The following is a 57,671-nucleotide window of genomic DNA, read 5'->3' as shown; positions in this document are numbered from 1 at the left end:
GGGCGTGGCAAAGCCCTCGATGGCGGAGCCGTCAAAGCCAATACCCTCCTCAAAAGCGACCTCAAGGTCCTCGGGGCTAATGGCAAAGTTCTTGAGGCGGCCGAGAATGTCGACAAACCACAGACGCACAAAGCGGATGTCACGCTGCTCTACGGAGCGGAGTACGTAATCGATGTTCTGCTGGTTCATGTCGCTCCCCTTTCTTTCGGGCGGGTTTCGACTGGTCTATATCGCAGATACTATCGCAGAAAAATGTTTCCGCAGGGTTAAAGCGTATCAAGCGCTCAAAAAACGTGCGCGAACAGGCAGTTGCGAACGAGTGACTAGCGCGAGGTCGATGCGCGGTGCTCGATGTGGCCGGGGATCTCGATGCGTTTGGGCGCCAGCTTTGCGGCCTCGCCCACGGTGGTGGTAACGACGTCGATGCGCTCGGAGAGGCGCTCGACTACGCACTCGGCAATGGTAAGGGTGTCTTGCGCGGCCGTGGTGACGCCGCCAAAGAGCACGCGGTTCCAGGGGCAATCGTCAAACGTCGCGATTTTGAGACCCGCCGGCAACGAAGGTCCCAACTGCGCCAGGGCCTCGGTCAGACGCAGGAAGACCAAGCCGTTGACAGCGATAAGGCCGAGCTTTTTGCCTGCATAGCCGCGGATAGTCTCGTCCAAGCGACCGACGCCCGTGGCACCGCCATCGGCCAAGGTGACAACCTCACCCGCAAGGCCGCGTCGCGAAAGCTCATCGGTAAAGGCTTCAGCGCGCTCTCGACGCACGGGGCTATCGTCGCTTGCCTCGGTGAGCAGGCACAGACGCTCGCTGCCCGCAACGGCCAAGGCGTCTACCAAGCCGGCGACTAGCTCACGGTTGTTAGATGTCACCAGATCGACACCGCCGTCGGCAACATCGCGGTCAAGCAGCACAACCGGCAGACGTCCCGCTGCCGCGGCGATCGCCTCGTCATTACCTCCGCAGGTGTTGACGACCAGGCCGTCCACGCCGGCATCGATAAGTCTGGTGAGCGACTCCGCTTCCTTAGCGGAGTCGTTGCCACTAATGGCCGTCATGAGCGAGCAGCCGCGCGCGGCGGCGCTGGCGGAAAGTCCTTCGAGCATGGCGCTGGAGAACGGGTTGGCGATGTCGGCCAGGATCACACCGATGAGGTTGGTCCGCGAGCTGCGCAGATTGCGCGCGGCGGCACGCGGGCGATAGCCGGTGCGCTCGATAACCGCCGCGATGCGAGCACGGGTTTCCTCGGTCATTTGCCCGGGGCGGTTGTTGAGATAGCGCGAGACCGTGGCCGGACTCACGCCCGCCTCGGCGGCAATGTCCTTGATTCTCATCTGCGCCATAGCGCACCCCGTTTCCCAATGTCGGAAGTCTGAGCCATTTTAGGCATTTTTTAAAAATCTCGGTTGCAAAGCGCTGTAGGTGAGCAGCATCGTTTTTGCGTCTCGAGCAGATGCAATGATGGGCTAGTTATTCGAGTCTTTAGGCAGCTCAAAATAGTCGGGATGTAAGGCGATAACCGGGCCCTGCTCCTCGGGCATCAGGTGCAAGTGCGTCTCTGCCAGATAACTCGCCGCATCGGTATCGCCCCTCTTAATGGCCTCGAGAATCCGGCGATGCTGCCGACGAATCGGCTCCCAATCCAGGTCCTGCGACACCATACGCAACCAGTTGTATCGCTCAAAATGAGTGTTGACGCTCTTCATCCAATCCCACAACATGTGACGACCGGCAATCTCAAAACACGTCTCATGAAACAGGTTGTCCAGATCGAAAAAGCGACGCGTTTCGCCATGGTCGAGTGACTCAGACTCGGCAAGAATCTGCTCGAGCCGATGCTTTTGCTCAGGCGAGGCGGCCGAACAGCATTTAATAAGCACGCTTCTCTCGAGTTTCTCGCGCAAGAAACAGGCGTTCTCGGCGCGCTCCATGCTGATTTTTGAGACATAGGTGCCGCTTTTGGGACGCGTTTCCACCAGCTCCTGCTCACGCAGGCGCACAAAGGACTCGCGAATGGGCGTGCGCCCGATTCCTGTCTCCTTTTCCAGACCAATCGCCGAAAGACGCGTGCCGGGCTTGAACTCGGCATAGATGATCTTGGAGCGCAATGCGTTGTATGCCTGATCTTGCAAGCTCTGATAATGCTGGTGTTGTTCCATAAAGCCCTCGGATGAAGCTCACGGTTTGTCGAATATCACCCGTAATACTATCGCATCCCCTATCTCATCAGTTGCGGTGAAATAGGGCGCGCTCGCGTCGCCAGGATCACAAGAGCAAGCGGCGGCATCCCGAAACCCGGGACCCCGCCGCTGTTTTGCTATCGGATGGCGCAGGGATGCCCCTCCCAATGCACCAGGGGTTGACTAGAGCTCGCAGGCAACCTTGTAGCCATCGCCGATGGCGTCGCGGATGTTGCCGCACTTGTTGGCGTCACCCAGCACGTGGGTGGCAACGCCGGCAGCGGCAAGGTCGTCGGCCAGCTTGGTATTGGGACGATAGCCCATGGCAAGCACCAGCGTATCGGCACCGGCGATGGTGTGGACCTCGCCGTCCTTCTCGTAGCTGATGGTGTCCTCTGTGATTTCGGTCACCTTGGCCTCAGTCAGCACGTGGACACCCTTGGAGAGCATGCGCGTGATGAGCACCGCGCGACCGGCACCGCCCTCGTTGGCGGCGAGCGTCTTGGTCATCTCGATGACGGTGACATCGCGGTTGGCCGGCGACAGGTCGTTGACCAACGGGGCCAGGTAATCGGCCGTCTCGCAGCCAACGGTGCCGCCGCCCACAATGACGATCTTCTTGCCCGGGAAAGCCTTGCCACCCAGCAGGTCATCGGCCGTCATAACCTGCTTAAAGCCCTGCATGAAGGCCGGAGCGATGGGCTCGGCGCCATAAGCCAGGACAACCTCGTAGCCCGCGTAGTCGCGTTGAATGTCCTCGGCAGTAAGCTCGGTGCCAAATACGCACTTCACGCCGACCTCGGCCAGGCGACGGTACTGATACTTGATCACGCGGGTGAGTTCCTGCTTTGCCGGCGGAACGGCCGCGATGCGCATCTCGCCGCCCGGCTCATCCTGCTTATCCACGAGCACCACGTTGTGTCCGCGCTTGGCGGCAATGTAAGCTGCCTCCATGCCCGCAGGACCAGCGCCCACAACCAGCACGTTCTTAGCCTCGGCGGCAGGCTCGTAACCAGCCTCGTCGCGCTCCACGTCCGGGTTGACGGTGCAGGAGATGCGCTTGCCGAACATAATGCCGTTCAGGCAGCGCAGGCAACCGATGCAGGGGCGGATGTCGTCGGCGTTGCCGGCAGCGGCCTTATTGCAGAACTCGGCATCGCACAGATTGGCGCGGCCCATCATGCAGATGTCGGCAGCGCCGTCCTCGATCAGCTCCTCGGCGATCCAGGCCTCGTTGATGCGGCCGACGGTGGCGACAGGAATGTTGACGTGCTTTTTGATCTCGCGCGAGCAGGCAGCGTGCGAGGCCTGCTGGGTACCGGCGGCAGGAATCGCGGAACCGCGCTTGATGGTGGTGCCGCCCGACACATGAATCATGTCGACGCCGGCCTTCTCCAGGCGACGCGAGACGTAGATCATATCGTTGAGGGTCAGACCGCCATCGGTGTACTCATCGCCCGAGATGCGGACGTCGATGATAAAGTCCTTGCCGCAGCGCTCGCGAATCTCGGCGATGACCTCGAGCAGGAAGCGCATGCGGGCATCGAGCGAGCCGCCGTACTCGTCGGTACGCTTGTTGTAGAGCGGGGTCAAAAAGCCGCCGAGCATACCGTGGGCGTGCGCTGCGTGGACCTCAACGCCATCGACACCGGCCTTCTGCATACGCACGGCAGCGTCGCCAAACTGATGCGTGAGCTCGTGAATCTCATCGACCGTGATAGGACGCGGCGCCTCGCGGGCATAGGACGGGCCCACAAAGGATGGAGCGATCAGGCGCGGCGTGCCCGGAATGTTAAAGGCCATGTAGGCGGGGTGGAAGAGCTGCGGCATGATCTTGCAGCCATACTCGTGGACGGCCGCGGCGAGCTTTTCCCAGCCAGGGATAAACGTGTCGTCGTAGCAGCACATGTCACCCGGCAGATAGGTATAGGTAGGCTCGACCGTCACGACCTCGGTGATGATGAGGCCCACGCCGCCCTTGGCACGGGCACGGTAATGATCGACCAAATCGTCGGTCACATAGCCATGATCGGCCAGGTTGGTGGACACCGGCGGCATAAAGACGCGGTTCTTGACCTCGGTCGTACCGACCTTGATCGGGCTAAAGAGCATCGGATAGGCAGAGGACTCCATACAGGGTTCCTTTCGTTTGAGCCGCTCGGCGGCAGTTGCTAACGTACTTATCATATCAGTAACCGCGCAGCACCCGACCGCACGCGCTTCCCCAACTTCTGCTCGACCCATAAAAAGTTGCGGTGGAATACGGAGTAGATGAGGCCTTTGACAGCCAAAACAGTCCGTATTTCACCGCAACTGATGGGCGGGGTGGAATTGAGGGCTCAGATAGTCAGTCATGCCCTCATCCGCCACTCCCTCACCTACAGCGCGCCGTCCAGCATAAGGTTCACCTTGAGCACGTTGACCGTGGGCTCGCCGAAGACGCCCAGGAATCGGCCCTTGGTGCACTGGGCGATGATCTCGCGCACCTCGCCTTCGCTCTTGCCCGTGGCCTTCGCCAGGCGCGGGACCTGGTACTCGGCGGCATCGGGAGAGATCTCCGGGTCGAGGCCGGACCCCGAACACGTCACCAGGTCGACGGGCACAGCGTCCATATCAGCATCGGGGTTGGCGGCGCGGATCTTCTTCACGCGCGCATCTATCAGCTGCCGATACTCCTCACTCGCCGGGGACAGGTTGGACGGGGCACCATACGCCATGAGCTCGCCGTCTTCGCCTTCGACAATTGACACGTTCTGGATACGACCCCACATATGGGCTTCGCCATCGAAGTTCTGGCCGATGAGCTCGGAACCCACAACCTTGCCGTCAACCGTAATGAGCGATCCGTTCGCCTGGTACGGGAACGCAACCTGGGCGATGCCGGTCACGACGAGCGTATAGCCCAGGCCGCAGACAACGGTAAACAGCGCGAACACGCCCAGTGCGCGCGATGCAACACCTTTGAACATACAAACCTCCACTTACATAATGCCGCAGAACGCGAGCAGCATGTCGATGAGCTTGATGAATACGAACGGGGCAACGATGCCGCCCAGACCCCACACGAGCAGGTTGTGGGTCAGCAGCTGTCCGGACGGGACCTCGCGGTACTTAACGCCCTTCAGCGCGGCCGGGATCAGCGCGACGATAACGAGCGCGTTATAGATGATGGCCGAAAGAACCGCGGACAGCGGGCTTGCCAGACCAAGGATGTTGAGCGCGCCAAGGCCCGGGTAGATCGGCGAGAACAGGGCCGGGATGATAGCGAAGTACTTCGCCATGTCGTTGGCCACCGAGAAGGTCGTGAGCGAACCGCGGGTCATGAGCAGCTGCTTGCCGATACGCACGACCTCGATGAGCTTGGTGGGGCTGGAGTCGAGGTCGACCATGTTGCCGGCCTCCTTGGCAGCCTGGGTGCCCGTGTTCATGGCCACGGCGACGTCGGCCTGGGCCAGAGCGGGCGCGTCGTTGGTGCCGTCACCGGTCATGGCGACCAGGTGCCCCTCACGCTGGAACTCGCGGATCTTCTCGAGCTTGCCTTCAGGGGTGGCCTCGGCCAGGAAGTCGTCAACGCCGGCCTCGGCGGCGATTGCCGCGGCGGTGAGCGGGTTGTCGCCCGTCACCATGATGGTCTTGATGCCCATCTTGCGCAGGTCGGCGAACTTCTCCTTAACGCCGGACTTGATGATGTCCTTGAGGTACACAACGCCCAGCACGCGACAGTTCTTGGTCACGACCAGCGGGGTGCCGCCGGCCTTGGCGATGCGCTCGACGGCCTCGTCGCACTCCTGGGAGAACACGCCGCCAGCTGCCTCCACATAGGTGCGCACGGAATCGGCAGCGCCCTTGCGGATCTCATTGCCCTCGTAGTTCACACCGGACATGCGCGTTGCCGCGGTGAAGGGGATGAACTCCATACCCTTATCCTCGAGCGTGCGACCGCGCAGACCGAACTGCTCCTTGGCGAGCACGACGATGGAACGACCCTCGGGGGTCTCGTCGGCCAGCGAGGAAAGCTGGGCGGCATCGGCCAGCTCCGCGGGATCGACGCCATCGACCGGGATGAACTCGGCGGCTTGGCGGTTACCCAGGGTGATGGTGCCGGTCTTGTCGAGCATGAGGATGTCGACGTCGCCGGCGGCCTCGATGGCGCGGCCGGACATGGCCAGCACGTTGGCCTCGTTCAGACGGCTCATGCCGGCGATGCCGATGGCGGAAAGAAGGGCGCCGATGGTAGTAGGAGCCAGGCACACGAGCAGCGCCACGAGCGTGGTCACGGCCGTGGGGTTGTCCATGTCGTTAAGACCGACCGAGAAGCAGGAGTAACAATACAGGGCCAGCGTGACCAGGATAAAGACGATGGAGAGGGCCACCAGGAAGATCTCCAGAGCGATCTCGTTAGGGGTCTTCTTGCGCGCGGCACCCTCGACCATCGCGATCATTTTGTCCAGGAAGCTCTGGCCGGGCTCACTGGAGATCTTGACGATGATCCAGTCGGACAGCACCGTGGTACCGCCGGTAACGGCAGAGCGGTCGCCGCCGGCCTCGCGGACCACGGGGGCGGACTCGCCGGTGATGGCGGACTCGTCAACGGAAGCAGCGCCCTCGATGACGTCGCCGTCGCCGGGAATCTGCTCGCCGGCGCGTACGATCACCAGGTCGCCGCGCGTGAGCTCGGTGCCGGGAACGACGGTGAAGTGCTCCTTGTCCTCAACGGACTCGATGCGATGGGCCTCGACATCCTTCTTGGCCGCACGCAGGGAATCGGCCTGGGCCTTACCGCGGCCCTCGGCAAGCGCCTCGGCGAAGTTCGAGAACAGGTCGGTAAGCCACAGGATGACCGCGATGGCGACCACATAGTAGGTGGGCACACCCGCGTCCTGCACACCGAAAATGGAAGCGACGGCCAGGACGGAGGTCATGACGGCGGAAAGCCACACCAGGAACATGACCGGGTTTTGAATCTGGACGCGAGGATCCAGCTTGGCAAACGAGTCGCGGACCGCGCGGCCCATCATGTCTTTTTGCATAGTCATAAATCTGCGCCCTCCTTTACGCAATCATCTGGAAGAACTCGGCAACGGGGCCAAGCGCCAGGGCCGGGAAGAAGCTCAGGGCACCGATCAGCAGAACGATGAACACGAGCAGGAATACGAACATGCCGTTGGTGGTAGACAGGGTACCGGCGCTCTCGGCGACCTTGCCCTTCTTGGCCAGCGAGCCGGCGATAGCCAGCGCACCGATGATGGGCATGAAGCGGGCGAACAGCATCTCGAGGCCGAGCATGACGTTGATCCAGGGAATGTTGCAGTTCATGCCTGCAAACGCCGAGCCGTTGTTGCCGCCGCATGAGGTGAAGGCATACAGCGCCTCGGAGAAGCCGTGCGCGCCACCATTGTTGAGCTGGTCGGCAAGACCGGGCACCATGCAGGCGATGGCCGAGCACACCAGAATGGCAAACGGAGTTGCGAGACACAGAACCACCGCCCAGCGCATCTCGGTCGGCTCGATCTTCTTGCCCAGGAACTCGGGCGTGCGGCCAACCATAAGGCCGGCGATGAACACTGTGAGGATGGCGAAGCCGATCATGCCGTACAGGCCGCAGCCCACGCCGCCGAAGACGACCTCGCCCAGAGCAATCTGGAGCATCTGGACAAAACCGCCCAGCGGGGTGTAGGAGTCGTGCATGGAGTTAACCGAGCCGTTGGAAGCAGCCGTCGTAAAAGCGGACCAGGTAGAAGAGGAGGCGATACCGAAACGGCTCTCCTTGCCCTCCATGTTGCCGCCGGCCTGGCCGTCGGTCATCTCGATATTGACCGCTCCGCCATCGGCCAGCTGCGGGGTGCTCGCATGCTCGTTGACGGCGATGATGCCGGTGAAGATCACCAGCAGGATGAACATGGCGGCAAAGATGGCCTTGCCCTGCTTGGTGTTCTTGACGCCGATACCGAAGGCGAAGCAACAGGCGGCCGGGATCAGCAGCAGGCTGGTCATCTCGATGATGTTGGTGAAGGCACTGGGGTTCTCATACGGATGGGCGGAGTTCACGCCGAAGAAGCCGCCGCCGTTGGTGCCGGACTGCTTGATGGCGACCTGAGGAGCTGCGGGACCCTGGGGCAGGAACTGCTCGGTGACCACGCGCGCGCCCTCGACAACCTTGCCGTCGACCTTGACCGTGTCGCCCTCAATCTGGGCGCCGTCGATGACGCTCCAGCCGCCGTCTGCATTAGGCTGAACAGCGACGGGTTCTACGAGCTCAGCCTTCTGAGCCGGCTGGAAGTTGGAGATGACGCCACCGGCAGCCAGGCAGATGCCGAACACGAGGTTCAGCGGGATGAGCACATACAGGACGGTGCGGGTGAGGTCGACCCAGAAGGAACCCAGACCCTGCTCCTTGACCTGACGGAAGCCGCGGATCAGCGCGAACATGACCGCGATACCGGTGCCAGCGGAAACGAAGTTCTGCACAGTGAGACCCATGAACTGCACAAGGTAGGACAGGGTGGTCTCACCGGAGTAGGACTGCCAGTTGGTGTTGGTTATGAAGGAAGCAGCCGTATTGAACGACAGGTCCCATGACACACCCGGCAGGTGCTGGGGATTGCCTGGCAAGAAGGACTGAAGCGCCTGGAGTGCCACAAGAGTCACGAGGCCGATCCCCGAAAAGACCAGCACGCTCGCCAGATAGCGCCTACACCCCATCTGTTCTGCCGCGTCGATGCGAAGCAGACGATAGACGCCACGCTCCACAGGAGCAATCACAGGCGACAGGAACGTATGCTCACCATCCATGATATGGGCCATGAACCGACCGAGCGGAACGGCCAGGACGACGAGCACGGCAAAGTACAAGATGTACTGAATCGCAGCGTCCATAGTTTACGAATCACTCCTCATCAGAATGTAGATGTAATAGATAAGAAGTCCAATGCAGACGACTCCGATGATGGGAATGAGGATGTCCATTTACCGCCCCTTTCACACGCGGTCCGATGTCTCGGACGCCTGCCCTCGCAAGCGTCTGGGGACAGTAAACGCTTCTAGGGATTAAAGAGGCGTGAGGGCCGGGGCTCACGTCCTTAAGATGCCGTAAAGATGCAGGTAGAAAGCACTATTGCAGCTGCAGTGCGCCTATACTCGACCTCGCGAGCATACAGTGGTGTCCTCACCGCGTATGCACGCATGGACAACGCTTCAGAAAGGCTACGCTATGCAGCGCGACGCATCGGACACTCGCGTCAATCCAGACCTCATCCTCAAGGCAATTGAGAAAGACGAGGTCGCCGATGACACTCGAACCAGCCGGGGACACCTCAAGATTTTCTTTGGCTACGCTGCTGGCACAGGCAAAACCTATGCGATGCTTCAAGCCGCCCACGCCGCCAAGCGGCGAGGTGTCGACGTCGTCGCGGGATACATCGAGCCGCACGAACGTCCGGCAACTGCCCATCTTGCACAAGGGCTTGAGAACGTGCCCTGTAAACTCATCGAGCACAACGGCATTGCGCTCAGCGAGTTCGATCTAGATGCGGCTATCGAGCGCGCCCCTCAGCTCATCCTTGTCGACGAGCTCGCCCATACGAATGCGCCGGGGTCTCGCCACGACAAACGCTATCAAGACGTCGAGGAACTTCTACATGCGGGCATCGACGTCTATACGACCGTGAACGTTCAGCATATCGAGAGCCTAAACGACATGGTTGCATCCATCACCGGCGTTGTCGTGAGCGAACGAATCCCCGACCGTATCTTCGATGATGCCGACCAGGTCGAGCTCGTCGACATAGAGCCCGAAGACCTACTTGAGCGCCTTCGCGCCGGCCTCGTCTACCGTCCCGCACAAGCCGACCGAGCGCAACAGCATTTTTTTACCGTCGAGAACCTCACCGCACTCCGAGAAATCGCGCTGCGCCGCTGCGCCGATCGCACCGGTCACCTCACAGACGCCGCACGCGTGCTGGGAAACCGTGACTACTACACCAGGGAGCGTATCTTAGTCTGTGTCTCCCCGGCGCCGACCAATCCCCGCATCGTCCGTGCCGCCGCACGCATGGCGAAAGCGTTTCGCAGCGAGCTCGTCGCCCTGTTCGTAGAGAGCCCGCGCACGCAAGCCATGAGCGATGATGAGCGCGCCAAGCTTGCAGCCAATATCGCCCTAGCCGAGCAGCTCGGAGCACATATGGAAACCGTCTATGGCGACGACGTCGCGTTTCAGATCTCCGAGTTCGCGCGCCTGTCGGGTATTTCGAAGATCGTCATGGGGCGCACGGGCGAGCACAGCAGCGTCCGTCAGGCCCTCTTCGGCCGCAAATCTCTCGTAGAACAGCTCATAACATTCGCCCCGAATCTCGACATTTACATCATTCCAGACCAGTCGACTCCGCCCTCCCGACCCAAAGGACGCCGCCATGCGCTCGCCCTGCAGCCGCCCAGCAGCCGAAACGTGCTTCGCACGCTGGCCCTCTCTCTTGCCGCCACGGCGATCGGCACGGCTTTCCGCCATCTGGGATTTGCCGATTCCAGCATCATATCCCTCTATATCCTCACGGCCCTGCTGACCGCCGTCACCACGACGGGACGTATCTGCACAATCGTATCGAGCGTGCTCTCTGTAGTGCTTTACAACTTCTGCTTCGTCACGCCTCTGTTTTCGCTCGCCAGCTACGACCGAAGCTATCTGGTCACGTTCGGCATCATGTTCGCTACCGCTATGGTCGCCGGCGAGTTAACTGCGCGCATCGCCGACAACGCCCGTACATCCGCCGAGAACGCATTCAAAACGCGCGTACTCCTCGAAACGAACCAGCTCTTGCAGCAAGCCCATAGCGCGGAGGAGTGCGCCCGCGTCGCCATGAACCAACTCGTCAAACTGCTAAAACTCGACGTGGTCTTCTACCCCGCCGAACACGGCACGCTCGACAAGGCGCTCTATGAGTCCGCTGGCACCGAAAACCGATCCGCGTCGCTGCTCACCGACTACGAGCGCGCCGTTGCAACCTGGACCTACACCAACAACAAGCGCGCGGGCGCAAGCACGCGGACCCTGCCTGAGGCGCGCTGTCTCTACCTCGCGGTTCGCACCGGCGACAAGGTATTCGGTGTCATCGGTATCGCCCTGGAGGGGCGCGAGATCGAAGCCTTCGAGCATTCGATCGTCCTATCTATCGTAGGTGAATGCGCCTTGGCGCTCGAAAGCGACCGAGCGGCGCAAGAGCGCGAAGAGGCTGCGGTCTTGGCGAAAAACGAGCAGCTGCGCGCCAACCTTTTGCGCTCCATCGGCCACGATTTGAGAACACCCCTCACGGCTATATCCGGATCTGCGGCAATCCTTCGGAAGAGCGACGAGAAGCTCAGCCTCGAACAACGCTGCGATCTTGCCGATGCCATCTACGACGACTCCCTCTGGCTTATCGATACCGTGGAGAACCTCCTCGCCATCACACGCGTCGAGGACGGCACCATTCGCCTCAACTTAACATCCGAGCTTATCGACGAGGTCATCGAGGCCGCCCTCAGCCATGTCGCCCAAGCATCGCATGGACGCGCCGTCACCATCGAGCACACTGACGACATCCTGCTGGTACGCATCGACGTCCATCTCATCATGCAGGTGCTTACGAATCTCATCATGAACGCCTTCAAATACACGCCCGAGGACTCGACTGTCACCATCAGCGCATGTCGCGAGGGTGCGTTCGTCGTGGTGGACGTCGCAGACGATGGGCCGGGTGTGGCAGACTGCGACAAGCCTCATATCTTTGAGCGCTTCTTCACCTCAAGCGATACGCGGCCCGTGGATTCACGCCGAAGCATCGGCCTTGGGCTGTCGCTCTGCCGCTCCATCGTGGAGGCGCATGGCGGCGTCATCGAGGTTCGCGACAACCACCCCCATGGGGCCGTCTTCCGTTTTACCCTGCCCGCCGAGGAGATTGAGATTCATGAATAATGCCGCTAAGCCACGCATCCTCCTGGTCGAAGATGACCTGACCGTTCAAAACCTCGTTTCGACCGCGCTTGACCTCCACGGCTATGTCGTGAGCAAGGTTTGCAACGGCCAGGCCGCCATCATGGATGCGGTGTCGCACGGCCCCAGCCTCATCATGCTCGACCTCGGCCTTCCCGACATTGACGGTATCGAGGTCATCACGAAGATCCGAAGCTGGTCGGCAGTCCCCATTATCGTCATTTCGGCGCGCACCGAAGATTCCGACAAGATTGCAGCACTTGACGCAGGGGCAGACGACTACCTCACCAAGCCCTTTTCTGTGGATGAGTTGCTCGCGCGCGTCCGTGCGAATTTGAGGCGCTCCTCGATGGCGTCGAGCGAGTCGACAGAAGCGAGCACGTTCGACAACGGTCCGCTGCATATCGACTACGCCGCGGGATACGCAACGAAAGACGGACGCGAGCTCTCGCTCACCCCAACCGAGTACAAATTGCTCGTCCTTCTGGCGAAAAACGTCGACAAGGTGCTCACCCACACCTTCATCACCCGCGAGATATGGGGCACGAGCTGGGACAGCGATCTGGCGAGCCTGCGCGTGTTCATGCGCACCCTGCGCAAGAAGATCGAGGCAGACCCCTCTCACCCCAAGATGATTCAGACGCACATGGGTGTCGGGTACCGCATGCAGCGTCTCTAGCCCACCCCACAAAAGTGAAAAACGCCCCGCGAACGGATGCTCGCGAGGCGCTTAGATGTCTGGGCCTTACTTGATACCGCGGCCCAAGTCTTCGGCGATTTTGTCGACGCCTTTCAGCGCGGCGCACGTCTTTTTGTTGGAGCAATGCCCCGTGCAAACGCCACCCTGAGCGCAGTCGGCGCAGGTGCCCTTGCGGTAGATGCGCACGCATACCGCGACAAACGCAACGCCGATAACAGCCAGTACAACAATATCGATAGGTGCCATAGCAAGCCTCCCCTAGTTAACCACCACTTACTTTACCCCATCCTCCACCTACCAAAAAGGGACAGGTTTATTTTGGTCGGTTTTATCTGCGGAAACGCCACATCTCCCCCACCAAAAAGCCCGAGTGTCGCTGGGACACCCGGGCTCGTGAAAAGGGGCTAATCCTTATTCGGACTTAAGCGGAAACTGCGGCGGAAGCAGTGTTGGTCTCGTCCTCGTCGGTCCATGCATGTTTGGGCATGGGGCGGAAGATCTGGAAGAGCATCGCAACCAGCAGCACAATGGCCACAATCGTCCAGATACCAAATTGTCCAAGAACAAGCAAGTTGTAGAACTGGTTGATGAACAGGCCGATCACCCAAGCGAAGGCGCACTCGTAACCGATGGCGATCGCAGTCCACTTGCCGGAATCCATCTGGTTGCGGATGGTGCCAATGGCGGCAAAGCACGGAGCGCACAGCAGGTTGAAGGCGCCGAAGGCAACGCAAGCGCCCATGGTGGGGAACATGCCGGCAAACGCGGTCCACAGGCTCGGGTCGGTCTCGCCCGCGTCGGCGACGGACAGCAGCGAGCCGGCGGTGGCGACGACGTTCTCCTTGGCGACGAGGCCAGAGACAGTCAGCGCGGTGGCCTGCCAGGTGCTAAAGCCGAGCGGGGCGAAGATCCAAGCGACCAGGTTGCCCAGCATGGCAAGCACGGAGTAGTCCATAAACTCCTCGGGGATGCCGTCCATCGCAGGCAGGAAGCCAAAGGAACCGTTATAGCTACCAAAGTTGGAGAGGAACCAAACGACGACGGTGGACGCAAAGATGACCGTGCCGGCCTTCTTGATAAAGGCCCAGCAGCGCTCCCACACGTGCAGCGCCCAGGAACGGATCGCCGGGAAGTGGTAGGCAGGAAGCTCCATGACAAACGGGGTCGGACGGCCGGCGAAGAGCTTGGTCTTCTTGAGCATGAGGCCCGAGGCGATGACGGCAAAGACGCCCAGGAAGTAGAAGAGCGGGCTGATCCACGCGGCGGTGGTGGAAGAATCGCCGATGATGGAGCCCATGAGCAGGGCGATGATCGGCAGCTTAGCGCCGCAGGGAATAAACGTGGTGGTCATGACCGTCATACGGCGGTCCTTCTCGTTCTCGATGGTCTTGGTAGCCATGACGCCGGGGACACCGCAGCCCGAAGACACGAGCATAGGAATGAAGGACTTACCGGACAGGCCAAAGCGACGGAACACGCGGTCCATGATGAAGGCGACGCGGGCCATATAGCCGCAGTCCTCCAGGAAGGACAGCATCACGAACAGCAGGAACATCTGCGGGACAAAGCCGAAGATGGCGCCCAGGCCGCCGACGATGCCGTCACAGACGAGCGAATCGACCAGGCCACCGTCCTCGGTGCCGCCCGCCACAAGGGCGTCGTGGACCATGGTGGTAATACCAGGAACATAGGGGCCGTACTGTGCCGGGTCGACCGAGTCGGCATTGTCGCCCGCAGCCTCGACGGCCGCGTCGTAGGCGTCGCGGCCCTGACCGAGCACGTACCAACCGTCGGTACCGAAGAGCTGGTCGTTGGTGAAGTCGGTCACCGTGCCGCCCAAGGTAGAAACGGCGATGTAGTACACGCAGAACATGATGACCACAAAGATCGGCAGGCCCAGGATACGGTTGGTAACCACGCGGTCGATCTTCTCGGAGGTGCTCATCTTTGCCGGAGCCTTGGTGAGGCACTCGTCAATGATGTGGGCAATCACGCCGTAACGCTCGCCGGTGATGATGGACTCGGCGTCATCGTCGCAGTCCTGCTCGCACTGAGCGACCAGACCTTCGACGCGAGCGGTCTTCTCCTTGGTGAGGTTGATGAGCTTGCAGGCGTCCGCATCGCGCTCGAACAGCTTGACAGCGTAGTAGCGGCGCTTGTTGGCGGGAACGCTCGCCGGCAGATTGTTCTCGATGTGGTCCAGAACGTCCTCGATGGAGGAATCGAACTTGTGCTCCGGCACCTGGCCCTTGGAAGCAGCGGACTTCTTGACCTGCTCGAACAGCTCCTTGATGCCCTTGTTCTTAAGGGCCGAGATCATCATGACCGGACAACCGAGCTTCTTGGAGAGCTTGTCCGTGTCGATCTTATCGCCGTTCTTCTCGACCAGGTCGGCCATGTTGAGGGCAACGACCACGGGCAGGCCGGTCTCGATAACCTGAAGCGCCAGGTACAGGTTACGCTCGAGGTTGGTGGCGTCGACCACCTGGACGACGACATCGGGCTCGCCGCTCATGAGGTAATCGCGCGAGCACTGCTCCTCAGGGCTGTAGGGGGAAAGCGAGTAGATGCCAGGGAGGTCCGTGATGGTAACGTTCTTGTCGCTTAGGAGCTTGGCCTCCTTTTTCTCAACCGTGACGCCGGGCCAGTTGCCAACGTAGCCGTTGGCGCCGGTGATCAGGTTGAAAAGCGTGGTCTTGCCGCAGTTGGGGTTACCCGCCAGCGCGACATGGATCTGAGAATCCGCCATTCAATCCTTCTTCCTTGTGTGCCTGCGCTGCTTTCTCCGCGCAGGCTGGATAATGTGCTTTAAAGTTGCTGCATTAAGTTAGAAAAACCTAACTTTATCTGCAGATATATGCGCCGCGAGCCCTTACTGAACCTCGACGACGGCAGCCTCCTCCTTGCGGATGGAAAGCTCGTAGCCGCGCACGTTGATCTCGACCGGATCACCGAGCGGTGCAACCTTCACGACCTTGAACGAAGTGCCCTTGATGAGCCCCAGGTCCATAAGGTGGCGGCGAAGCGCACCCTCACCGTGAAGCTTGACGATGGTGGAGCTCTCGCCCACCTTAACGTCACCCAACGTCTTCATCCTCTTGTCCCCCTTTCGGTTTTTATGAAATGCTGCGGACTAACCGACGGTCATGATGTGCATGGCAACCTTGGAATCGATACCAAAGCGTGCGCCCAGCACCGTGACGATGATATTGGCGCCACTCGAGCTCACCACGTGAATTTCGCTGCCCTCGACAAAGCCGAGGTCCTTGAGGTGGTGCTTCATATCCTCATTGCCCTTTACACGAGACACGCGCACGGTTTCGCCCGCTTTTACCATCGAAAGCGGCATTGCCGGCATCTGCGGTCCGCAAGACATGAGTGGCTCCTAACGTCAGTTCGTCCTCAACATCGACGCGGTAAAAGTTAACCACGCCTATGTTTGCTTTAGTAAACTAACACGTGGTTAACTTTTTGGAAAGGGTCCCCATTCAGATTTCGAAAAAGTTTCCTATACGAAACAAAAAGGCGCGGCAAAGAGCTGTCCTTTGCCGCGCCTTGTCATGCTTAGAGCGAGAGGTTTCTGATCGACGTAACGCAGGAAGCCTCGTCTACGCCCGAAACGCGAAAGATGATGTCCTCGCCGCACTCGCCGTAGAGAGCCATGAGGCCCATGACATCGCGACCGTCGGTATGGCGGTCGCCGATGCTGACCGACACGTCGCTACGGTGCTTGGCAATGATGTCATAGAGCAGCGCAACCGGGCGGGCGTGTAGTCCCAACGGATCTTTAATCGTCTTTGTAAACTCGACCATGTCCCCTCCCACGACATCACACATTCGGCCGGCAAACCCAGCCACGTGGTAGTTATTGTAGCGTTAGATGTTTATCGAGGGCCCCTCCGGATACCCCGTGGTCAAAAAGTGGCAAATATGAGTACTGTCACAAATTTAGTAGCAGCAAAATCGAGAGCAAATTGCCTAGCTTGAGCGATTCGAAGAGGTTGAAAGCCGTCAAACGCCCTTTAAAGGGAGTTAGATAAATCGATTTTGAGCCCATTTTCGCTCAGAGCAGGCCGAAAAATATGGCACTTCTTTTGCAACAGTACTCATATTTGGCATTTTTTGACCACGGGGGCCAAAACCATGCCCCAAAACACAAAAGGAGGGGCCTCGTAAGGCCCCTCCTTAGGAAAGGGAATCGATTTATTCCACAGCCGCAGATTAATCCTAGCCGCTACTCCATCATATCGAGGACGGAAGGGCGAAGCTCGTTCTCGGCGGCCTCGGGATCGGTCTCGCGCAGGCGGTTGATGTAGCGGTTGTACCACATCACGGCAAGGCCCAAGAAGACAACCACGCCGCCAACGTTGTAGACCAGCGTCAGCCACAGCGGCTGATCGAGCGGAATGGTGCCGCAGATAAGCACGAAGCAGAAGACCACAAGCAGGAATGCGGCAACGACCAGGCCAAAGCTGCGCGAACCCATGCGGAAGCCACGGGGAGCGGCGTCAAAGTTCTTGCGCAGCATAAAGTAGGCAAGCAAAATCAGCAGCGGTGGGAGCAGAGCGGTGGCAGCAGTCATGTTGGTGACGATCATGAGCAGGTCGTCGAGGTTACCGGAGCCCAGGGCCGGAATGATCAGGATGGGGACGACGATGGCGAACTGCAGCCAGGCAGCGCGGGCAGGAATGCCGTGCTCGTTGAGCTCGACGATTTTGCTACCAAAGACGCCCTTGGGGATCTCGGTGAAGAAGACCTTGATGGGAGCGGAGGTCCACATCATGAGGGAGCCCAGCGTGGCGGCGAGAAGGATCAAGCCGATGGCGCGCGTAGACACTTCCATGGGAATGCCAAAGTGGGCAAAGACAGCGCCGAATACGTCGAAGATACCGGTGGAGATGGCAACGCCGCCCTCGGGGATGAACAGGTTAACCAGCAGCGAAGCGCCTGCATACAGAAGGCCGATGGTCAGGCCGGCGATAACGACGGTGCGCACGAAGGCCTTGACGCCACCCTTAAGGTCGTTAAGGAACACGCCGACAGACTCAGCGCCGCCAACGCCCTGGATGATCCAGGCAAGCGTACCGAAGAAGCCCCACGCAGTTGCGAAGTTGCTCATGTCGGGAGCCATGTTAGCGGGAGTAGGAGCCGTAGCGAACTCAACGCCGCCAAAGGCAGCAGCCAGGGACAGTAGGATGAACACGGCGGTCAGGCCGAGAGCCGCGGTCGAACCGAAGGAGGAAATGGAGCCGATCCACTTAGCGCCCTTGGTCGAAACCCACGTGGCGATAGCAAAGACGACGATCTCGATAATGGTGATCCACAGCTGCGAAAGCTCGGCGTTGGCACCAAAGAACACGTAGCTCGCGTAGATGATGACGTTGGGCAGGACGGACGCAAAGAAGAACAGGTTAACGAACCAGTAGCTAAATGCCGTCAGGAACGCCCAGCGACCACCCATCGAGGTCTTAACCCATGCGTACACGCCAGACTCGGAGTCCTTGTTGAGGCCGACGAACTCGGCGGTAACCAGGGTATAGGGGACAAAGTACAAAAGCGTGGCGAAGAAGAACGACGGCGCAGCTGCCAAGCCGATGGCCGCGTTGTTGTTGATGATGTTCTTGATACCGAACACGGCGGCGACCGTCATGCCCAGCAGAGCGAACGAACCAATCGTTCCTCGTTTTTCAGAGCTCATAAGCCCTCCCAATCATCTGTTAAATGTCATCTAAAACCGTCCGAGCTGCAAGTGCAAACACGGACGGCGCACCTGCTAAGGGGAATGGGGAAAAGGGAGTCAACAAAGCCATCCCCCTTAACGGCGCGAAGCAAACGTCCAGGCGGACGAATACTACTTGTTGGGGAAGGAATAACCTTCGACTGTCACGTGCAGTACCACGACGCGGGGATCCGCGGCATCGGCCACGACACGGTAGGCCTCGTCAATTTCGACGACGGCAACGCCGCCGGTGGGAATCGTCACGGTCTCCCCCGTACCCTCAAAGCGCTCGCGATCATCGATATCGCTGTAGGCGCGCGTACAGGTAAGATCGGCCTTGGAAGCCACCTCAACGGTCAGATTGCCGTCGAGCGGGGCGAGCACGGCATGGTAGCGACGGTGACCGACCAGATCGGCAGTAGCCGCCTCGTGGGCGTTCACCCACCAATACACCAGCGAGTCGCCGATAGAGTACGCCACATCGTGCTGCAGTTCAGAAACGCCGTCGAGTGCCTGACCGGTACGCATCCACTTCTTGACGGACTTCATCTGGGCGTCGAAATCGGCACGCGAGTTAAAGATATGCATGACTTATGCCTCCTTAATGGGTGCCAGCGCCTGAGCCAGATCGGCAGACGTCAGCGGTCGCAGGGACACCTCAAAGCTGAAGCTCTCAAAACGGGTGCGATAGGAATCGAGCACCTCGGAACCCCAAGAGTTCGAGCCAAGGCCGAGCAGCTGGTCGTTGATGTTGACCGTAACCGTGTCGTCCGGGACAAGATCGTAGACATGCTTGGCATTATCGATAGCCTCGCAGCTATAGGGCCATGCGGAGAACGAGAACGGATTGGAAGCGGCGTCGCTCGGACGCGTCACGACCAGACCGTCACCGTGGCTGGAGCGCAGGGCGACCCAGCGGGTACCCTCGCGGTTGGCGCAGTCCTGGGGCATAACGTAGGGCGTGAACATGTCGTCGACCGTAGTGCGGTAATGACCGACCGGGTTGGCGCGCAGCGAGTCCGGATAGTTCTCGCCCGGGCCGTGGCCATACCACTCGACGGCACGATCACAACCGGGAACCTCGAAGGAGATGCCGATGCGCGGGATAATGTCCGAATAGTCGCCGTAGGGCTCGCCGGAAACCTTGAGGTCGACGCGGCCACTCGGAAGCACGGTATAGACGAGCTCGACGCGCATGCCGAACGCGCGGACGGGAGGAGCGATACGCTGGCTCACGGTAACGACAACCGCATTGTCATCCCGCTTCCAAGAAACATTGCGGGTAGACGTCTGCATCACATCGATGAAGTTATCCTTCCACAGGGAGTCGTACTCCTGGGCGTGGTTATCGACGAGCGGATGCCAAAAACCAACCTGGGGACCGGAGGTCATGACGTCGCGACCGGATGCCTTCCACTCGCTCACGGTACCGTTGACCTTGCTGAAGGTCAGCTCGCCGTTGAGGGAGCGAATACGAATCTCCTGCTCGGTCTCCTCGACCGTAAGCTCAGGACGAGTGGGGGCGGCAATTGCCGGCGCCGGATGGTTTGCGATGGCAAACTGGCTTGCACCCAGTTGGAACATCGGCTCGCACCAGGCGTGAGCCGCCATGGTGTAGGCGTGCACGGTCAGCAGGGTCTCGCCCACTGCGGCCTCGCGAATCACCAGCGGAAGCTGGACGGACTCGCCGGGGGCAACCGCACCGGGCATGAGCGTCTTGCGGCAGACCACGTCGCCGTCCACCAGGGTCTCCGCCGACAGGCAGACATCCTCGAGGGTGGTAAACCAACGCTTGTTGGTGACGGTCAGCTCGCCTGCCTCGGCATCGTAGGCCATACGAACCGGGCAGATGACCTGGCCGTACTCGGTAAGGCCCGGGCTCGGCTGCTGCCAGGGGAACACCATGCCGTCGATGCAGAAGTTGCTGTTGTTGGGGTAGTCGCCGTTGTCGCCGCCATACATGTCGTAGGCAACGCCGTCCTCGGTCACAGCAGCCAGACCGTGGTCGCACCATTCCCAAATAAACTGGCCCTGGATGCAATCCCAGCGATCAAAGACCTCCTGGTACTCGGACAGGCCCCCGGGACCGTTGCCCATGGAGTGACCGTACTCGCAGTTGATGCGCGGCTTGGGGAACGGATGCTCGCCAAAGTCGTTCATCTGCGAAACACGGGAGTACATCGTGGAAATGACATCAACGGTATCGGCGTTGCGGTCCTCCTCGTAATGGACCGGACGACCATCGAGCTCGTGAGCCTTGGCATACATTGCACGGATGTTGCAGCCATAGCCGCTCTCGTTGCCCATCGACCACATAATGATGCAGGCGTGGTTGCGCTCCTGCATCACCAGGCGCTCAATACGGTCGACGTAGGCCGGCTCCCATGCCGGGTCGTCGGTGACCAGGGCGATATTGCCGATATTCTCGAAGCCGTGGCTCTCCATATCGGTCTCGGCGACCAGCATGATGCCATACTCATCGCACAGCTCGTAGAAGCGCGGGTCGTTGGCGTAGTGGGACGTGCGCACCGCGTTGATGTTGTGCTGCTTCATGAGCTCCAGGTCGCGGCGCATGCGATCGAGGCCCACGGCGCGGCCCTTGTGATCGTCGTGATCGTGGCGGTTGACGCCATGCATCTTAAAGTAAGTGCCGTTGAGGTAGATATGATTGCCCTCGACCGTCACCTCGGCAAGACCCTGGCGATGCGGAACGTACTCGCTGACCTCGTCACCGTCGTAGACCTCAAACGTAAGGTCATAGAGGAAGGGGTCCTCGGGGTTCCAGAAGTGGGCATCGGTCACGCTGCACTCGGCATGGCCGTCGATGCACTCACCCGTAGCCACCACGTTCTCGCCATCGCTGAGCGTATACACGACGCGGGTAGCGTCCTCGGCCACCGTATCGAGCGTAATCAGAGCGGTATCGCCCTCGCGGTGCGTGCGGAACCTAAAGTCGACCAGGTGCGCGGCGGGGCGCTGCATAAGGTACACATCGCGGAAGATGCCCGAGGCCCACCACATATCCTGGTCCTCGATGTAGCTACCATCGCTGTACTGCAGAACCTTGACCGCAAACAGGTTGTCACCCTCGACGAGCGCGTCGGTCACGTCGAACTCGGCGGACAGGCGCGAGCCCTTGGTCATGCCGATAAACTGGCCGTTGACGTACAGCTCGCCATAGCTCTCGATGCCGTCAAAGCGAATGATCTCGCGAGCGCCGGCAGGAACGGCGGGAAGGTTGACGATGCGCTGGTAGACGCCCGTGGGGTCGTCGGAGGGAACGAACGGCTGGTCCACCGGGAACGGGAAACCCTCGTCGGTGTAGGCAAGGTTGCCATAGCCGTCCACCTGCCACAGGTGCGGAACCTCCACGTGATCCCACTCGGGCTTGTACGTGGAGAGTTCCTCGTTGGAGACGGCAGCGGGGCCCTCAAAGAGGCGGAACTGCCACGAGCCGGACAGCTGGACAAACCCGCGCGACAGCTCACGGCTGTACGTTGCAGCGAGATCGGCGGTCTCGTAGCCCATAAAGTACGCATGGGGTGCCAGGCGGTTCCTGTGGGTGAGCGCTTGGTTTTCCCAATCGTTAATGGCGTCCATGGTGATGCTCCTTCGTCATCGTAGTGATTCTTGTGCAACCGGTTGTCCTTATCTTACGGGCGATGCAAAAAGCTGTGCAACCGGTTGTCCGCTGAACGGTCGATTTGACCGGGTTAACGGTGCAACCGGTTGTACAACCGCGGCACTTATGTCACCCTGAGTATCGAAACTCGGCGCAAGACATCGTTCTCAAGCTCGTAGGCAACCGCCACGCCCGCTAATATCTCACCCACACGAGACGTATTCGATTTCGGCTTGGTTGCAAAACGACACCGGTCACCGGATATCATGAACGCTGTTCAGGCGCACTATAGTAAGCTGTATCCGCACTAGCCCGTATCAGTGACAACATCGACCGCATTTTCCAGGAGACGCCATGACCCAACCAGTTCGCACCGCACCTACGCTTGCCGAGGTTGCCGCAGCTGCCGGCGTGTCGCGCTCCACGGCATCGCGCGCCCTCAACGATTCGCCCCGCATTAGCGAGGAAACCAAAAAGCGCGTCCGCGCGGCGGCCAAGGAAGTCAATTTTGTCCCCAACGCTCGTGGCCGAGCGCTCGCTGTCGGGCGCACGGAAATCATCGCCGTGCTCGTGACCGAGCCCCTGAGTGAACTCTTCAGCGACCCCACCTATAGCGAGTTTTTGAGCGGCATTACCGAGGAGCTGTCGGAGTCGTCCTATCTGCCCGTTATCTTGCAGGCGTCTTCTACGCATGAGCGCAACCGCGCACGCGAGCACTTTGAGCGCCGCTCGTTCGACGCCGTGATCGATGTCTCCCCCTACAAGGGCAGCGAGCTGCTCGAGGTGCTGCGCGAGCTGGGCGTACCCACCGTGTTGTGCGGCCAGCTCGAGGGTCATCCCTATCGCGATGTGTTCTCGACGGTCTACTCTGACGACGAAGAGGGCGGACGCTTTGCAGCGCTCGCTATGAAAGAGCGCGGGCGTAAGGATATCGTCGCCGTGTTGGGACCGCAAGACAACCTCGCTGTTGTCGACCGCCTGCGCGGCTACCGCGCCGTCTTGTGCGAAGACCTCCCAGACGCAAACGTTATCTATACCGGCTGGAACAGCGGAGACGGCTATCAGGCCATGCACCAGATTCTCGCGCGCGAGATTGCTTTCGATGGCGTGCTCTGCGGATCGGACCGTATCGCGGCTGGCGTCATCACCGCACTCAACGAGGCAGGCCTATCCGTTCCGGCGGACGTTTCTGTCGTCGGCTTCGACGATCACGAGATTGCGACGCGCTGCGTCCCCGCGCTCACGACCGTCCGCCAGCCCCTGCGCGAAGAAGGCCACATGGCCGCCAACATTGCGCTCGATATGATCAAGGGTGCCGAGCCCACCACCTCCGTGATGCACATGCAGCTAATCCAGAGAGACTCGCTATAAGATATTGGGGCAGGCTTTCCGCCAGACAGTTGTTGCGGAAAGCCTGCCCCGTTTTGAGCGCTCATTCTGGGGCACAGTTTCCGTTAGACAGCTCAACCGGAAACTGTGCCCCATTATTTTGCCAAATTCTGGGTCGCGCTTTCCCAGAGGACCCCCTTTGGGAAAGCGCGACCCGTTCTGGACCCAGATTCCGGGACGCACTTTCCGCGACGCCCGGTCACCCCATGCCCTCACAATCTCGGCGTATAAAAAACGAGGGAAGGCACGCGTCCTTCCCTCGTTGCGGGCAATATGTAGCCGCTCGCCTACATCAAGCGCAGGCTGACGTCCTTGAGCTGGGCGCCGGAAACGGCACTCGGAGCACCCGACATAAGGTCGGAGCCACTGGCCGTCTTGGGGAACGCCATGACATCGCGGATGGAGTCGGAACCGGTGAGCAGCATGCACGCGCGGTCCAGACCCAGAGCGAAACCGCCCATCGGGGGCGCACCAAACTTGAGGGCCTCCATGAGGAAGCCAAACTGAGACTCGGCGCGCTCCTCGGTAAAGCCCAGGAGCTTGAGCATGGACATCTGCATCTCGGCGTTGTGGATACGCATACCGCCGCCGCCGGCCTCAAAGCCGTCCATGACAAAGTCGTAGGTGCACGAACCGGCTGCCAGCGGATCGGCCTCGATCTTGGCGATGTCGGTCTCGGTCGGCAGGGTAAAGGGCTGATGCTCGGCAGCATAGGCCTTGCGATCCTCGTCCCAATGGAACAGCGGGAAGTTGACGACCCACAGGAAGTCGTGACCCTCGCGCTTGATCTCGAGCGCATTGGCCATGTGCGAACGCATACCGCCCAGGATCTCATCAGAAAGCAGGCGCGGGCCGGCGGCGAACATCACAAGGTCGCCGGGCTCGACGTCCATGCGCTCGCGCAGAGCCGCCATCTCCTCGTCCGAGAAGAACTTGACGATGGGGCTGTTGATGGAACCGTCCTCGCGGAAGGCGATCCAGGCCAGGCCCTTGGCGCCAAACGTGGAGGCCACGCCGGCGAGCTTATCGATCTTGGCACGCGCCCAGGCACCGGCGCCCTTGGCGTTGATGGCCTTGACGACAGAGCCCTCCTCGTTCGCAGCGGTCGCGAAGACCTTGAACTTGGAGTTGGCAAAGATGTCGGTCAGGTCGACCAGGTGCATGCCGTAGCGGGTATCGGGCTTGTCGGAGCCATAGGTGTCCATGGCCTCCCAGTAGTTCATGCGACGCAGCGGCGTGGGCATCTCGACACCCATGCGACCGAAGGCATCGGCAAGAACCTCCTCGAGCGCGCTCATGACATCGTTCTGGTCCACGAAGGACATCTCGATATCGACCTGGGTGAACTCGGGCTGACGGTCGGCGCGCAGGTCCTCGTCGCGGAAGCACTTGGCAACCTGGTAGTAGCGCTCGACGCCACCGACCATGAGCAGCTGCTTCAGGAGCTGCGGGGACTGCGGCAGGGCGTAGAAGTTACCCGGCTGAATACGGCTGGGAACGATGAAGTCGCGAGCGCCCTCGGGCGTGGACTTGAACAGGGAGGGCGTCTCGACCTCCATGAACTCACGGTTGTGCAGCGCCTCGCGAATGGCAAAGGTAAAGTCGGAGCGCAGCTTGAGGTTGGCCATCATCTCGGGACGACGGAGGTCCAGATAGCGATAGCGCAGGCGGGTGTCCTCGCTCGTCTCGATGCCGTCCTCGATCTGGAACGGCGGGGTGACGGACGTGTTGAGCACCTCGGCGTGGTCGGTCAGGACCTCGATCTCGCCGGTCGCGAGCTTGGTGTTGGTGGTCTCCTCGCCACGGGCGCGCACGACGCCGTGGATCTTGATGGGCCACTCGGGACGCATGGTCTCGGCGATCTTAAAGGCATCGCCATCGGAGTGCTCGGGGTCGAAGGTGAGCTGCGTGATGCCCTCGCGGTCGCGAAGGTCGCAGAAGATAAGGCCGCCGTGGTCGCGGCGACGGCTCACCCAACCGGTGAGGGTGACCTCTTCGCCCACGTTCTCGAAGCGAAGCTCGCCGCAGGTACGGGTGTGCATGGAATGCTCATCGATGGGACGGGTCTGGCTCATACCAGTGATCCTCCTTTATGGATCTGTGCCGCCCCGTGTCGTTCCGGGCGGCGTCGTACAGATTTGCCCAGCCTGCGTAAACCGCGCAGCCGGACATGGCGTTCTATCTTATCGCACCCGCGTCGATGTACCACGAAAAAGTAGCTCTTGCCCAAAGACTTGACGGAGACGAAACAATTGACGCACCGCGGCACCCGCCCGCGCTATTCACGTGCGACAATATGCCCCAATAAAACAGCACTTGGAAAGGCCCGTCATGACTGCACGCCTCATTGTTATGGATATCGACTCCACGCTCATCAACCAGGAGGTCATCGACCTGTTGGGCGAGGAGGCCGGCGTGGGCGAGCAAGTTGCGCAAATCACCGAGCGCGCTATGCGCGGCGAGCTGGACTTTAAGCAGGCGCTCGAGGAGCGCGTGGGGCTGCTTGCCGGCTTGGACGAGAGTGTGTTCGAGCGCACCTTTGAGCGCGTGACGTTTACCCCCGGCGCGCTGGAGCTTGTGCGCTCGGCGCACAGCAAAGGCTGGAAGGTCGGCGTGGTAAGCGGCGGCTTTCACGAGGTCGCTGACAAGATCGTGGCCGCCGCGGGCATCGATTTTTGCCTGGCCAACCGTCTGGAAGTCGTGGACGGCAAGCTCACCGGCAAGCTGGCGGCAGACATTGTGACCAAGGAGTCCAAGCTCATCCAGCTGCTGGATTGGGCGGTTGAGTGCGGTGTCGACATGGCCCACACCGTCGCGATCGGTGACGGCGCCAACGACATCCCCATGATTCAGGCCGCGGGCACGGGCATCGCGTTTTGCGCCAAGCCCAAGACGCGCGAAGCCGCCCCGTTTGCCATCGATGAGCGCAACCTGATGCTCGCCATGGACATCATCCTGCGCGACTAGTCGATCTTTCTAACAAGAGAATCAGTCTGTCCTATAGTTTCCGAACAATTTTGTCTTAGTGTTCGGAAACATACCCTTTGAGTGCTAGACTTTGCGCCGTCGAAGGGAACATATATGGATAAGCGAGATCTTGAGCAATTGCTGAGCGATGTTGCCGACGGAGTAGTCACCCCGGCAGTCGCCCTCACGCGCCTCCAGACGGCGCCAACCGCCGATCTGGGTTTTGCGCAGCTCGATCTTTCGCGCGGGGTGCGCCAGGGAGCCGGCGAGGTTGTCTACGGCGCCGGTAAAACCGCCGAGCAGATTGCCGCCATTATCAAAGCATTACTCAATGCCGGCCAGGTGCGCATCCTGGTCACGCGCCTGGACGCCGAAAAGGCAGCCCGCGCCTCGAAGCTCCTCGGCAACGGCATCGACCTGGGATATGTCCCAGACGCACAGCTCGCCCTCGTGGGCGGCAAGCCCTCCCCTACCGGCAACGGACGCATCGTTGTCGCCTGCGCCGGTACGAGCGACCTGCCCGTCGCCGAGGAAGCCGCGTTGACGGCCGAATTCTATGGCAACGAGGTCGACCGCCTCTACGACGTAGGTGTCGCAGGCCTGCACCGCCTGCTCGCGCATGCCGAGGAACTTGCCCAGGCGCAGGTGGTCATCGCCATCGCCGGCATGGAGGGCGCCCTGGCGAGCGTTATCGGCGGTCTGGTGAGCTGTCCGGTCATCGCCGTTCCCACCAGCGTGGGCTACGGCGCAAATTTTGGAGGCGTAGCCGCGCTGCTCGCCATGCTCAACTCCTGCGCCAGCGGCGTATCGGTCGTCAATATCGATAACGGCTTTGGTGCCGCCTACCAGGCAAGTCTTATCAATCATCTGAGCGCCGGCACATCCTGCGCCCGTTAAGGAGCATTCCATGTCCAACCATCAGCACACGCTTATCATCGACGGCACTTCGGGCATCAGCGGCGATATGACCGTCGCGGCCCTGCTCGACCTGGGCGCCAGCGAGGAGCACCTGCGCGAACAGCTCGCCACGCTGCCGGTCGACGGCTTTTCGATCGCTGTAACGCGCGTAAACAAGCATGGCATCGACGCCTGCGACTTTGACGTTCAGTTGGCAGAGGGGCTCGAGAACCACGACCACGACATGGCCTGGCTCTACGGCAACGAAGCAGCTGCCGAGCACGCACATGAGCACGAACACCATCATCATGACCATGACGAGCACGAACACGAGCACACGCATGAGCATGAGGCCCACGGCCATGGCCACGAGGGCCATCATCACGCCCACCACCATCACCACCGCTCTTTGGCGGACGTCACCGCCATCATCGACGGTTCACAGCTAAGCGATGGCGCCAAGCGTCGCGCCCTCGCCATTTTTTCCGCACTCGCCGCTGCCGAGGCAAAGGCTCACGGCAAAACGCCCGACACCGTCATGTTCCACGAGGTGGGCGCCGTCGACTCCATCGTCGACGTCTGCTCTGTCGCCATCTGCCTCGACGACCTGGGTATTGAGGACATCGTAGTCGAGTCGCTCTCCGAGGGCCACGGCACCATCCGCTGCGCCCACGGCCTCATGCCCATTCCCGTCCCCGCTGTCGTCAACCTGTGTCAGGCGGGCAATATCGCCCTCACGCCTGCACCGGTCGCCGGCGAGCTCGTGACGCCCACGGGCGCCGCCATCGTCGCCGCGCTGCGCACGTCCGAGCACCTGCCGGCCCGCTACCGCATCGAGGCCGTCGGCTACGGCGCCGGTAAGCGCCCCTACGAGGGTTGCTCCGGTACGCTCCGCTGCCTGCTCGTTGACGCGGACGCATAACCATGGATGCCCGCAAGGCAAAAAGCCGTGCCGCCATCGTTGCGGCGTTTTCCGAGCTCCTTCGCGAGGAGGACTACGGCAAGATCACCGTCGGCGACATCATTGCTCGCGCCCATGTGGGTCGGGCCACGTTCTACGGCCTCTTCAAGAGCAAAGATGACCTGCTCGCTGAGCTCGTGCGCGACATCTGCACCCATGCCCTCGACGATGACGGTACGCCCCTCGATGACCCGCTCGTACAGGTCGAGCATATCCTCAACAACCTCTGGGAGCGCCGCCAGGGCGTTCGAGCCCTCGTAGCCGGCGCCGGCTCACGCGTCTTCGCCGACTGCCTCCGCAAGACCATCATGTCGCGCGCAGCCGAAACCGTCCCTACCGACCCAAACGGCCCCGCCGCCACCATGGACCGAAGCTTCCTACTACACCACATAGCCTCAAGCTTCGTAGGAATGGTCCAATGGTGGGCCTGGCACAACTTCCAAGCCCCAAAAGAGGACGTAGCCAAAGACTACCTCTCAGCCATAAAACCCCTCTTCAACTAAGTAAGAACCTCATCCCAAAGCATCGCCCCAACCCAGGCCGCCACGCATCCCAAAGCGTCACTCGCACTTCAACGCCCCTACCAGCAACAAGCCCCTCCCATCCAAATTCAGATATATATGTCGGGTTGCTTGTTCCAACGCGACTAAGATCCCGCAGCTGTCCGCATGGGGTAACTTCCCAGCGCATTCCGCAGGACGAAAGAACCCCCGCCGCACGAAGTGCGCAGCGGGGGTTCTTTCATGTCCGAGGACGCGCTGGGAAGTTACCCCATGCGGACAGCGGACAACTATGTAGCCTTGGACTAGAACATGCCCAAGAAACCGTGCACAAACAGTGCAGCCAGAGCGGCACCGACAAACGGAGCGATGCCAGGAACGAGCAGGCCGTACTTCCAGTTGTTGTCAGCCTTGTTCTTGATCGGCAGCACCTGATAGGCCATGCGAGGACCAAGGTCGCGAGCCTGGTTCATGGCGAAGCCGGTGATGCCGCCCATGCCCATGCCAACGGCCCAAACGATCAGGCCGACGCAGATGGCGAGCATCAGAACGTTCTCGCCGGCGCGGCTAGCGGCAGCGAGGATGGCGCTGATGAACACAAAGGTGCAGATAGCCTCGCAGAAGAAGTTACGGGCGTAGTTCGTACCCTCGGTGGTGGGGTTGGTCGAGAAGATGTTGCGCTGGGCAATGGGGTCGACGACGCCATCGGAAGCCTTGAACTCATCGGCATACATCAACCACGCAATCACGGCGCCCGCAAAGCCGCCGAGCATATCGGCAATCATGAAGGGAATGCAGCTGCTCCACGGCACCAGGCCTACGATGCACTGGGCAAGCACCATGGCGGGGTTCATGCACACGGCGCCGCCAAAGATAAACAGAGCGACCGAGATGCCAAAAGACCAGGTGGTGATGGCAAACATGTGGCCGGAGCCCTGATACTTGGTGCCCTTAAGCACGGTATCGCAGTGTACGCCCACGCCAAAGATGATCATGAGGGCCGTTGCGCCGAATTCGCAGAGGAGTTTGGTAAGCATAAAACCTTATCTTTCTTGTCGGTTATAAACGATTCGTTTGGGCCGTGCACTAGTGCTGCGCGACGACAACGCCCAGGCCATCGGGAATGACGGCAACCTTGGCATCGGCACCCTTCATCTCAAAGGCGAGCTTGAGCGCCTCCTCGATAGTGTTGACCGGCGTCATGTGCATATCCTTGAGCATCTGGTGATCGCACAGGTCGGTGACCATAATCACAGGGTGATGCGCCAGGATGCGGGCGAAAATCTGGCTCGTCCACTGGTCGGGCAGGGTCTCGTCCTTAGGACGGTCGATGCAGGCGCGCTCAAACTCCGCCGGATCGTTGTCGGCGATGTTGTGATAGAAGCCTTCGCCACCGTGACCGTCGGCGCAACCGGCGACATCAATAATCACGCCGCCCTCGGGAAGCGTGGCCTCGGCAGAGCACATGCCCTTCACGGCCTGGTAGATGTTCTGGTCGAGCGGGTAGCCGCCGTTGGTGGTGATGGCAATCTCGCACTCAACGGGCTCAACGCCGGCAAGGCTCTTCACGAACTCGCAGCCAGCCTCGTGCGCCTTGTGGATATCGCCGGCAAAGGAGCCGATGACCTCGTGCTTGCCGTTGAGCACCACGTTAAGCACAAAGGCAAGGTGAGCCATCTCGGCAGCGGCAAACATGTCCTCGCTCACGTGGTTGTGGCACAGGTTGCCGGCACGCGAATGGGAATCGTTCACAAACTGACCGTTATGGTTGTACATGATGGTCTTATAGCTGGCAATGCCGGGCAGCACGGACTTGCGGCTGCCAGAGAAGCCAGCAAAGAAGTGCGGCTCAATAAAGCCCTCGGCAAGCAGCAGATCGCAATCGGCCGCAATCTTGTTGATGATGCACTCGCCGCCAGAAGGCAGGGTGCCGATCTTTTTCATCATGCTGTCGTCAGTCGCGACGTGCATAACGATTTCCTCGTTGGCAACGATCTCCTCGCCGTACTTGTTGACGAGCTCCTCGTGCGTCGACGGACGGTGCATACCCGTAGCAACCAGAATGCGCACGCGAGCCTCGGGCGCAGCGGAATGGATGTGATGCAGCAGAATAGGCATCGTCACACGCGAGGGGACGGGACGCGTATGATCGGAGCTAATAATGACAATATCCTTCTTGCCAGCACAAAGCTCCTCGAGCGAAGGTGAGCCGTAAGGGTTGGCAAGCGACTCTTCTACCAGCTCTTCCTGCGATTTTGTAGTCTTAAACTCGTTTTGATGACCTTCCATCACACCCACGAAGTTCTTATCCTCGAGCTCTAGATGCAACGTCTTGTGGTCAAACGGTAGTTCACATTCAAACAATGACGAGCGCCCTCTTCCTTTCAACTGACACACTAGATAAACCGTTGGAAGGATACGCCGCTCACCGAAAAACACCACCGTCCACCGAGTCATTAACACAACGTTCATATTTGACCCACAACAAAACGGCCGCGATCCCAAACGGAACCGCAGCCGCCTGTAAAAGACACTATGGGCAGGATGGTCAACGCAATGCCGAGACGAACGTTCACCCCGATGGCATGCGCGCGTAAGTCATCTTGTATAAATACGTCAACTAATTGCATAAAATGGCGCATGGATTTCTAGCCGTAACAGGGTAGTACCCTCCGGAGCGTGCATTTTTGCGAGTATTCAGCATCGCGGGATAAGATTTTGGTGTCAAAAGTCTTTCAAAAGGTAGATAGTCCTCATGACTCGTCCCATCTGGATAGCATGCGGCGAGAAACCAGCCATATACGGGCATCGCCAAGGCCCAATTGTCGTGCAAAAGCATCAACAAAGGTAGCGAAAGCCGGCTATGGCCTTATGCATCAATCTTTGGCTGCTGAAAACTCCGTTTTTTGCACGTCGCCCCAAGCACCACCCTCACCCAGCGGCTGATTCGCCAAAGGTCGGACATCGCAGGGCCCGCCATAGGTTTACTTTTAGGCACACTCCACAGGACGCAAGAAGCCCTCGCCGCACTCCACATTAGGCGCGAAGCGCACTTTATTTTCATCAGCTTTAATCCCTGAAAACCGAGGACGAAGGAACCCGATGGGTTTCCCCCTGAATGCATTCCGCAGCACGAAGCCCTTTCCAAACGCGCGAAGCGCGCCTTTATTTCCCCAGCAAGTAATCCACCGAAGACCGGACATCGTAGGGGCCGCCGTTTGTTTTCTTTCCGGCGCATTCCGCAGGACGCAAGAAGCCCTCGCCGCACGAAGTGCGCAGCGAGGGCTTCTTGCATGTCCGAGGACGCGCCGGAAAGAAAACAAACGGCGGCCCCGGACAATGACTACAGGGCTATCGATTACCCCGTGTTCTGCAGACCTGCCGAGACGCCGGTCACAGTCGAAAGAATCAGGCTCATGTACTCGGCCTTCTTCTCCTCGGCCATCTCGTCCTGATTCATGCGCACCTCGCGAAGGGCGCGGACCTGGGCGATGGACAGAGCGTCGACGTAGGGGTTACGCACGCGAACGGCGCAGCCGAGCACGCGGCGGCGCTGCAGCGGCCATTCGTCACCGACGATGGCAAGGACCCACTTACGCGTGAGCTGCATCTCGGTGAAGACCTTCTCGGACAGATCCTGGCGATCGCCCAGGTGCAGATACATCTTGGCGATGCGCTGGTCGGTCTTGGCGATCGACATCTCGATGTTGTCGATAAAGGTGCGGAAGAACGGCCACTCCTGGTAGGCAGCCTTAAGCTGGTCCAGATCGCCAAACTGCTCGCAGGCGGTACCCAGGCCGTACCAAGCAGCCAGATTGATGCGCGCCTGGCTCCAGCTGAAGATCCACGGAATGGTACGCAGGTCGTCGAGCGACTTTGCACCCAAGCCGCGCTTGGCGGGACGCGAGCCGATCGGCAGCAGACCGACCTCGGTCAGCGGCGTCACGGTCGAGAACCACGGTGTAAAGTCCTCGGTGTTCAGCAGGTCCAGATAGCGCTCGTGGCTTGCGGCGTTGAGCTTCTCGGCCATATCCCAGAACTTCTGCGTGGTCTCGGTGTTGGTCTTCTCGACACTCGGGGCCGACTGCAAAAGCGTTGCGGCGGCAACGGACTCAACATGGCGCTGAGCCAGCGTGCGGTTGCCGTAACGGGCAAAGATGACCTCGCCCTGCTCGGTGAGCTTAAAGAAGCAGTTGACCGAACCCTTGGGCTGAGCCAGCACGGCCTTGTTGGCCGGGCCGCCGCCACGGCCCACGGCACCGCCGCGACCGTGCATGAGCACCAAGTCGATATCGTTCTTCTCGGCCCACTTGGCAATGCGCTCCTGCGCGGAGTGCAGCGCGAGCATGGCCGTGGTAGGACCGGCATCCTTGGAGGAGTCGGAATAGCCCAGCATGACCTCCATGCGGCGGTTGGTCTGGGCAAGGCGCTTCTGCACCACGGGGAGCGTAAGCATCTGGTCGAGCACGTCGACGCAGCCCTCGAGGTCCTCGAGCTGCTCGAACAGCGGAATCACGTCGAGCTCGGGGACATCCTCCTCGTGCGCAAAGGACAGATGGGCAAGCTCAAAGACGTCGGCCACATGCTGGGCGCTCTTGGTAAACGAGATGATGTAGCGGTGCGCCATCTTCTTGCCGTAGCGCTTTTGGATGGAGCCGATAGCACGGAAGGTATCGATGACTTCGCGCGTCATGGGCTGCAGGTCGCCATGGATACCGTTCTCGTGGATATCCTTGAGGGCGCGGGCATGCACCACGGAGTGCTGACGGAACTCCATCTCGACCATATGGAAGCCGAAGGACTCGACTTGCCAGATGATGGTCTGGACCGGGCCGTAGGCGGCACGGACGGCACCGCAGGCGGCCAGCGAACGCTGGACGACGCGCAGGTCATCCAGGAACTCGTCGGCGCTGTGGTACATGGTGTCGGTGATACGGCGCACGGTGGCGTTCAGACGGTCGGCCATGACGAGCATGACGGCGCGATGCGGCTCGTGCTCGGAGATCAGCTCGGCGCGGGCCGTGTACCGAGGGCTCATCTCGACCTGATGGTTCCACAGGTTAATGAGCTCGGCCGACGGCTTGCTGTAGGTGGCCTCGAGCGTGAGGTTGCGGCCGATGTGGCGGCACTTGTCCTCGAGCTTGAGCACCATGTGCGTAAAGTACTTGGCGGCGACCTCACGGCTCACCTTGGCGGTGACGTTGGGGTTACCGTCGCGGTCGGAACCGATCCAGCTGCCGGGATGGAAGAACGCCGGGCACAGCGGCGGCACAGTACCGGCCTTGTCGCCCAGCACCCAATCGTCAAAACGACGATAGATAACGGGGATAACGTCGAACAGCGTGTTATCGAAGATGTCGATGATGGTATCGGCTTCCTCGACCGGCGTGGGCTTCTTGAGCGCGATGGGGCTCGTACGCACCAGGGCGTCGATCTCCTGCAGCATATGGCGCTCGTTCTCCACCAGGTCGGAGCCGCCCAGACGCGGACGCTCCTCCAGCAGGTTGGAGATACGGCGGATCTTGCCCTCGACGGCCTTACGACGGGCCTCGGTGGGATGTGCGGTAAAGACAGGGTGGAACTCGAGCTTGTCGAGCAGCTCGTTGGCACCCTCGACACCCAGCTCATTCACCAGCTGGTGATAGGCAACGGTAAGCTCGTTGGCAGGATCGACCTCGGTATCGGTCGACGCACCGGCCTCGCGCTCGCGCAGCTGCGCCACACGGTAGTTCTCCTCCGACAGGTTTGCCAGATGGAAAAAGCTCGTAAAGGCGCGAACGATGACCTGCTGCTTATCGAGCGGCAGGCTGTCGATCAAATCGACGACCTCACGAAATGCCACGGCAGTGGGCTCGTCGGCGGTGGGCACGCCCTGCTCGTCGACGGCTTCGTCGGCAGCGCAGGTACCGGGGTTGCCGGCATTGACCACAATCTCGGCTGTCAAAATCTTGTCGAACAGGTCCGCGATCTCGGGATCATACTCGCTAAGCACACGGCGCTCCAGGCGCAAGAACAGCGCCAGATTGTCGCGCAGCTCCTCGGGGATCTCGATCTCGGCGAGACGCTCCCTGGACTCGGCATTCGAGCCGATTCGGTTAACGAGGCGGTTGACCACGGCAGCGACGCGCGCCGCGGCTTCGGGTACAGACTGGTTGCTTAGGTTCTCAGCCACGTTTCCTCCCATTCCTCCTTCTATGCACGTAACATGCGGTATTCATTATAGGCGCTTGAGAAATACTTTCGACACTGATTGCGCTTTACCACACAAAAGTATTTTCTGCATTGCAAAGGTTTTTGCCCTAAATGGTCGTATTTCTCGGTGGGCGGCATACGTAAACGGGGGCATTCCGCATAAAAGCGAAACACCCCCGTAACAATCGCTCTCCATGAGCAGGGCACGTTAGCAGGCCCGAAGCTCAAAAAGATGCGCTACAGGCGCTCGCGAACCGCCTCGACGACGTTGTCCAGATCGGCGAGCACCTCGTCATGGCTCTGCATGTCGCGCACTTTGACCTTGCCGGCGGCAAGCTCGTCGCCACCCAGGACCAAGATGAGCTTGGCGCCTACCTTATCGGCTTGCTTAAACTGGGCCTTGAGCGAACGACCCTGATAGTCGGCCTCGGTCACGATACCTGCGGCGCGAAGCTCCTGCGTAATGGCAAAGACGTTCTGACGCAGCTCCTTGCCGGCGTTGGCGACATAGACGCACGGGGCCTCATCGGCACCCAAATCGCTGCCAAAGGCCTGCAGGGCCAGCAGGGCGCGCTCAAAACCGACAGCAAAGCCGACGCCCGCCGTGGGCTTGCCACCCTCGAGCTCGACCAGGCCATCGTAGCGGCCGCCGCCGCCGATGGAGCCGACGCCGGCGCCAGGGGCCTCGACCTCAAAGACAGTACGGGTGTAGTAGTCCAGGCCGCGCACCAAGGTGGGATCCTCGACATACTCGATACCGGCGGCATCCAGATAGCGCTTGACCTGCTCGTAGTGCTCGCGGCACTCATCGCACAGGTTGTCACCCATCAGCGGAGCCTCGGCCATGATCTCGCGGCAGTGGTCGTTCTTGCAGTCGAAGGCACGCAGCGGGTTGAGCTCGGCGCGCTCGCGGCACTCGTCACACATCTCGTCTGCGTGATCGAGGATGAACTGCTTGACCTGCTCGCGGTAAGCCGGACGGCACTGGGCGTCACCCATCGAGTTGATGAGCAGACGAAGCTTGGAAAGATCGAAGCCCAGGCGCTTGTAGAACTCCATGAGCATGATGATGCACTCGGCGTCTGCCGCCGGATCGGGAGCGCCGAGCCACTCGATGCCCACCTGGTGGAACTGGCGCAGGCGGCCCTTCTGGGGACGCTCGCCGCGGAACATGGCCTCGGCGTAGTAAGCCTTAAACGGCGTGGAGCCCTGGGGCACCAGATTGTTCTCGACGACGGCGCGCACCACGCCGGCCGTGCCCTCGGGGCGAAGTGCCAGGCGCTGCTTGGGCTTGAGTTTGGTGTCGGTGCCCTCGGTAAAGACGCGCTCCAGGTTGGCACCGCTGAACACGCGGAACATTTCCTTGCGCACGACGTCGGTCGACTGGCCGATACCGTGGACAAACACGTCAACCTGCTCGATCGCGGGCGTCTCGATGGGTTTAAAACCAAACGGCTCGAACACGCCGGCCGCAATCTGCTGCATCTTTTGCCAGGCGCGCATCTCGGCGCCGATAAGGTCGCGGGTTCCCTCCGCCTTCTGTGCCTGCATGGGCAAACACCTTTCTTTTGTATCGCGTCATAGGTAGTGGACATTATACGGCACAAAGCAGCAACGCGGCGGCGCGCCTGACCGAACGAGGGTATGGGGACTCGTTCGGCCAGACGCGCCGCCGCGGACGAAGCGGACAAGCGGCGATGCGCTTTGGCCTACCTACTCCCCCGCCACGCTCGCGCGCAGCTTGGCGGCGATGGGCTCGGATGCCAGCAGGAACACGAGCATGACCACGGAGCACGCCAGGCACACGATCCAGGTGCTCGCAAAGGAGCCCGAGACGGCAAAGAGCACATAGACCTGCCAAAGCTCACCCACAAAGCTCATGCCCGCGAGCACCGTCGAGGTGGCGATAACGGTAAGCGAGCCCAATACGCGGCCACTCACCTTATCGGCAACATGGCCGATAACGAGCGAACCCACGACACTCACCACGGTGGAGATGGCATTGGAGATGTTGTACTGCGCAAGGGAAATGCCCAGGTCGCTGACGATCAGCGGCTGGAACAGGCTCATGCAGTTGACGAAAATCGTGTAGCACGTGGCCATGATCACGAAGCCGGAGGTCACAACGAGCCAGCCGGGGAAGAACTTACGCTGCTGGGACATACTGCTCCTTATTTAACAAACGAATAGCCGGCGCCGGGCGCCGGTAGTGCCCAAGATTGCCTTGAAAGACAAGGGCATAGGCCTTACGGCCATGCCCGCAGGCTTGAAAGGCAAGGTTGGGTGCTACCGGTGGTCGGCGATATAGCCCAAAGCGACGGCGGTATAGGCCGCGGCGCCGAGAGGAAGCTCGGCATCGTTAAAACGTGCCTTGGGATGGTGCTGGGCAAAGTGTTCGTCCGTGTCGGTTACGGCCGCGCCCACGGTAAAGTACGCACTCGGAATCTCGCTCGAGATAAGCGCAAAGTCCTCACTCGCCATGGCATGGAAAAGCGGCAAGAAAGCCACCTTGGGCAGCACTGCGCCCACGTAGCCAAGCGACGCCTGAGTCATATCGCTGTCGAGTACAAGCGGCGGAACATCCGAAAGCGTCTCGATGGTCGCCGGCGTACGATATGTTGCGGCAACGCCGTTAACGACCTCCGCGATGCGGGTCTTTAGGTGCTCCATGAGCTCAACATCAAAGCCGCGCAGCGTTCCCTCAAGCACGCAGGTGTCGGGGATGACGTTGGCCGCCAAGCCGCCGGCAAACTTACCAACGGTAAGTGCGACTTCCTTGGCCGCCGGCACCTCGCGGGAGATGAGCTCCTGAAGTGCCAGATGCACATGCACGCCGGCCGTGATGGGGTCGATGCAAATCTCGGGGCTCGAGCCATGGCCGCCCTTGCCTTGAAGCGTGATGCGAAAACCGTACACGCCCGAGAGCGCCGGGCTGCCGTAGAGCACCAAACCAAGCGGCGACTGGCTATTGACATGCATGGCAAAGGCGACCTGAGGACGCGGGTTCTGCAGCAGACCGTCGGCGATGGCGGCGCGGGCACCCTCAAAGGTTTCCTCGCCCGGCTGGAACAGCAACTTAACCGTGGCGTTGGCATCAACAAGCTCTGCCTCGCGCGCTTTGAGCATACGAGCCGCACCAAGCAGCGCCGTCGCGTGCATATCGTGACCGCAAGCGTGCATGCAGCCGTTGGTGGATGCAAAGGGCTCGCCGGATTCCTCGGCAACGGGCAGGGCGTCCATGTCGCCACGGAGCATGATGACCGTACCGGCCTGCTCATTCGTGCAGACGCCATTACCCTGGGCCGCGGCGGCACCGGCGCCGACAAGGCCCACAACGCAGGAACCATCGACGAGCGTGGCAAACGGGATGTCCATCTCGGTCAGGCGCGCTTGGATATACGCAGAGGTCTGTGGGAGGCTATTACCCAGCTCGGGCATCTGGTGTAGATCGTGTCGCCACGCAGCGAGCTCGTCTGCAAAAGCCTGAGCTTCTGCAACAAGACCGTCACCGATAGCGGTCTGCGCCGCTGCGGTGGCCTTGGGCGCTGATTGCGGTTGAAGATCGGACAAAGCTGGTGCCATAGATGCCCTCCAGTATCGTTTTTGCAGCAAGCACTTTGATAGCATAAAGTGCAAGGTACTACTTTAAGGGCGAGGCATAAAAAATGCCGCCCCGGGAGGGCGGCGCAACAAGTTGTTTACAATTGCGGGCGCGGCTTTCGACGCAAAAAATCGAAGTGAGTCTCGCTCAAGATAATCGACAGGAAGATGAGCGCGAAGCCGGCGAGCAGGCGCGAGGTGAGCGCCTCCCCCATCAGCAGCACCGAGAACAGCACACCCGAAGGCGACTCCATCGAAAGGAGCAGCGAGCCCGTCGAGGCCGGGACATGCGCCAGGCCGACGTTTTGGATGAGCAGAGCCACGCATGTGCAGCCCACCGAGAGAAACGCCATCGCAGTGATAAAGCTCGGCGTCCACACGGACAGAGGCGCTTGGGTCTCGAATAGCAGCGACGTTGCCAGGCTCAGCACGCCGTTGCCCACAAACATCCAAAACGTGATGACGTTGATGTCCATTTTGCGACCGTACTTGGCAGTCACCGCCATCTGGATGGCGAAAAAGACCGCACCCGCCAGCGTAATGACGTCACCGATGTTGAATTCAACGCTATCGAGCGCCACCAAACCAATGCCCGCCAAGCACAGCAGTGCCGCGCCCAGGTTATAGCGGGTGAGTTTTTCGCCGCTCAGAAAATAGCTCGCGAACGGCACAAGGATGCAGTACGTGCCCGTCAAAAAAGCATTCTTGCCCGCCGTAGTATGTGCCAGACCGACCGTCTGCAACGCATAGGCCGCCCACATGAGCACGCCCATACTCAGGCCAACGATCAGGTTGCGAGCGTTGAAATGTGCAATGATGCGCTTGTGGAAGACGGCAAACATGACCAACGCTGCGGGCAGAAAGCGTACATAGAGCAGCTCGAACACCGGAATGGTGTCGAGCGCATCCTTCATAGTGGTAAAGGAGTAGCCCCAGATAATCGCCACCGAAAGCAGCAGAACTTTCCAGAACAGCGGCGAGCGAGCGCCGGCGCCGCGGGAGGTGCCGCCCGCGCCTAGGTCCTCGCGAGCAACAGGGCTATCGGGCAAGTTTTCGATTTCGTTGGCAGCGTATTGGGCCATGGAACATCCTCACACTCAAACTGGGCGTGGTGTCCGCACGCGTAAGGCTGCGTGCCGCCTCATGGTCAAATAAAAACGGGACGCGCCGGACCCCCGGCACGCCCCGCTACTGTAGCAACAACCAAGCAACCCGTGCAATCCAGCCCACTAAAGCGTTTTGTTCCGCCGTTCTACCGAACGGCGGACCGGCCGACGCTGCGCGAGCCGCATTCACACCAATCTGACGTTCAATTTCAAGGGCGCGACCAGAAGGTCAGCGCCCTTTCATTTCACGTCACCTTGGCGCAAATGCGGCTCGCTCGCTGACATTGCCGCAGCATCAGCGTTTACATTGTTGCGCTAGATTAATTTAGTACTCTCCAGCTTTTCGATGATCCAGTCGTTAGCTTTGATAACCGGACGGCGGAAGACGACGCCCAGGGCCAGCGACGGAATCAGGTAGCTCGCCAAGATACCCAGCTCAATCCAGTACTCCATATGGTAGGCACCGGCCATGGCGGCGTGCATGGCGTTGATGCCGTGAGTAAACGGCAGGAACGGGTAGATCGCCTGGAACACGGGGCCGGTCATCTCGATGGGGAACGTACCGCCCGAACCGCCGACCTGCATGACCAGCAGCACGACGGCGAGGGCCTTGCCGATATCTCCAAACGATACCGTAAGCGTGTAGACGATATTGGAGAACACTAGACTCGCGACCCAGCCCGCCAGCACAAACTGCAGGGGATTGTCGCACTGGATGCCAAAGAACAGAATGTCGCCCGCGCACACGAGCGTTGCCTGCAGCAGAGCCAGACCGCCAAAGAACAGGTAGCGACCCAGGTAGATCTCGTGCAGGCGCACGGGGATGAGCTCGTTGATAAGCTCATCGTCAACCGAAACCTTCATCATGGCCGCCAGTACGATCGAGCCGACCCATAGCGACAGAATCGTGTAGAACGGCGCCATAGCCGAGCCGTAGTTGCGGATCGGATAGACCGGCTTGCGATCGAGTGCGACAGGGCCGGAAAGCGACACGGCGAGGCCCTCGGGGTCGTTGCCGATCATTGTCTTAATCATGGCCAGGTCACCCGAGATCAGAGCGCTATCAAGCTCGTCCTTAAAGGCACTGATCTTGTTCGACGCCTCGCCCAGCTGATCGGAAGCCTTGTTGACCAGCTTTGCAGCCTTGGAGAGACCCTTCGCGAGCGAACCAGAGGCGTCGGTCAGACCGCTCACGGCGCTATCCAAGTCACCCGAGATACCGTTCAGGGAATCCAGAACGCCCGAAATGGTCTTCTTGAGTTCCTTGGCCTTAACCGAGAACGTAGAATCGTAGTCGGACTTGGCTCCCGAGATACCCGCCTTGGCATCGGCGATGGCCTGGTCGACCTCGGCACGCGAGTTGTTGACCTCCGCCATGCTGTCCGAAAGGGACTTTGCGGTCGCCGTCAGATCCTTCGCATTGTTGCGGTACTCCACGGCAATTCTGCCCAGCGACGTCGCAGCGGACTTGAGGCCGTCTTTGAGCTTGTCATCGCTCATCTGGTCGGCAAGGTTGCGGAGCCGATCGGCCATCGCATCGATATCGTCAGCACGCGTATTGAGCGCCGCTGCGGCTTCGTTGAGCTGAGACACCGTAAGGTCAACATGCTGATTCGCGGCATCGAATGCCTTCGCAAGCTCGGCGGACACGTTGTCGAACGAGCCCGCGCTTCCGTCAATCGCCGCGTCAACGGCATCGTTGGCGGCCTTGAGCGCTTCCTTGGAATCATTGATGCCGCTCTTGGCGTGCTCCATCAGCTGCTTCGTCGACTCATCAACGGTGCCCGTCTGCTCGAGCATGCCGCCCGCCGATGTCAGCGAATCGGACGTAGAGCTCAAAATGCCCGCGAGCGACGTCGCGCTCGCCTGAACGTCCTGCAGGTCCTCGACCGAATCGCCCAGCGTAGAGGACAGATTGGCGATAAAGTTGCTCACTTGGTCGGTGCTCATGTAATCGAGCAGGCTGGACACCGTCTTAAGGCCGATGGACGTGATGGTCTTGGTAAAGGTCTCGTTGACCTGGCTCTGGACGGCGCTCGAGCCCTTCTCGGTCACGATCTGTGCGATGGCGTTGGCCTTCTGGTTCTCATAGAACTCGATATCGGCGTGCTTCACGTCGGTCGAGAAGAGCGTCATCATGTCTGCGCTAAAACTTTTAGGGATAACAACGGCAGCGTAGTACGCGCCCGACTTAACGCCCTCAATCGCCTTATCACGGTCGTTGAGGACGACCCAATCGAAGTTCTCGTTGCCGCGCAGGGTGGCGGTTACGTTTTCGCCCACGTTGACCTCGACGGGAATCAGATCGCTCTCGTAGCCCTCATCGGTGTTGACCACTGCAATCTTAAGGTTGCCGGTATTGCCGTAGGGATCCCAGCTTCCGGCGATGTTAAACCACGCGTACAGGCATGGCACGATGATCAGGCCCATCACAACAACCAAGCCGATCACGGAGCGAGACACGTTTTGGACATCGCGCTTAAACAGGTGCAGGATGTTTTTCATTTATGCCTCACCTCCTTTAGAGTGCTTGCCAAGCGGGGTGGTGTCCCCGTCGTTTCCGCTTACGTTGTCAACGTCGTCGGCATCTTGAGCCTTACGATGCACACCGATATGCGGCAGACGGCTCGTGGGCTGTTCGCTGTCCTTGGTGCCCCGCTCGCTGGCGTTGAGACCAAACATGCGACGGGCAGCAGGGATGGCGGCCGTGTGCTCGCGCATCTCACGGCGAAGGTCCTCGTCCGAAAGCGCCGAGATACGCATCTGGGTATTGAGGCTCGCACGGATATACTCGATGTTGATGAGCCAGCCACAGATGGCGATAACCGAAATGATCCAGATAACGAGCAGGATGATCTTGCCGTTATTGTCGATATCGAGCACCGTCGAGAGCACAAAGAGCAGGACCTGCACGCCTACCACGGCAGCAAAACCGCCCTTGATGTAGTACGGGTAGCGATGCTCAAACGCCACGGCATGATCGAGCAGCTCGCGACGGTACGAATCCGAATCGAGCATGACGCGCATGGCCGTGCGCAGCGAATAGCGCTGGCGCGGCAGGTCGTTGGACTCGCAGATCATGAGGCCCGTCGTGGAAAGCTGCTTATCAAAGAGCAGATTGAGGTTGAGCAGCAACGGGCGCAGCTGCAGACCGATAAAGAGCGCCACGATCAAGAACACGCCCAGGATGCACAGGTTGAACAGGTAGTTGAACGAGTACATGCCGCCGACGGTCTCGCGCAGCAGGTTGATGCCATAGGTGAAGGGCAGCAGCGGATGCAGCCATTGGAAGAAGCCGGGCATCATCTCGATGGGATACATGCCCGACGAGCCGGGGATCTGCACAATGACGAGGATGACGCCAATGGCTTTACCGATATGCTTAAAGGTGGTGGACAGCGCATAGATGATGTTGACGTAGGTGAACGAGATAGCGATGCCGCCCAGCACGAACAGCAGCGGGTTGACGCACTGCACGCCAATCACCAAATCGCCCACCGTAACGATGATGGCCTGGAACGCACCCAGGATCACCATCAGCAGCCAGCGGCCAAAGTAGCCCTGACGCGCCGTAAAGCTACCGATGCCCTCGCGGTCGACCTCGAGCTTGTAGATAGCGATGAGCACATAGCCGCCTACCCACAGCGCCAGATTGGTGTAGAAGGGAGCGATGCCCGAGCCAAAGCTCTTGACTGGATAGATTGACTTGGACGTCAGCTCAACCGGAGATGCCATGAAATCTGCCACGTCATCGACGTCGACGTCCATGAGGTCGGCTAACTCGCCCATAGACTCAGAGGTCTGTAGCGCCGCAATGTCATTGGCGGCGGTCGCGAGCTTGTCCTGAACCTTGGCAAGGGAGGCGTCGGTTTGGGACAGCGTGGTCTTTGCCTGCTTGAGCGTGGCGTCGAGCTGCGCCAGCGTGCCGCGCGCATTTGCAAGTGTAGGTGTCATACCCGAGACGATACCGGTCAGGTCGCCCGAAACGGCAGCAAAAGAGTCGAGCGCGCTCGAGGCCTTCGGCAGCGCGTTTTGGCCCAAGTCCGTCTGGGCTTGGCCAAGGTTGGTCGCACCGGTATGAATTGCGTTATTGATAGCGTCACTGGCACCCGAAACAGCCGCTGCGTCATTCGCCATGGCGCTCGACTGCGCGGACAGACCGTCCTTGATGCTCTGAAGCTTTTCATTCTGCTCTCGAAGCAAATCGATGGTCGATACAATGCGCGCGTCAATTTCCTCGGAACCTGTCGACGTGTCATTGGCGAGAATCTCCAAGTGCCCGATAACGGCCTTATTGTGGTCGATCGTCGCTTGAAGAGACTCGAGCGAGTTGTCGATACGGGTGGTCGTAGATGTGACCGCGCCCGTCAGCTTGCCGATGGCAGCGTTCGCAGAGGCCGACGTCTTGGTGAGCGCAAGGCTGCCTTCCGAGAGCGCCTTGGAGAGCGAGGTGATGGAGTTGCCCGCCGTGGTGCGAGCTTCGCTCAGCAGGTCGTTGCCCTGGGAGATCGCCTGCGTCAGCGACGGTGCCTGGCCTTGCAAGCCGGCAAGTGCCGCATCAGCCGAGGCGATAGCGCCGCTCGTCTTATCGATGGCGGCATTCATATCGCCAATCGAATCGCGCACCTCGCCCAAGGTGTCGGACGCCTCGGACACCGAACTTGCCAGCGAGTCCTGAGTCTGGGTTGCCTTGTCCTTTAAATCGACACCGGCATCCTTGGCGATACCGGCAACAGTCTTGCCTACCGTAGAGACAAATTCCGAGTTGATCTGCTCCTCGATGGTGTTTGCACCGGTATCGGTAACCTTGGGCGCAATGGCGCTCTTCTTCTCATTGACGTAGTACGTGAGCTTGGGCTGATGGTAGTTGCCGTCGAGCATCGAAACCAGGTTATCCGAGAAGTTCTTGGGAATCACGATAGCGGCATAGTACTCGCCGCTCTCGACGCCCTCCTTGGCATCGGCCGTCGAGTCGACGAACGTCCAGCCCAACTGATGATTCTCCTTGAGCTGGTCGACCACTTTGTCGCCAGCGTTGAGCTCACCCACCAAGTCGTTTTGGGTGCCTCGATCGTTGTTGGCGATAGCAATCTTGATGCCTTGGGTGTTTCCATACGGATCCCAGTTTGCCACGATGTTATACCAGGCATACAGCGAGGGAATAACGCACACGCCTAGGGTAACCACCAGGGCGACGGGGTTCACAAGCAGTCGCTTAATGTCGCGCTTAAATATCGCAAAGGACACCTTTGCATTGGATAGTTTGCTGCCGAGACTCACGCTTGGACCATCCATCCTGTCGTTAAATCGAATCGTACTATCGACAACCATTGTAGTAGGCGCTTTAACGTCTCAAAGCACAATGGTGTTGAGTTTTGCGGGTAGCAATATACTACGAAGATGAGTTAACGTACAGATGTACAGTATCCTAAATTTCAGCAGGTCACAAAACCACAACCCGCACAAATTAGCAATTCAAATAGTCATCGGGGACGTTCTTAAACGACTAGTCAAACAAAAACGTCCCCAATGACTACTTAGGACCACGGCAACGTCGATGTTTTGGCAATGCCAGCGAGCGGGCGCCAGAGCGAACAAATTGGCATGAAAAGAGGACGGCATAGACCTTCTGGTCATGCCGTCCTCTTTGAATGACAAGTTGTCGCTCTGGCGCCCGCGCAGCGTCGACTGGTCCGCCGTTCGTTAGAACGGCGGAACTGAGGGCAGCGTCGAGCCGTTACGCGGTTTGGTAAAACCGCGTAAATACCTAACTACATCAAGTTGCAAACAGCTGCTGCGAAGGCAACGGGGTCCTCGGGCAGAATGCCCTCGACCAGCAGGGCCTGGTCATAGAGCAAACCGGAGTACTGCTTGATCTTGTCGGCGTCGCCCGCCTTCTGAGCGGCGACGAGCTTGGAAAAGACCGGGTGCTTGGCGTTGAGCTCGAGCACGCGCTGGCTCTTGGGCATACCGTCGGGCGCGCCCTCGGGACCCTTCTGGAGCACCTTCTCCATCTCGAGCGAAAGCGGGCCCTCGGTGGTGATGCACGCGGGGGCATCGGTCAGGCGCGCAGAGACGGCAACCTTCTCGACCTTGTCGCCGAGTGCCTCCTTCATGGCGTTAAAGAGGTCCTCGTTCTCCTTGGTGGCGTCCTCGGCCTCCTTTTTCTCGTCCTCGGTCGCCAGGTCAAGATCACCGGTTGCGACGTTCTTGAGCTCCAGGTGACGATCCTCAACCTCGGGCTCGGCACCATCGGCCACGGCCTTCTCGGCAGCCTCGCGGGCGGCATCGTCCTCGTAGATCTTGGGCATATCAGCGGCAACGTACTCACGCATAGCCTGGAAGGTGAACTCATCCACGTCCTGCGTCAGCAGCAGCACGTCATAGCCGCGGTCGAGCACGCCCTTTACCACGGGCATCTTGGCCAAGCGCTCACGCGAGTCGCCGGCGGCGTAGTAGATGGCCTTCTGATCCTCGGGCATGCCCTTGGCATACTCGGCCAGGGTAATCATCTTCTGTTCCTTGGCAGACCAGAACAGCAACAGATCGGCGAGCTCATCGGCCTTCATGCCATAGCTCGAGTAGATGCCGTACTTAAGACCGCGGCCAAAGTTCTCAAAGAACTTCTCGTAGGCCTCGCGGTCGTTGTCACGCATATCCTCAAGGTCGGCGGTGATCTTCTTTTCCACACGCTTGGCGATGGCCTTGAGCTGACGGTTCTGCTGCAGCGTCTCACGCGAGATGTTGAGCGACACATCGGCGGAATCCACGACGCCGCGGACAAAGTTGTAGTAGTCGGGCAGCAGGTCGTCGCACTTCTCCATGATCAGGACGTTGGAGCTGTAGAGTGCCAGACCCTTCTCGTAATCCTTGCTGTACAGATCGAACGGCGCGCGGCCCGGCACAAACAGCAGGGCATCGTACTCGAGCGTGCCCTCGGCATGGAAGCTGATGGTGCGCGCAGGATCGTCAAAGTCGTGGAACGTGGACTTGTAGAACTCGTCGTAGTCCTTCTGCTCGACATCGGAGCTGTGCTTCTTCCAGATCGGCGTCATGGAGTTGACGGTCTCGAGCTCCTGGTAGTCCTCGTACTCGGGCGTGTAGTCATCGCCAGCATCCTCGGGCTTGGGCTTCTGGCGGCTCTTGGACACCATCATCTGGATCGGGTAACGCACATAGTTACTGTACTGCTGAATTAGGCTCTTGAGGCCCCACTCGGTCAGGAAGCGATCGTAGGTCTCGGCCTCGCCGTCGGCATCGAGCTTCTCGTTCTCGCGCAGCGTCAGGATGACATCGGTACCGTGCTCGGCACGCTCGCCGTCCTCGATGGTGTAGCCCTCAAGACCGTCGGATTCCCACACATGGGCGACATCCTCGCCGTAGGCGCGGCTGACGACCTTCACATGGCTGGCGACCATAAAAGCCGAGTAGAAGCCCACGCCAAACTGGCCGATGATGTCGACATCGGAGCCCTGCTGCTCGGCGTTCTCGGTCTTAAACTCCTCGGAGCCGGAATGGGCGATGGTGCCCAGATTGCGCTCGAGCTCCTCGGCGGTCATGCCAATGCCGTTATCCGAGATGGTAATGGTGCGGGCGTCTTTATCAAAGGAGACGCGAATGGCCAGGTCGCCCTGGTTGATCTTGACGCTCGGATCCTGCAGGCTCTTAAAGTTGAGCTTGTCGACGGCGTCGCTCGCGTTAGAGATAAGCTCACGCAGGAAGATTTCCTTATTGGTGTAGATGGAGTTGATCATGAGGTCGAGCAGTTTTTTGCTCTCGGTCTTAAATTGACGCATGTGCAGTCCTTTCGCGCTACCCCCGTCCGCAAAAACGGCCCGGTTGCCCGAGCCGCATCGCAGACCTGCTATGTTCAGACTTAGATTTTATAACCCAATAGCGCGCATATATACATACGGAATCGAAAAACTGTATGTCCGAGCGCTCCAATGCGTCAATTGCCAAGGAGTGTCCCCAGCTGCCGGCAGAAAAGGAACGTCCCTATCTGCCATCTACGCGCTTGGCCATCCAGACATGGGGCTGGCCCTCGTCTTCGTAATCTACCGGGGCAATTTGCGTGTAGCCCGCCTTTGCATAGAGCGGCAACACGTATTCCTGCGCATGCAGCTTAATAAGCTTAGCGCCGGCATCGCGTGCACACGAAGCACTGGCCTCGACGATCGCACTCGCCAGTCCGCGACGACGCATAGCCGGCAGCACGGCGACGCGCCCCATAATGTAGGCCTCCCCCGCCGCAACGCCTTCGTCCATGTCGCATGCCGGCAACACCGGGGCCTCTGCGTCAGCCACGCGCTCAAGCTCCTCGGGAAACACGCGCGAGCAACCGGCAAGCTCGCCGTCTACATAGAGCGTCACATGAATGCAGTTCTGATCCTCGTCGATAGCGTCGAACTCATTCTCGTAGCCCTGCTCGTCCATAAAAACGACGCGGCGCACCAACGCCGCGTCATCAAAGCATCCCGTCTTAAGTTGGATATCCATGGCTGCCCTTTCATTCAATGCGAACGTTAGGGACAGATATTAGCGAAAATGAGCTCCGCGCACGCTAAACTTCGCGCGAGCCTTCGCCAGGCAGTCGTAATGACCCACGTTATGGGCATCGCTCGCGATGAAGCTGTACAGGTTCTGATCGAACAGGCGCTGTGCCGGCTTTTTTTCGCGACCAAAGCGACCGCCGGCAATAAAGTCCGCCGAAGCCTGCAGCTTGCAGCCCATATCGACCAGGCGCTCCGCCACGCTTACATCCTTTTGAACCGCACGATAGCGCTCAGGATGAGCGATGATCACCTGGTAGCCACGGCACTGCAAATCGTAAATCGTGTTCTCGTACTCTCTAAACGCATACGCATCGGCATGCGTCGAAAGCTCGAGCAGAAACTCGTTGGTTCCATCGAAATGCAAGTGCTCCGCGGCATCGATACCAAGTTCAACGAGCTTTCGATGGTTGACCTCGAAGCCCATCTGGAGCGGAAAACCGTCAGCGTTATCACGCAGCAGTTCAAAGGCATCCCACATCTTGTCGTAATCAAAATAGGGATCACGGCAGTGAGGAGTGCAAACGATTCTGGTTACACCGGCCCGCTTGGCAGCCTCGAGCATCGCCAAGCTCTCATCGAGATCGGCGGCGCCGTCGTCTACACCCGGCAAGATATGGCAATGAATGTCACGCATAGGTCAGCCTTAATCAACTAAACGTTTGCTCGGTTGGTGAAGATGCCCTTTTTGGAAGTCCCCTGATCGTCCGAGCCCTTCTTCACCTTCTTACCGTCCTTGGTGTAGTAGGAGTAGTAGTACTCGCTGGTCTCGGTCTCGCAGTAGTTCATAACGGTACCGATGAGCTTGACCTTTTCGGACTTCTTAAGCTGGCCGATAGCGTTGAGTGCCTCCTCGCGCTTGGTGAAGTCCTCGCGCACCACGAACAGCGTACCGTCGGTCAGGCTGGCAATCTCGGCAGCATCGATGAAGGTGCCGACCGGGGGAGCATCAAAGATGACGTACTGGAACTTGGCGGACAGTGCCTTTACCAACTTGGCAAAGCGGTGAGAGACAATGATGTCGGCAGGATTGGGAATATGCGGCTCGGCATCGAGGAAGTAGAAGTTCTTCTGACCCGTCTCGACAATTGCCTGGTCAATGGAGATCTGCTCGGAAAGGACCGCATAGAGTCCGCCGCGCGAACGAACGCCGAGCATATCGGAAAGGGACCTGCGGCGCATATCAGCCTCGACCAGGAGCACGGACTTGCCGCTCGTGGCGATAGCCTGGGCAAGGTTGATGGAAACCGTAGACTTGCCCTCGTTGGGAATCGAGGACGTGACGGTAATAGTGCGAATGGGGTCGTCCACGCTCGCAAAGCGGATGTTGGCCAGAAGGGTCTTGGCGGCATTCTGTACAACGAGCTTATCGGTGTTCTTTGCCTTAGCCATGCCTATTTACCACCTTTCATAGCCGGAATTCGGCCAACAACGGGAATGCCCAGGAGCTCTTCTGCCTCTTCGGCACCGCGGATGCGGGTATTGAGCATGTCTGCCAAAACGACATAGGCGACTGCGATAAAGATACCGGCGAGGAACGCGACAGCAACGTACAGCATACGCTTGGGACCGCTGGGGGCTTCGGGGGTCTTAGCCTCGTCGATAACGTTGATGCTCTGGGCAGCGCCGACGTTCTGAGCGACCGTACTCACCGAGCTGGCCATGGCCTTTGCGACCTTAGCCGTCTCCTTGGCATCGGTGCCGGTAACCGAAAGCGTAATGACACGCGTGGTGGTCTCGGAGGAAACAGACACCTTGTAGTCATCCAGATCGGTGAGGCCCAGTTCATTGGCTGCGCCGCTCTTAACGCTATCGCTATCCAGCAGCGTGGCGATATCGTTGGAAAGCATCTGACTCGCCGAGAGATCGTTGTAGCTCATCTGACCGCTATCGTCGGTCTTGGCGAGAATGTACATGCTCGTCGTCGCGGTATAGGTGTTGTCCATCGCAACGAAGGACACGATGCCCATGGCGATCGCGCAGACCACCGGAAGGGTGATGACCAGCTGAAGGTGCTTCTTCAGCAGCTGGAACAGTTCGAGAAGGGTCATGCAGCTTGCCTTTCATTTCCCCAGTTCGGATTGACAAAACTGTCCGTATGTTATCGCATCTTTTTACCGAGACCAAACTCTATACATAAGAAACAGGCTCTCCTGTAAAAATGTCGGAAGCAATCGTAAAATTGCACAACAACGCCGCACCCGAAAGTCAAATGCGGCGTCTGCATCAATATCTATGTTATATCGCTATGCGAATGGCTCGTCCTGCTGTATGGGAAACGTCACCGTAATGGTGGTTCCCACGCCCAACTCGCTCGACAGATCGAGCGTGGCGTGATGATACAGGGCCGCATGCTTGACAATGGCAAGCCCCAGACCGGTTCCGCCGCGTGCCTTGGACCTACTCTTGTCCACGCGATAGAACCGCTCAAATACCTTGCCCTGTTCTTCAGGCGCGATACCGATTCCCGTGTCGGCGACCGCAAGGAACGGATGGCCTTCGTCGTTGGTGCCGCACTGCAGCGTAACCGTACCGCCGGGTCGATTGTAGCGGATGGCGTTGCTTGCCAGATTATAGATGAGCTCGTCAATCAAGCGCGACACGCCCTCGATGACCACAGGCTTGGTCTCATGACTTATCGTCACATTCGCCTGACGGGCGACCTGTTCAAGACGCTGCTCGACCGCGTAGATGGCACGCGAGAGCTCAATAGGCTCCGTGGACCCAATGGGCACCGCCTCGCCCTCAGCTGCACGCTCGGCCTCGTCCAAGTTAGACAGCGTAAGGATATCGTTGACAAGCGCTGCCAAGCGGCCCGCCTCACGATAGATGCGACCGCCAAAGTTGCGCAGGTCGCCCTCGCCCTCGACCATGCCGTTTGCGATGAGCTCGGCATAGCCCGAAATCGCCGTAAGCGGCGTCTTGAGCTCATGGGTGATATTCGCCGTGAACTCGCGGCGCATACGGTCGTTGTCCGCCAGCACCGCCATTTGGCGCTTGAGCTCCTGGCGCTGCGACTCAATACGCTCAAGCATGGGGACCATCTCGGCATAGGCGTGCTCATAGCTACGGCGTGGGTGGTCCAAATCCACCTCTTGCAAAGGCGCGATGATGGCACGGGACTCGCGGCGCGCCATAAAAAACGAGAGTACCGCACCCGCTGCTGCGATAAGCAGCATCGGCGCCACCATCGACAGCAAAATCGCCGCAACGCCAGGCTGGGCCTGCGCCAAGCGGACAACCTGGCCGTTATCAAGGGCGACGGCGCGATACAGCATAATCTCGTCGAGCGTAGAGCTTGCGCGCTCCGCGGAACCCGAACCACTCTCAAAGGCCTCGATGACCTCGGGGCGATCGCCATGGTTGGGCAGTGTGGAAGGCGGCGCCTCGTTGTCGTAGGCAACCGATCCATCCTTGTTAATCAGCGTGATGCGCAAGTCCTCTCGATCGAGGCTACGCAAGAACGGGATGGGCTCCTGCTGCTCGTCGAGGGCGGCAGCAATGAGCTCGGTTTCTTGCGCCAGGTTGGCACTCGTGGCATCCGCCAAGGTGTTTTGCACAAAGAACGCACCCAGCACCGTAAACGCCACGATAACCGCCATGGCGCAGACAAAGATCGTCACAAAAACGCGGTGCGACAGCGTATGTTTTCCCTGGGGGGCGAAGACCACGGGTTACTCCTCCGATGCGGTGGCCGCGGTGTCGTCACCTTCGGCACCATCACCGGCAGAAGGCTCGGCCAAGCGGTAGCCCACGCCGCGCACGGTCTCGATGGCGCTGGCATGCTCGCCCAGTTTTTGGCGAAGCGTCTGCACGTGCACGTCAACGGTGCGCGAACCGCCGTCGAAGTCCCAGCCCCACACGCTCTGCAGCAACGACTCGCGGGTAAAGACCACGCCGGGCTTGCGCATGAGGTACTCGAGCAGGTCGAACTCGCGCAGGGTGAGCTTAAGCGACTCGCCGGCAACAGTCACCTCACGATGGCTGGGCGAGAGCACGATGTCGCCCACGCTGAGCACATCGCTTGCCTGTTTGACCATGCCGCCGCGACGCAGCAGTGCGCGGCAGCGGCTGGCGAGCTCCATGAGCGAAAACGGCTTAGTCAGGTAATCGTCGGCACCGCCATCGAGCGCCATCACCTTGTCGAGCTCGGTATCCTTGGCGGTAAGCATCATGATGGGCACCGTCGCCGTCAGGCGATCGGCACGCAGTCGACGCATAATCGCCAAGCCATCGGTATCGGGCAGCATGATGTCGAGCAGGACGGCATCGGGTACCCGTCGCGCCACGGCAGCCTTAAACTCACCGTCGCACGAAAAGCCTTCGGCCTCAATCCCCTGCTTGCGCAGCGCATAGACCGTCAAATCCCTGATGTTGTCATCGTCCTCGACGTAATAGATCATGTTGAACCCCTTTGCGGCCGGCATGACCGCATCTTAACCCTAAAGGTACCTTTACTAGATGGTATCAGCCAAAACGCCCCGTCAAATAATCCGCCGTGCGCGGATCGGTCGGATTCTTGAAGAGTTGCGCGGTGGGCGCGTGCTCCACCAGCTCACCCAGCAAAAAGAATGCGACCGAATCGGAGATACGCGCCGCCTGCTGCATATTGTGCGTAACGACCACGAGCGTGCAGGTCTCTTTGAGCTCGCAGGCCAGCTGCTCCACCACCAGCGTCGATACGGGATCGAGTGCCGAGGTCGGCTCGTCCATCAGCAGAATGTCGGGCTGCACGGCAAGTGCGCGGGCGATGCACAGGCGCTGCTGCTGGCCGCCCGAAAGACCCAGACCCGACTCTTTGAGCTTGTCCTTGGCCTCGTCCCACAGGGCGGCGCGTCGCAGGGAGTCTTCGACCAGCTCGTCGAGCACGACGCGATCGCGCACACCCATACCGCGCGGCCCATAGGCGACGTTGTCGTAGATGCTCATGGGAAACGGGTTGGGGCGCTGGAACACCATGCCCACGCGCTGGCGAAGGCGGCAGATGTCGTAGTCGCCCAGGATATCTTGACCATCGAGCGCAATCTTGCCCTCGATTCGGCAGTCCTTGATGCCGTCGTTCATGCGGTTAAAGCAGCGCAGCAACGTGGACTTTCCGCAGCCCGAAGGCCCGATGAACGAGGTAATCTGCTTGTCGCGGATCTTGATATTCACGTCCTTGAGCGCATGGTGGTCGCCATAGAACAGGTCGAGGCCCTCAACATCGATTCGCGTCGGCGAGGCGGCAAGATCCTCTGCCGTGGGGCGAGTCGCATCCCCAACCTCGCGCTCGTGCGCGGCCTCGGCCTGCGCTTTCATGAGTTCTTCAAGCTCCGTGGGCTCCACAGCCGCAGCAGCCGTCATACCGCATACCTCCACATCGATATCAATTCAGCAGTATCGATAGTAGGAATCGCGGCTCATATGCACGTGAGCGCATTGTCAAGTGTTTGTAAGGGCACGCTGGCTATGCGGCGGGCAGCTCGATGGTGAATATCGTGTGTTCGGGCGTCGATTCACATGCAACGGTACCGCCGTGCGCGCATACGATCTCCTTGGCGATGGCAAGCCCCAGTCCAGCGCCGCCGCGATTGGTCGCACGCGCCGCATCCAGGCGATAGAACTTCTCAAAGATCACCTTGAGCTTAGCCGCAGGGATGGGATCGCCCTGATTGATAAAGCGCACGCGCACGCCACCGCCGTCCCGGCGTCTGGCCTCGATCGTGATGGTCGAGCCCTCATAGCTATAGGCAATAGCGTTTTTCATGATGTTGTTGAACACGCGAGCCATTTTGTCGCCATCCACGAGCACCGTCAGGTCCTCGCGAATATCAACTTGGACTTCCTTATGCTGCTCGTTGAGGATGGGATAGAACTCGTCAGTCACCTGAGCCAGCAGCAACCCCAGATCAACATAGCCGCGCGTGAGCACGATATCGTGGAAGTCAAAACGCGTGATATCGAAGAACTCTTCGATGAGCGTATCGAGCCGGTGCGCCTTGTCGAGCGCCACGCCCGTAAAGTGCGCACGTTGCTCAACCGGCAGCTCGGGAGCCTCTTGCAGCAGCGAAAGATAGCCCACCACACTGGCAAGCGGGGTGCGTAGGTCATGTGCCAAGTACGTGACCAAATCGTCCTTGCGATGCGACTCGTCACGCAGAGCTTGCTGCACCTTGCGCTCACGGTCACGCACGCGGTTAAGGGCGCCCTCGACCTCCAAGAAGTCGCCGTCGATGTTATCCCAGGTGTCGGGGTGATCGATCAGGCGATCTTGAATACGAGCGGCCAGCACACAATCGGCATGCTGCTCGCCCTGCTCGTAGCCCTGGTAGTACAGGGCGCGGCCACACAAGAACAGCACGCACGCTGCAAGCGCCAGCACAAAGCCAAGCATGTTGAATACAAAGCCGGCATCGAACAGCACCGGCCCTTCGATGCCGCCGAGCGCCATGGCGCCAATCGCCAACGTCATGGCCCACGCGGCGCCGCCAATCACCACGCAGCGGCACACGATCTCAAATCGATCGATCAGCAAAAAGCCGACAAGCAGCACCGCCAAGATTCCGACGATGTTGTCGATGCCAATCAGCAGCAGGCTCAGCAAAAAGAGCAGCACCGTTGCAAGCGCGCGGTTGTCGACGACCGACCTCACGTATTCAAAGAGCCGATCGGGCACCTCGAACGCTTGCCTATCGTCTTTTGTCATATCAAGATCCTCACAAGCGAAAAGCGTTATTCGATGATGTAGCCGACGCCCCAGACGTTTTTGATAAAGCGTGGCTTTTGTGCGTCGTCGCCGATCTTTTCACGCAAGTGGCGAATATGCACCATCACCGTATTGTTGGAGCCGGGCATAAAATCCTCGTTCCACACCGCGCGGAACAGATCCTCCACGGCCACCACACTGCCGCGATGCTCGACCAGATACAGCAAGATGGAATACTCGATGGGCGTGAGGCGCACCGGCGCACCGTCCACCGTCACGGAGCGAGCGTCACGGTTGATCTCGAGGCCGTCGAACTGGATGGTCGGCGACTCGGCCGCCTGTGCACGGCTACCGTAGCTGGTGTAGCGACGAAGCTGAGCGTGCACGCGCGCGATGAGCTCCAGCGGGCGGAACGGCTTAACCACGTAATCGTCCGCGCCAAGCGAAAGGCCCTCGATCTTGTCTTGCTGGGCATCGCGCGCCGTCAGCATGATCACGGGATAGGTATGGCTGGAACGGATCGTACGCAGCAGCTCAAAGCCATCGATATCGGGCAGCATGACATCAAGCAGCGCCAGATCGAACTCCTGCTCCAAAATCGCCTTGGCAGCATCGGCCCCGCTATAGGCAATCTGGACATCAAAGCCCTCTTTTGTAAGGTAGATGCCAACCAAGTCGGCGATGGCCTTCTCGTCATCAACTACCAAAATGCGCTCGTTCATGCGTGCTCCTCTCGCGCTCCATTATGCCTGAGGCGACGCACGCCACACACAACAAGCGTGGGTGATTAAGTCGGCCTTAAGCACCCTTGTGCCCGTTCGGGTGCGGATGTGGGCCAAGCGCGCACGCGATGATCGCCGACGCCGGCAAACGATATACTCTAGTTTCAGAAGAGACCATCCCGTCGAAAGCGAAATCTGTGAAGTCCCTCACCTCTTTTGCAAAGCGCTCAGCCCAGCTTGCCGCCGGCTTTGTCTGCGCTATCGCCCTTGCCGCTGGCGCGCCCACCGTCGCCGGCGCCCAAGTGCTCACGACCGACAATGTTTGCGGCAAAACCGCCGATGCGCGCGGCATCACGGCCGAAAACCTGCCCGATATCGATGCGACCAATGCCCTCGTCATGGGCAAAGACGGCACCGTCTACTATGGGCGCGGCGCCGATGAGCAGGTCAAGATTGCCTCGATCACCAAGGTCATGACCGCAATCCTAACCGTCGAGAATTGCAAGATGGACGAGAAGGTCACGGTGAGCAACGCCGCAGCCACCGTGGGTAATTCGACCGCCGGCTTGCTCGAAGGCGACGAGCTTACCGTGGAGCAGGCACTGCGCGGCCTGATGATTCCCTCGGGCAACGACGCCGCCATCGTGCTCGCCGAATATGTGGGCAAGAAAATCGACCCTAAGACCAAAGACGCCGAGGCCACATTTGTGAAGGCCATGAACGAGCGCGCTAAGAAGCTCGGCTGCACCGGTACGCTTTTTGAAAACCCGCATGGTCTGGACTTTGATGAGTGGGCTGGCGATATGCACTCAACCGCACATGACGTGGCGCTGATGATGCAGGAGGCCATGAAAAACGACACGATCCGCGAGGTCGTAGCGAGCGAGGATTCCTGGATCGAGGTCACGGGCGCCGACGGCACCGACCATTCGCATTCCATGGACACGCATAACTATTTGCTGGGCCAAGATGGCAACATCGGCGGCAAGACCGGCACCACCGACGACGCGGGCTATTGCTTTACGAGCGCCTACAACCGCGACGGCGACGAGATCTACACCGTCGTTTTGAACTCCACCACCACCGACCAGCGCTTTACCGATACCGCAACCCTTGCCAATTGGTACTACGGCCACAAGGTCACGGTCGCGATCGCCAACACGCAGGAAAAGACCGCCAACGGCAACCCGCTTATGGCACGCATTAGCCAGACAGATTGGACGGACAAGACGATCGACGCCACGCTCGCCGACCCCACGGCGCAAGCGACCGTGTTTTCCCTTGCCGGCGAGGTGACCGAAAAGGTTAGCTACGACGATCTTTCGGGCACGGTGCATGTGGGCGACAAGGTGGGCAGCGTTACGCTCAAGCAGGACGGCACCAAGATTGCCGTCGTGGATTTGGTTGCCGACGAGGAAGGCTCGGGGCCGAATCCCATTGAGTGGCTCCTTGTGAAGCTCGACCGCCTGGGCCGCCGCATCGACAACCGCCCACTTGCGGCAGAGAGCGAGACCGTAGCCAAGGCACCCGAGGTGTAGGGCGCAAGAATAATAAGTCCACTGAAAGGAGGCGTCCGAAAGGATGCCTCTTTTTTGAGGGTTCGAATCCCCAGCTAACATTCTTCTAATTAAAAAAGGGCCCCAAATGGGACCCTTCTTTAAAGTTAAACTGGCGGAGAGCTGGGGATGTCCGGGCATGCTACGCATGCCCTCCGGCTTCAAAGCCTGACGGCTTTTCGCCCACGGGCTACAAACGCTCTCGCGTTTGCTTAACGCCCGTGCCCTCTCGGGTTCGAATCCCCGGCTTATAGGACAAAATGTGTGTCCCGATAGAACATCCGTTTCCATCCATTAATCCAGCCAGAACGGGTACGGGTCCCTGTGGTGGAGGTCCTCCCACACTGCCCTGTCGC

At 59.8% G+C, this 57,671-nt stretch carries 43 protein-coding genes (1 of these 43 running past the window's edge); 8 read left to right on the top strand and 35 right to left on the bottom strand.

Annotated features, from left to right (window positions below):
- The 7 genes from FGQ61_RS03505 to kdpA form a co-directional block, all read right to left on the bottom strand.
- Positions 1 to 189: the 5' end (the start) of a glutamine synthetase family protein gene (locus FGQ61_RS03505; RefSeq protein ID WP_138374587.1), read on the bottom strand. 1,149 nt of this gene lie to the left of the window's left edge; 189 of the gene's 1,338 nt are visible here — the first part of the coding sequence; its start codon is at positions 187 to 189; its stop codon lies off the left edge, out of view.
- Positions 190 to 323: 134 nt separating this feature from the next.
- Complete coding sequence (locus FGQ61_RS03500; protein WP_138374586.1) at positions 324 to 1,346, bottom strand: LacI family DNA-binding transcriptional regulator; 1,023 nt, start codon at positions 1,344 to 1,346, stop codon at positions 324 to 326.
- A gap of 123 nt (positions 1,347 to 1,469) precedes the next feature.
- The gene (locus FGQ61_RS03495) at positions 1,470 to 2,162 is read right to left on the bottom strand and encodes a GntR family transcriptional regulator (RefSeq protein ID WP_138374585.1); all 693 of its coding nucleotides are present in this window, start codon (positions 2,160 to 2,162) and stop codon (positions 1,470 to 1,472) included.
- Positions 2,163 to 2,366: 204 nt separating this feature from the next.
- Positions 2,367 to 4,316 carry an NAD(P)/FAD-dependent oxidoreductase gene (locus FGQ61_RS03490; RefSeq protein ID WP_138374584.1) on the bottom strand — a complete coding sequence of 650 codons (1,950 nt, stop codon included), beginning with the start codon at positions 4,314 to 4,316 and terminating at the stop codon, positions 2,367 to 2,369.
- 245 nt (positions 4,317 to 4,561) lie between these two features.
- The gene (gene kdpC, locus FGQ61_RS03485; RefSeq protein WP_138374583.1) at positions 4,562 to 5,152 is read right to left on the bottom strand and encodes a potassium-transporting ATPase subunit KdpC; all 591 of its coding nucleotides are present in this window, start codon (positions 5,150 to 5,152) and stop codon (positions 4,562 to 4,564) included.
- A 12-nt stretch (positions 5,153 to 5,164) separates the two neighbouring features.
- Positions 5,165 to 7,219 (bottom strand): potassium-transporting ATPase subunit KdpB, encoded by a 2,055-nt coding sequence (kdpB, locus tag FGQ61_RS03480; RefSeq protein ID WP_138374582.1) that lies wholly within the window; start codon positions 7,217 to 7,219, stop codon positions 5,165 to 5,167.
- A gap of 16 nt (positions 7,220 to 7,235) precedes the next feature.
- Positions 7,236 to 9,059, bottom strand: coding sequence for a potassium-transporting ATPase subunit KdpA (gene kdpA / locus FGQ61_RS03475; RefSeq protein ID WP_138374581.1), 1,824 nt, complete (start codon positions 9,057 to 9,059; stop codon positions 7,236 to 7,238).
- A gap of 334 nt (positions 9,060 to 9,393) precedes the next feature.
- Between kdpA and FGQ61_RS03470 the strand changes: the two genes are divergently transcribed.
- Together FGQ61_RS03470 and FGQ61_RS03465 are read left to right on the top strand one after the other, a co-directional pair.
- Positions 9,394 to 12,129 carry a sensor histidine kinase gene (locus tag FGQ61_RS03470; RefSeq protein WP_138374580.1) on the top strand — a complete coding sequence of 912 codons (2,736 nt, stop codon included), beginning with the start codon at positions 9,394 to 9,396 and terminating at the stop codon, positions 12,127 to 12,129.
- Entirely contained in the window at positions 12,122 to 12,826 is a 705-nt protein-coding gene (locus FGQ61_RS03465) for a response regulator (RefSeq protein WP_117583373.1), read from the top strand. Before FGQ61_RS03470 ends, FGQ61_RS03465 begins: the two co-directional genes overlap by 8 nt.
- A gap of 66 nt (positions 12,827 to 12,892) precedes the next feature.
- Here FGQ61_RS03465 and FGQ61_RS03460 read toward each other — a convergent pair whose 3' ends face one another.
- The 8 genes from FGQ61_RS03460 to FGQ61_RS03425 all read right to left on the bottom strand — a co-directional run bounded on the left by FGQ61_RS03460 (position 12,893) and on the right by FGQ61_RS03425 (position 22,166).
- Complete coding sequence (locus FGQ61_RS03460) at positions 12,893 to 13,093, bottom strand: hypothetical protein (RefSeq protein WP_006234772.1); 201 nt, start codon at positions 13,091 to 13,093, stop codon at positions 12,893 to 12,895.
- Positions 13,094 to 13,268: 175 nt separating this feature from the next.
- On the bottom strand, positions 13,269 to 15,596 hold the full coding sequence (gene feoB, locus FGQ61_RS03455; protein WP_138374579.1) for a ferrous iron transporter B: 2,328 nt from the start codon (positions 15,594 to 15,596) through the stop codon (positions 13,269 to 13,271).
- 123 nt (positions 15,597 to 15,719) lie between these two features.
- On the bottom strand, positions 15,720 to 15,941 hold the full coding sequence (locus FGQ61_RS03450) for a FeoA family protein (protein ID WP_006234774.1): 222 nt from the start codon (positions 15,939 to 15,941) through the stop codon (positions 15,720 to 15,722).
- Between the two features lie 39 nt (positions 15,942 to 15,980).
- Complete coding sequence (locus FGQ61_RS03445) at positions 15,981 to 16,223, bottom strand: FeoA family protein (RefSeq protein ID WP_040358815.1); 243 nt, start codon at positions 16,221 to 16,223, stop codon at positions 15,981 to 15,983.
- 188 nt (positions 16,224 to 16,411) lie between these two features.
- Positions 16,412 to 16,660, bottom strand: coding sequence for an HPr family phosphocarrier protein (locus FGQ61_RS03440; RefSeq protein ID WP_022094361.1), 249 nt, complete (start codon positions 16,658 to 16,660; stop codon positions 16,412 to 16,414).
- A gap of 421 nt (positions 16,661 to 17,081) precedes the next feature.
- Positions 17,082 to 18,545 carry an amino acid permease gene (locus tag FGQ61_RS03435; RefSeq protein ID WP_117563668.1) on the bottom strand — a complete coding sequence of 488 codons (1,464 nt, stop codon included), beginning with the start codon at positions 18,543 to 18,545 and terminating at the stop codon, positions 17,082 to 17,084.
- Positions 18,546 to 18,698: 153 nt separating this feature from the next.
- Entirely contained in the window at positions 18,699 to 19,154 is a 456-nt protein-coding gene (locus FGQ61_RS03430; RefSeq protein ID WP_117563669.1) for a NanQ anomerase/TabA/YiaL family protein, read from the bottom strand.
- Positions 19,155 to 19,157: 3 nt separating this feature from the next.
- Complete coding sequence (locus tag FGQ61_RS03425; RefSeq protein WP_138374578.1) at positions 19,158 to 22,166, bottom strand: glycoside hydrolase family 2 TIM barrel-domain containing protein; 3,009 nt, start codon at positions 22,164 to 22,166, stop codon at positions 19,158 to 19,160.
- 376 nt (positions 22,167 to 22,542) lie between these two features.
- Here FGQ61_RS03425 and FGQ61_RS03420 point away from each other — a divergent pair, with 376 nt between their 5' ends.
- Positions 22,543 to 23,559 (top strand): LacI family DNA-binding transcriptional regulator, encoded by a 1,017-nt coding sequence (locus FGQ61_RS03420; protein WP_138374577.1) that lies wholly within the window; start codon positions 22,543 to 22,545, stop codon positions 23,557 to 23,559.
- Between the two features lie 305 nt (positions 23,560 to 23,864).
- On the opposite strand, the gene aspS is transcribed toward FGQ61_RS03420, so the two are convergent.
- Entirely contained in the window at positions 23,865 to 25,652 is a 1,788-nt protein-coding gene (gene aspS, locus FGQ61_RS03415; protein WP_138374576.1) for an aspartate--tRNA ligase, read from the bottom strand.
- Positions 25,653 to 25,908: 256 nt separating this feature from the next.
- On the opposite strand from aspS, the gene serB reads away from it, so the two are divergent.
- From serB to FGQ61_RS03395, 4 genes are all read left to right on the top strand, one after another.
- Positions 25,909 to 26,544: a phosphoserine phosphatase SerB gene (gene serB / locus FGQ61_RS03410; RefSeq protein ID WP_117563673.1), complete on the top strand. Its 636-nt coding sequence runs from the start codon at positions 25,909 to 25,911 to the stop codon at positions 26,542 to 26,544.
- 114 nt (positions 26,545 to 26,658) lie between these two features.
- Positions 26,659 to 27,441: a nickel pincer cofactor biosynthesis protein LarB gene (gene larB / locus FGQ61_RS03405; RefSeq protein ID WP_138374575.1), complete on the top strand. Its 783-nt coding sequence runs from the start codon at positions 26,659 to 26,661 to the stop codon at positions 27,439 to 27,441.
- Positions 27,442 to 27,451: 10 nt separating this feature from the next.
- The gene (gene larC, locus FGQ61_RS03400; protein WP_138374574.1) at positions 27,452 to 28,363 is read left to right on the top strand and encodes a nickel pincer cofactor biosynthesis protein LarC; all 912 of its coding nucleotides are present in this window, start codon (positions 27,452 to 27,454) and stop codon (positions 28,361 to 28,363) included.
- Between the two features lie 2 nt (positions 28,364 to 28,365).
- A complete protein-coding gene (locus FGQ61_RS03395; RefSeq protein ID WP_138374573.1) occupies positions 28,366 to 28,905 on the top strand; it encodes a TetR/AcrR family transcriptional regulator in 540 nt (179 codons plus the stop codon).
- A gap of 302 nt (positions 28,906 to 29,207) precedes the next feature.
- Here FGQ61_RS03395 and larD read toward each other — a convergent pair whose 3' ends face one another.
- The 19 genes from larD to FGQ61_RS03300 form a co-directional block, all read right to left on the bottom strand.
- Positions 29,208 to 29,939 (bottom strand): D/L-lactic acid transporter LarD, encoded by a 732-nt coding sequence (larD, locus tag FGQ61_RS03390; RefSeq protein ID WP_138374572.1) that lies wholly within the window; start codon positions 29,937 to 29,939, stop codon positions 29,208 to 29,210.
- 49 nt (positions 29,940 to 29,988) lie between these two features.
- Positions 29,989 to 31,266, bottom strand: a complete 1,278-nt coding sequence (larA, locus tag FGQ61_RS03385; protein ID WP_171021492.1) for a nickel-dependent lactate racemase — start codon at positions 31,264 to 31,266, stop codon at positions 29,989 to 29,991.
- A gap of 994 nt (positions 31,267 to 32,260) precedes the next feature.
- Positions 32,261 to 35,074 carry a phosphoenolpyruvate carboxylase gene (locus tag FGQ61_RS03380; RefSeq protein ID WP_411160856.1) on the bottom strand — a complete coding sequence of 938 codons (2,814 nt, stop codon included), beginning with the start codon at positions 35,072 to 35,074 and terminating at the stop codon, positions 32,261 to 32,263.
- Between the two features lie 257 nt (positions 35,075 to 35,331).
- Positions 35,332 to 36,645 (bottom strand): histidine--tRNA ligase, encoded by a 1,314-nt coding sequence (gene hisS / locus FGQ61_RS03375; protein WP_117640032.1) that lies wholly within the window; start codon positions 36,643 to 36,645, stop codon positions 35,332 to 35,334.
- Positions 36,646 to 36,807: 162 nt separating this feature from the next.
- The gene (locus tag FGQ61_RS03370; protein ID WP_175406112.1) at positions 36,808 to 37,257 is read right to left on the bottom strand and encodes a hypothetical protein; all 450 of its coding nucleotides are present in this window, start codon (positions 37,255 to 37,257) and stop codon (positions 36,808 to 36,810) included.
- Between the two features lie 123 nt (positions 37,258 to 37,380).
- The gene (locus tag FGQ61_RS03365; RefSeq protein WP_138374569.1) at positions 37,381 to 38,676 is read right to left on the bottom strand and encodes a M20 family metallopeptidase; all 1,296 of its coding nucleotides are present in this window, start codon (positions 38,674 to 38,676) and stop codon (positions 37,381 to 37,383) included.
- A 116-nt stretch (positions 38,677 to 38,792) separates the two neighbouring features.
- A complete protein-coding gene (locus FGQ61_RS03360; RefSeq protein WP_138374568.1) occupies positions 38,793 to 39,776 on the bottom strand; it encodes a DMT family transporter in 984 nt (327 codons plus the stop codon).
- Between the two features lie 339 nt (positions 39,777 to 40,115).
- The gene (locus FGQ61_RS03355) at positions 40,116 to 42,305 is read right to left on the bottom strand and encodes a YhgE/Pip domain-containing protein (protein WP_138374567.1); all 2,190 of its coding nucleotides are present in this window, start codon (positions 42,303 to 42,305) and stop codon (positions 40,116 to 40,118) included.
- Positions 42,306 to 45,080 (bottom strand): YhgE/Pip domain-containing protein, encoded by a 2,775-nt coding sequence (locus tag FGQ61_RS03350; protein WP_249360921.1) that lies wholly within the window; start codon positions 45,078 to 45,080, stop codon positions 42,306 to 42,308. It abuts the gene before it with no gap.
- A 491-nt stretch (positions 45,081 to 45,571) separates the two neighbouring features.
- Positions 45,572 to 47,596: a molecular chaperone HtpG gene (htpG, locus tag FGQ61_RS03345; RefSeq protein ID WP_138374565.1), complete on the bottom strand. Its 2,025-nt coding sequence runs from the start codon at positions 47,594 to 47,596 to the stop codon at positions 45,572 to 45,574.
- A gap of 202 nt (positions 47,597 to 47,798) precedes the next feature.
- Entirely contained in the window at positions 47,799 to 48,299 is a 501-nt protein-coding gene (locus FGQ61_RS03340; RefSeq protein ID WP_138114010.1) for a GNAT family N-acetyltransferase, read from the bottom strand.
- A 39-nt stretch (positions 48,300 to 48,338) separates the two neighbouring features.
- Entirely contained in the window at positions 48,339 to 48,989 is a 651-nt protein-coding gene (locus tag FGQ61_RS03335; protein ID WP_022094060.1) for a tyrosine-protein phosphatase, read from the bottom strand.
- Between the two features lie 17 nt (positions 48,990 to 49,006).
- Positions 49,007 to 49,744, bottom strand: coding sequence for a CpsD/CapB family tyrosine-protein kinase (locus tag FGQ61_RS03330; protein ID WP_055309657.1), 738 nt, complete (start codon positions 49,742 to 49,744; stop codon positions 49,007 to 49,009).
- 2 nt (positions 49,745 to 49,746) lie between these two features.
- Entirely contained in the window at positions 49,747 to 50,403 is a 657-nt protein-coding gene (locus tag FGQ61_RS03325) for a YveK family protein (RefSeq protein WP_022094058.1), read from the bottom strand.
- 195 nt (positions 50,404 to 50,598) lie between these two features.
- Positions 50,599 to 52,023, bottom strand: coding sequence for a sensor histidine kinase (locus FGQ61_RS03320; protein ID WP_138114007.1), 1,425 nt, complete (start codon positions 52,021 to 52,023; stop codon positions 50,599 to 50,601).
- Positions 52,024 to 52,026: 3 nt separating this feature from the next.
- Complete coding sequence (locus FGQ61_RS03315; protein WP_050766101.1) at positions 52,027 to 52,755, bottom strand: response regulator transcription factor; 729 nt, start codon at positions 52,753 to 52,755, stop codon at positions 52,027 to 52,029.
- A 64-nt stretch (positions 52,756 to 52,819) separates the two neighbouring features.
- The gene (gene pstB / locus FGQ61_RS03310; RefSeq protein WP_006234803.1) at positions 52,820 to 53,695 is read right to left on the bottom strand and encodes a phosphate ABC transporter ATP-binding protein PstB; all 876 of its coding nucleotides are present in this window, start codon (positions 53,693 to 53,695) and stop codon (positions 52,820 to 52,822) included.
- A gap of 103 nt (positions 53,696 to 53,798) precedes the next feature.
- A complete protein-coding gene (locus FGQ61_RS03305) occupies positions 53,799 to 55,037 on the bottom strand; it encodes a sensor histidine kinase (RefSeq protein ID WP_055285943.1) in 1,239 nt (412 codons plus the stop codon).
- Positions 55,038 to 55,063: 26 nt separating this feature from the next.
- Entirely contained in the window at positions 55,064 to 55,759 is a 696-nt protein-coding gene (locus tag FGQ61_RS03300; RefSeq protein ID WP_138374564.1) for a response regulator transcription factor, read from the bottom strand.
- 197 nt (positions 55,760 to 55,956) lie between these two features.
- Between FGQ61_RS03300 and FGQ61_RS03295 the strand changes: the two genes are divergently transcribed.
- Positions 55,957 to 57,297, top strand: coding sequence for a D-alanyl-D-alanine carboxypeptidase family protein (locus FGQ61_RS03295; RefSeq protein ID WP_171021491.1), 1,341 nt, complete (start codon positions 55,957 to 55,959; stop codon positions 57,295 to 57,297).
- The last annotated feature ends 374 nt before the right edge of the window (positions 57,298 to 57,671 follow it).

The organism is Collinsella aerofaciens (genome assembly GCF_005844325.1).
Taxonomy (GTDB): domain Bacteria; phylum Actinomycetota; class Coriobacteriia; order Coriobacteriales; family Coriobacteriaceae; genus Collinsella; species Collinsella aerofaciens_G.
The sequence above is the reverse complement of the archived record's forward strand: the minus strand, read 5'-3'. Positions and strand labels throughout refer to the sequence as shown.

Bases quoted from the DNA above. Each gene is read 5' to 3' on its own strand.
- FGQ61_RS03500 (WP_138374586.1), bottom strand. From the start codon at position 1,346: ATGGCGCAGATGAGAATCAAGGACATTGCCGCCGAGGCGGGCGTGAGT.
- FGQ61_RS03495 (WP_138374585.1), bottom strand. From the start codon at position 2,162: ATGGAACAACACCAGCATTATCAGAGCTTGCAAGATCAGGCATACAAC.
- FGQ61_RS03490 (WP_138374584.1), bottom strand. From the start codon at position 4,316: ATGGAGTCCTCTGCCTATCCGATGCTCTTTAGCCCGATCAAGGTCGGT.
- kdpC (WP_138374583.1), bottom strand. From the start codon at position 5,152: ATGTTCAAAGGTGTTGCATCGCGCGCACTGGGCGTGTTCGCGCTGTTT.
- kdpB (WP_138374582.1), bottom strand. From the start codon at position 7,219: ATGACTATGCAAAAAGACATGATGGGCCGCGCGGTCCGCGACTCGTTT.
- kdpA (WP_138374581.1), bottom strand. From the start codon at position 9,059: ATGGACGCTGCGATTCAGTACATCTTGTACTTTGCCGTGCTCGTCGTC.
- FGQ61_RS03470 (WP_138374580.1), top strand. From the start codon at position 9,394: ATGCAGCGCGACGCATCGGACACTCGCGTCAATCCAGACCTCATCCTC.
- FGQ61_RS03465 (WP_117583373.1), top strand. From the start codon at position 12,122: ATGAATAATGCCGCTAAGCCACGCATCCTCCTGGTCGAAGATGACCTG.
- FGQ61_RS03460 (WP_006234772.1), bottom strand. From the start codon at position 13,093: ATGGCACCTATCGATATTGTTGTACTGGCTGTTATCGGCGTTGCGTTT.
- feoB (WP_138374579.1), bottom strand. From the start codon at position 15,596: ATGGCGGATTCTCAGATCCATGTCGCGCTGGCGGGTAACCCCAACTGC.
- FGQ61_RS03450 (WP_006234774.1), bottom strand. From the start codon at position 15,941: ATGAAGACGTTGGGTGACGTTAAGGTGGGCGAGAGCTCCACCATCGTC.
- FGQ61_RS03445 (WP_040358815.1), bottom strand. From the start codon at position 16,223: ATGTCTTGCGGACCGCAGATGCCGGCAATGCCGCTTTCGATGGTAAAA.
- FGQ61_RS03440 (WP_022094361.1), bottom strand. From the start codon at position 16,660: ATGGTCGAGTTTACAAAGACGATTAAAGATCCGTTGGGACTACACGCC.
- FGQ61_RS03435 (WP_117563668.1), bottom strand. From the start codon at position 18,545: ATGAGCTCTGAAAAACGAGGAACGATTGGTTCGTTCGCTCTGCTGGGC.
- FGQ61_RS03430 (WP_117563669.1), bottom strand. From the start codon at position 19,154: ATGCATATCTTTAACTCGCGTGCCGATTTCGACGCCCAGATGAAGTCC.
- FGQ61_RS03425 (WP_138374578.1), bottom strand. From the start codon at position 22,166: ATGGACGCCATTAACGATTGGGAAAACCAAGCGCTCACCCACAGGAAC.
- FGQ61_RS03420 (WP_138374577.1), top strand. From the start codon at position 22,543: ATGACCCAACCAGTTCGCACCGCACCTACGCTTGCCGAGGTTGCCGCA.
- aspS (WP_138374576.1), bottom strand. From the start codon at position 25,652: ATGAGCCAGACCCGTCCCATCGATGAGCATTCCATGCACACCCGTACC.
- serB (WP_117563673.1), top strand. From the start codon at position 25,909: ATGACTGCACGCCTCATTGTTATGGATATCGACTCCACGCTCATCAAC.
- larB (WP_138374575.1), top strand. From the start codon at position 26,659: ATGGATAAGCGAGATCTTGAGCAATTGCTGAGCGATGTTGCCGACGGA.
- larC (WP_138374574.1), top strand. From the start codon at position 27,452: ATGTCCAACCATCAGCACACGCTTATCATCGACGGCACTTCGGGCATC.
- FGQ61_RS03395 (WP_138374573.1), top strand. From the start codon at position 28,366: ATGGATGCCCGCAAGGCAAAAAGCCGTGCCGCCATCGTTGCGGCGTTT.
- larD (WP_138374572.1), bottom strand. From the start codon at position 29,939: ATGCTTACCAAACTCCTCTGCGAATTCGGCGCAACGGCCCTCATGATC.
- hisS (WP_117640032.1), bottom strand. From the start codon at position 36,645: ATGCAGGCACAGAAGGCGGAGGGAACCCGCGACCTTATCGGCGCCGAG.
- FGQ61_RS03370 (WP_175406112.1), bottom strand. From the start codon at position 37,257: ATGTCCCAGCAGCGTAAGTTCTTCCCCGGCTGGCTCGTTGTGACCTCC.
- FGQ61_RS03365 (WP_138374569.1), bottom strand. From the start codon at position 38,676: ATGGCACCAGCTTTGTCCGATCTTCAACCGCAATCAGCGCCCAAGGCC.
- FGQ61_RS03360 (WP_138374568.1), bottom strand. From the start codon at position 39,776: ATGGCCCAATACGCTGCCAACGAAATCGAAAACTTGCCCGATAGCCCT.
- FGQ61_RS03355 (WP_138374567.1), bottom strand. From the start codon at position 42,305: ATGAAAAACATCCTGCACCTGTTTAAGCGCGATGTCCAAAACGTGTCT.
- htpG (WP_138374565.1), bottom strand. From the start codon at position 47,596: ATGCGTCAATTTAAGACCGAGAGCAAAAAACTGCTCGACCTCATGATC.
- FGQ61_RS03340 (WP_138114010.1), bottom strand. From the start codon at position 48,299: ATGGATATCCAACTTAAGACGGGATGCTTTGATGACGCGGCGTTGGTG.
- FGQ61_RS03335 (WP_022094060.1), bottom strand. From the start codon at position 48,989: ATGCGTGACATTCATTGCCATATCTTGCCGGGTGTAGACGACGGCGCC.
- FGQ61_RS03330 (WP_055309657.1), bottom strand. From the start codon at position 49,744: ATGGCTAAGGCAAAGAACACCGATAAGCTCGTTGTACAGAATGCCGCC.
- FGQ61_RS03325 (WP_022094058.1), bottom strand. From the start codon at position 50,403: ATGACCCTTCTCGAACTGTTCCAGCTGCTGAAGAAGCACCTTCAGCTG.
- FGQ61_RS03315 (WP_050766101.1), bottom strand. From the start codon at position 52,755: ATGATCTATTACGTCGAGGACGATGACAACATCAGGGATTTGACGGTC.
- pstB (WP_006234803.1), bottom strand. From the start codon at position 53,695: ATGACGGCTGCTGCGGCTGTGGAGCCCACGGAGCTTGAAGAACTCATG.
- FGQ61_RS03305 (WP_055285943.1), bottom strand. From the start codon at position 55,037: ATGACAAAAGACGATAGGCAAGCGTTCGAGGTGCCCGATCGGCTCTTT.
- FGQ61_RS03300 (WP_138374564.1), bottom strand. From the start codon at position 55,759: ATGAACGAGCGCATTTTGGTAGTTGATGACGAGAAGGCCATCGCCGAC.